Consider the following 57086-nt stretch of genomic DNA (forward strand, 5'->3'; position numbering starts at 1 on the left):
GGGCGAGGGCCCGTCCGCGATCGGGTGACGACATGCGAATCGCACTGATCAACGAAGGCACCTACCCGGTCAACACCGGGGGCGTGAGCACCTGGTGTGACCAGCTGGTGAGGGGGATGCCGGACCACACGTGGGATGTCGTCACCCTCACCGGGGGGATTCGCACCCCGATCACCTGGGACCTCCCGACCCAGGTCCGGTCGACGACCCTGCACCCGTTGTGGGCCCCGGTCCGGGCCGGACTCCCGGAGGGTCAGCTCCTGAGCCGGCGCCGGCGGGCCCGCGTCAGGTCCGCCCTCCGGGAGATGTGGGCGGCGATCCTTCCCCCCGCGGGAACGATCTCCGTCGCCGATGGAACCGTCCGCCACGATCCCGCCCGGCTGTCGGCGGCTCTGCGTGAGCTCGTCGACGCCGGACGGGGCGATCTCTTCCGGCTCCTGGGTACGGAGAGCTCGGCCGAGGCCCTGCTCGACGCGTGGTGGGCCCACTCCCCCGCGCTGGACCGGTCGGCCCGACTGAGCGTGGGTGATGCGGTCGAGGCCGCCACCCTCGTCGACCGCGCGCTGAGCGCCACCGACGTCAGGTTCGGCGAGGTGGACGTCGTCCACGCGTCCTCCAACGGCAGTGCGGCCCTGGTCGGACTCGCACGCAAGTGGCGGGACGGGGTGCCGCTGATCCTCACCGAGCACGGTGTCTACCTGCGGGAACGCTATCTCGCCCTGGCGGGGACCCCGTTGGGGTGGTCCGCGCGCTACGCCGTGTGCACCGCGCTTCGCGCCATCTGCGTGCTCGCCTACAGCGAGGCGGATCTGCTCCTGCCGGTCAGCGACTTCAACGCGCGATGGGCGGTTCGGCTCGGTGCGGATCCGGATCGGATCCACACCGTCCGGAACGGGGTGGACACCGCGGCCATGACGCCCGTCGGCCCCGAGCCGACGGTCCCGACGATCAGTTTCGTGGGACGCATCGACCCCCTCAAGGACCTGGACACCCTCGTGCGCGCCTACGCCGTCGTCAGGAAGGACATGCCGGAGACGCGCCTCCGGATCTTCGGACCCTGCCCCGCCGGCAACGCCCGGTACAAGCAGGAGATCGAGGCGACCGTCGAGGACCTGGGAATCGCAGACGGGGTCACCTGGGAAGGGCCCACCGCTGGCCCACGGCCCGCGGTCGAAGCGGGAAACATCGTCGCACTGTCCTCGGTGTCCGAGGGCCTGCCCTTCACGACGATCGAGGCCATGATGTGCGGCCGGGTCACCGTGAACACCGACGTCGGCGGGGTGTCCGAGGCCGTCGGTACCGACGGACGACTCGGCGGCCTCGTCCCGCCCCGTGACCCGGACGCCTTCGCACGGGAATGCCTGCGCTTCCTGCGCGACGACCGGCTTCGAGAAGAGACCGGCCGACGAGCGCGCGAGCACTCCCTGCAGTCGTTCGCACTGGACCACTGCATCGACGCCTTCCGTGGGTGGTACGAGATCGCCATCGATCTCCACGGAGCCCGGTACACCGGTGACACGCTCGACTACGTGGCGGGTGTGGCGTCATGAGCGAATCGTTCGCGACTCTCGGCGTCGCCGCGCGGTCACCGTTGCCGTCGAGGCCGCTGGTGGTCGCCGCCGTCCCGCTCGACGCCCACCACGACCTGGTCGGTCGCGCGGTCGACCGGTTCGACGTCGCCGCGCACCTCGAGGCCTCCGGTTTCGGGGACGCGCTGGCGCGACGTCACGGGGCCCGGGACGTCTACGAGTACGCCCGCACACTCCCGACCCTCGCCCCCGGATCATCCGGGGCCGTGAGCATCCGGCCGCGGGCCCACCGAAAGGGCTGGATCAGAGCAGTTCTACTCCTGGCAGGCGCCGTGGTCATGGCGCTCTGTGCTCCCGCGGCGGTGGGAACGGGGCCGGATCTGTCGCTCGCGATCGTCGCCACTGGTCTCGCCGGGTGGATCCTCGGACAGCTCCTCGGATTCGTCACGTGGCGAAGGGCGGGCCTGGGCGACCTTCCGGGGGCTGCGCGGATCTCGGTCGGCATCGCCCTCCTCGTGGCGGTCCCTCTCGTCGGCGCCGTCACCGCGGGGACAGCCGTCGTCGGCAATGCTCCGGTGCTCCCCACGGCGGCTCTGTGCTCGGCGTGGACCCTCTACGCCGCATCGCTGACGATCGTGTCCGTGCTCGGCGGTCTGCGGTTGCTCACCGCCCTCGCCGGCGGGTGCGCGGTCGTTGCGGTGACGGCCTCGGTCACCGGCGCCACCCTGGTGCCGGTCATCGCCCTCGGCGTCCTATCCGTCGGTGGTGCCCTCCTCGCCGCCCGCACCTATCGAGCCACGACGATCGACCCACCGGCCCTGCCGTCGCGAGACGATGCGCGAGCCGCGTTCGATGGCGCCAGTCAGGCGATTCTCATGTCGAGCGCGCTACTGATGGCGCTCAACCTCGCGGATTCCGACGACCGCATCCCCCTGTCCATCGCCGTCATCCTCGCCGCCGCACTGTGCGATCCGGCGATCGAGGACCTGGGGATCAGACTGAAATCTCTGTCCTACCGCTCCGGCCGCTGGCGCTCCGTCCTCAACGGGGTTCTCGTGAGAACACTGATCTACCTGGCGGCGATCGCGATAGCGGCGGTGTCGGCGACCTGGATTGTGGACCGGATCCTCGGGATCGCGGAGGATCCGGCATCGGGACTCGTTCCGGACGTCGTCGTGTTGGTGGTGGTCGCGCCGGTGTTCGCCGTGTTCGCATTCGGCTCGGCGATCGTGCTCAGAGCCGGACGCGTCGCGGAGGCGGTGTGGATCTCCGCGTTGGCCTGCATAGGCTTCGCCACCCTCAGGTTCGGCCTCCCGGTCCCGGTCGGCGTCGCCATGCTGTGCGGAGCCTGCCTACTCGCGGTGTACCACGCCGTCACGGCCGCGCTCCACCCCCACAGCTGGTGAACACCCCACGAGCCGCGGTCCCCCTCTACATCCATCCCGTGGTCGACTCCGAACTCTGGGAACAGGTCCTCCGTCCGGGGGCTGCGGACCTCGTCGTCGTCAACGTCGACTCCGGCCCGGGCCGGGTACTCGATCCGGTCTTCGCCGAGGCCCTCCGCGCCTACGGCCCCGGCGGGACCCGCGGGACCGGGGGACACGCGACCATCCTCGGATACGTCGACACCGACTACGGACGGCGGACCCCGCACGAGGTCCGCGCGGAGGCGCGGAAATGGCGTGATCGATACGGCATCACCTCGGTGTTCCTCGACCAGGTCGTCTCGGGCGTCGGACCGGACGGCCGGGCGGACGTCGACGCCCTCATCGAGTTCACCGGCCTGGTGACCACACTTCGCGGCGACGGTGTGGTCACACTCGCCGGCAACCCGGGCACGATCCCACACCCGCGGGTCCTCCGAGTGCTCGACGTCATCTGCGTGCGGGAGACCGACCTCGAGACCCACCTGACCTCACCCGCGACACCGTTGCCGGACATCGACCCCGCGAAGATCTGGCACCTCATCTACGAGTGCCCTTCCGAGCGCAGGGGTGACGCCGTCGCGAGGTCGGTCGAACTCGGAGCGGGATACGTCGGGCTCGCCGCGGACGGCCTGCCGCATCCGTGGGGATCCGTCGAATTCCTCAACGCCGACCACCCGACGATCAGCAACTCCGGCTGACATAGCCGGGCTCGCCCCTCGGGACGACGTCCCGATCCCGGAGGAGGATCGAGATGCGACTCCCACGAGCGCGGCAGGCGGAATCGAACGGCCCGGAGCCGGCGTCGGTGTACTCGATCTCGATCACCCGGTCTCCGTAGGCCGCGAGGTAGCGGTCACACTCCGTCAGGCGCCCCCAGGAGTAGCGCTGGCACTCCTCGGCGACCGCGAAGTCGAATCCGATGGTGCGGAGCTCCGCGTCAGTCAGTTCGGCGGCGTTCTTCTGTCCGATTGCGAGACCGCGGGCATGTGCACGCTCGACGAGCAGGCGGGCGTACTCCACCGCGTCGCCCCTGGTCAGCAGGCCCGAAGACCGTGTCCACGAGTCGAGGTTGTCGGGCTCGATCGCCCGGTATCCACGCTCCGCGCAGTCCGCCATCCACTCGTCGACGATCTCCACCAACCGGGACCTCTTGTCCCCGGTCGAGATGTCCAGGAGGGGTTCGCCCCAATCCTCGTCCTCGACCACGCCTCCGACAGGCGATCCCAGGAGCAGGTCCGGGTGTCGCTCGACCCAGACGGGCCTCTCGTGGGACTGTGCCTGGAAGGCGTTGAGATAGCAGATCGCGTAGACACCGTCGGGCGGTTGCTCCGAACGGTCGCGGGTCACCACCCCGACATCGGAGGCCGGAGGGTAGGTGCCCCCGATCTGGTAGTCGACCACCGCGCGCGCCGGAGGCGGCTCGATCCCGTCAACCGAAGGTAGGGCCGAGGGCTCCGTCCCGGCGGCGGGCAGGCCGACCCCCCGATCCCCCCCGTCACCGAGCGATCCCTGACCCAGCACCTCGGTTCCACACCCGGTCAGCACGATCGCCGCAGAGCACGAGAGGACGACGGCCGCGCGACCGAGGACGGTGAGGGTGAGGGGCACCTACCGATCATGTCACCACCCCGACCGTCCAGCACCTGTGAATCGACTACCAATCGCCGATGAGCCCAGGCCACGGCCGACCGAACCGACCCGGACCGAGCCGACCCCGGTCGCGGAGAACACGTTCTAGTATGCGGGGCATGAGCCACCCCACGACCACGATCCGTCGCCGGGTCCTCGCCTCTCTCGCCGCCGCCGTGACACTGACCGTCGGGATGTCGTCGACGGCCACCACGGCCGCGGCCACGGAGAACCCGACGGACACCTTCGACCTGCCCGGCGGTTTCCACGACACACGCGCCCTTCCGACACAGGGCGCTGCCGGGGACCTCCTCCGCACCGAGCCGGCGGGCCTACCGCTGGCGATCTCGGTTCCGGGCCTCCCGGCCCTACCGTCTCCGTTGCCGGCCGTCGCCCGGCGTGTGATCTACCGGACCGTCGACGTCGATCAACAGCCCGTCGCGACCTCCGGTGCGTTCTACGACTCGACCGCCCCGTGGTCCGGACCCGGTCCGCGCCCGACAATGATCCTCGGTCCGGGCACCCAGGGTCAGGGCGACCCCTGCGCGCCGTCGCGCACCGTGGAATCCGGGGTGGGCGCCAACCCCCGGTCCGGCGCGCCGATCGTCTCGTACGAGGAGGGCTTCGCGATCGCGCTGGCAGCCCAGGGATTCCGCGTCATGGTCATCGACTACATCGGCCTTGGCACACCGGGAATCCACACCTACGCCGACCGGGTCGAGCAGGCCCACGCGATGCTCGACGGTGCCCGGGCCGCGCAGAACCTCATCGGACACGACTCCCCGCTGGTCCTCTGGGGTCACTCCCAGGGCGGCGGAGCCTCGGCCGCGGCAGCCGAGCTCGCCCCGGAGTACGCCCCCGAACTCGACCTCCGCGCGGCGTACGCCTCCGCTCCCCCGGCGGATCTGCTGGCGGTGCTCGATCACATCGACGGGTCGAGTCTCACCGGAGCGATCGGCTTCGCCATCAACGGGATGGCCGAGCGGTACCCGGCGGTCCGCGAGGTGGTCGAGGAGCACGTCAGTCCCGCGGGTCGACGCGCTCTCGACGATCTGTCCGGGCTCTGTCTCGCCGACACCCGGGCCGCCTACGGCGGGCGCGCCACCTCCGAGTGGACCAACTCCGGGCGGAACCTCGGTGAACTGATCCGCGACGAGCCCGGTGCGCTGCGCGTGCTCGATCACCAGCGGATCGGCAACCGGACCCCCACCGTGCCCGTGATGATCGCCGGCGGGATCAACGACGACATCATCCCGCTCGGTCAGGTCCAGCAGCTGGGGCGCGACTGGTGCGCTCAGGGCGTCGACGTGCATTTCCGCTACGAGACCACGCCACTGGTCCCGGGCATCACCCACGCCGCGGCGGCGGTGACCAACTTCGCCCCCGCCGTGCAGTACCTGCGCGACCGACTCGCCGGGTTGCCGGCCCCGAACGACTGCGGGGCACTCTAGAACCCTCGCCGCACGAACCGGGCACAGAAGAAGGGGGGCGTCCGCCGACCACGGCGGACGCCCCCCTTTCTCGCGTGAGTGTTCGACACCGGCCTCAGACGTCGAGGAACCTCACGTCGCGCGCGTTGCGGGTGATGAAGTTGCGGCGCGCATCCACGTCCTCACCCATGAGGATCGAGAACAGTTCATCGGCCGCGGCAGCGTCCTCGAGGGTGACCTGCCGGAGGGTACGGACCGACGGGTCCATCGTGGTCTCCCACAGCTCCTTGGGGTTCATCTCCCCGAGTCCCTTGTAGCGCTGGATGCCGTCGTCGACGTTGATCTTGCGCTTGTTCTCCAGGCCGAGCTTGAGCAGCTCGTCCCGCTCCCGGTCCGAGTAGGCGAAGTCCGGCTCGCCCTTGCCCCACTTGAGCTTGTACAGCGGCGGCTGCGCCAGGTAGACGTACCCGTTCTCCACCAACGGCTTCATGAACCGGAAGATGAGGGTGAGGAGCAACGTCGAGATGTGCTGACCGTCGACGTCGGCGTCGGCCATCAACACGATCTTGTGGTAGCGGAGCTTGTCGATGTCGAATTCCTCGTGGATGCCGGTACCTAGCGCCGTGATGATGGCCTGGACCTCGGCGTTCTTGAGGACCTTGTCGATACGCGACTTCTCGACGTTGATGATCTTTCCGCGCAGCGGCAGGATCGCCTGGAACATCGAGTCCCGGCCGGATTTCGCCGAGCCACCGGCGGAGTCGCCCTCCACGATGTAGAGCTCGGACTTCGCCGGGTCCTTGGACCGGCAGTCGGCGAGCTTGCCGGGCAGGCCACCGATGTCGGTGGCCGACTTGCGGCGGACCATCTCGCGGGCCTTGCGGGCTGCGACCCGCGCCTGGCTCGAGGCGATCGCCTTGTTGATGATGACCTTCGCCTCGGCGGGGTTGGCCTCGAACCAGTGCCCCACGTGCTCGGACACCTGACGTTGGACGAAGCCCTTGACCTCGGTGTTGCCGAGCTTGGTCTTGGTCTGTCCCTCGAACTGCGGATCCGAGATCTTGGCGGACAGCACGGCCGCCAGGCCCTCCCGGATGTCGTCACCCGTGAGGTTGGGGTCCTTTTCCTTGATGAGCTTCTTCTCGCGCGCGTACTTGTTGACCAGTGAGGTCAACGCGGCGCGGAAACCCTCCTCGTGGGTGCCGCCCTCGTGGGTGTTGATCGTGTTGGCGAACGTGTGGACGGACTCCGAGTAACCGGAGTTCCACTGCATCGCGACCTCGACCTCGTGGCCGGTGCCCTTGCCCTCGAAGTACAGGATCGTCGGGTGAATCGACGTCTTGGACTTGTTGATCGCGGTGACGTAGTCCTTCAGACCGTCCGGGTAGTGGAAGGTGCGCTTACGCTCGCGGACCTTCTGCGGCTCCACGGGGGCGGCCTCGACGGCGTCGGTGTCCTGCGCGCCCTCCACGAAGACCTGCTCGGCGTCCACGGCGTGCGCCAGATCCGAACCCTCGTCCGATCCGGGCGCCGTCTCCGCGCCACCGCCCTCGCTGTCGGCTATCGCGTCCAGCTCGGCGGCCTTCTCGGCACGCGGCCGCCGGTCCGTCAGAGTGATGGTGAGTCCCTTGTTGAGGAACGCCATCTCCTGCAGGCGGCGTGCGACGACGTCGAACTCGTACTCGGTGCTCTCGAAGATCGTCGGATCCGCCCAGAACCGGACCCTGGTCCCGGTGCCCTCGGCGGGGCCGGCGTCGACCAGCTCGGCCGGGACCGCCATGTCGAAGTCCTGCTTCCACAGGCGCCCGTCGCGCTTGATCTGGACCTCGACCCGGGTGGACAGGGCGTTGACCACGGAGATGCCGACACCGTGCAGACCACCGGAGACCGCATAGGAGTCCGAGTCGAACTTGCCGCCCGCGTGCAGCTGGGTCATCACGACCTGGACGGTGGGCATGCCCTGCTCGTGCATCTCGACGGGGATGCCTCGACCGTCGTCGATGACCTCGACGCCGCCGTCCTCCAGCAAGGTGACCTTGACACCGGTCGCGTGACCCGCCATCGCCTCGTCGATGGAGTTGTCGACGACCTCCCAGATCAGGTGGTGCAGTCCGCGTGGCCCGGTGGAGCCGATGTACATACCCGGCCGCATCCGGACGGCCTCGAGCCCTTCGAGGACGGTGATCGACGACGCACCGTATTCCTTGGGCCCGTCGTTGTTGGCCTTGCTCTTGGCGTCCGCCACGTGCGAACTCCTCGCGTCTCGGGGGTCTGGACCAGCCCAGTCTACCTGCGGTAACCGTCCCACGGCCCGGGGGCACGCCCGATGCTCACCCGTACGTGTCGCGGGGCCCCCGGCCGGACACGTGCAGGGGCCCCTTGCGCCAACTCGGTTTCTCGGGACCCTCCACCTTGATTCGCCGGACGAGTCCGGGGCCCATGGCGGCGGCGATCTTGCGGAGGATGTCGGCCGCTATCAGCCGCAGCTGCGTGGCCCAGGCGGTGCTCGACGCCCGGACGTAGAGGATCCCCTCCTCGAGCCGCTCCGGGGTGGCGTGGGCCGAGACATCCTCGCCGACGATCCGGTCCCACTCCGCGAACAACCGTCCGGTGGTGACCTTGTCGTCCCAGCCCCGCTTCTTGGCGACCTGGCCGACGAGCTTTCCGAGGGGCTGCGGATCCCACGGGTCGGCGCCCGGACCGGTCCATCCGCGCTTGCGCAGTCGCCTGCCCGCCCCCACCGGCCCGGTCCTACCGCGGCCGACCTGTTTGCCTTCCGCACGCGCCCGCGCCCGCGCCTCCTCCAGAGCCTGCTTGGCGATGTCATAACCCCGTTGTGGCGGGTCAGACGGTGTTACGGGATCCTTGCCGGTTCGGTCCGTCACGGTGTTGCCCTGCTTCCGGTAATGGTGTTCTCGTCGTCGTCGCCATCACTCCCGCCATCATCCCCGCCGACGCCCGCGGCGTCGTCCCCCCCGGCGTGCCGGGCACCCTCCACGCCGTCGTCCCGGCGTCGTGACACCGTCATCGCCGAGTGACGATCGCTCCCGTCGCCCGTCATCACGACGTCATGACGGACGCCGCGCAACGAATCCGGGACGTCCTCGCCCACCGCGGCGGTGATGAGGACCTGCTCGACCCCGGCCGCGACACCCGCCAGTGCCGCGCGGCGGTGCCGGTCGAGTTCGGCGAACACGTCGTCCAGCAGTAGCACCGGTTCGACCCCGTCGGAACGGAAGAGTTCGAGCGACCCGAGACGCAGCGCGAGGGCGAACGACCACGTCTCACCGTGACTGGCGAACCCCTTCGCGGGCTCGTCGCCGAGGCTCAGGACGAGGTCGTCGCGGTGAGGTCCGACGAGCGACATCCCGCGGTCGATCTCGTCGCGTCGGCGGCGGCCGAGTTCCGCGAGCAACACCGCCTCGACGAGCTCGGGATCGCTCAGCTCCGACTCGTCGGGCGCGTCGGCGACGCGGAACCGGTAGGTGAGATCGGCCGGGCGGGACTCGGGGGCGAGGCCCCGGTAGGCGTCGACGACGAGGGGCCGCAACCGATGGAGGAGATCGATCCGCCCGGAGACCAGTCGTGCCCCGAGTTCGGCCAACCGTCCGTCCCACACGTCGAGGGTGTCCAGGACCGCGGCGGAGTCCTCGACCCGTCCACGCCGCAGCGCGCCGGATGCCGACCTGAGCAGTGCGGTCCGTTGACGCAGCACCGAGGAGTACTCGGAGAGGTCTCCGCCGAGGGCGGGGCGACGCTGGATCATGAGCTCGTCGAGGAGCCGGCGACGTTCGGCCGGCTCGCCACGGACCAGGGCCAGGTCCTCGGGGGCGAACAGGACGGACTGGACCACTCCGAGAATGTCGGACAGTCGCCGCGTGGGCGAGGTGTTGAGCCGCGCCCGGTTGGCCTTGCCGGAGTTGAGGGCGAGTTCGACGGTCAGCTCACGCCCCGCGTTGTGCGCGAGTGCACCGACCAGCGCGGTCGTGGCGCCGGTCCTGATCATCGGCGCGTCGGACGCGACCCGGTGGGACCTGAGACTGGCGAGTACCCCGATCGCCTCGAGCACGTTGGTCTTCCCGTGCCCGTTGCGCCCGACGAGGGTCGTGACCCCGGGGTCGAGTTCCAGCTCGAGAAGGGGCCAGGAGCGGAAATCCAGAAGCCGGAGGTGGCGCAGGTGCATACCGGATCGGTCCCGGGGCGCGGTCTCAGCCCGGCAGGCGCACGGGCATGAGCAGGTAGGTGTGGTCGGAGTCCACCGGAGCGATCGTGCCGTCCGCGCCGGGCTCGGGCAGGCTCTCGGGTGCGGGTCGGAGCACGGCCGGGCGGCTGGGCTGGGTGAACCCGAAGGCGACGCGCGCAGCGTGGACGCTGCCGAGACCGTCCAGCAGGTAACCGGGGTTGAACGCGATGGTCAGCGGCTCGCCGACGAAGTCCACCGGGAGGGTCTCGTTGGCCTGGGCGGCGTCGTCACCGCCAGCCGACAGTGCGAGCTCACCGTCCGAGAACGCCATCCGGACCTGCACGCCACGGTCCGCGACCAACGCCACTCGCTTGATCGCCTGGACGAGCGAGTCCACCTCGACGATCGCGAGCGAGGTGTGCTGCGGCGGCAACAGCTGACGGACCTTGGGGAACTCCGCGTCGAGGAGACGGGTGGTGGTGCGCTGACCGGACACCAGCACGCCCAGGATGCCCTCGGCGCCCACATCGGATCCGGCCCCCAGGCTCAGATCCACGCGTCCACCATGGCCGGCCGACCGGGTGACCTCGGACAGTGCCTTGGCCGGAATGAGCACCTCGACCGCGACATCGTCACGGGCCGGCTCCCAGTCGAATTCGCGGATGGCCAGACGGAACCGGTCGGTGGCGATGAGCGTGACCCGGGTTCCCTCGATCTCCATCCGGATGCCGGTCAACATCGGCAGCGTGTCGTCCTTGCCGGCGGCCACGACTACCTGGGACACGGCCTCGGAGAACGCGTCCACCTCGGCGGAGCCGGTGACCTCGGGCATCGCGGGCAGCTGGGGATAGTCCTCGACCGGCATGGTCGGGAGCGTGAACTTCGCGGAACCGCAGGAGATGTACATCTTCTGGGCGGTGACGACCACCTCGACCGGACGATCCGGCAGCGCACGGGCGATGTCCGCCAGGAGCCGACCGGAGACCAGAGTGCTCCCGGGCTCGGACACCTCGGCCGGCACCGACACCTGCGCCGACGTCTCGTAGTCGAAACCCGAGATCGTCAGACCCGAATCGGCCTCGAGCAACACCCCGCCGAGGATCGGCACCGACGGACGTGACGGCAGCGTGCGTGCCACCCAGGCCACGGAATCCGCGAAGTCCTCGCGGGTGACGCGGAACGTCGGATCCGTGATCTCCATCGATGACCTCTTTCAGGCGGGGGCGGATACCGGCTGTCGGTATCTGGACGATTGGTCGGTTCAGGGCTGTGCCGCGTGCTTCCTGCCACCGGGGCGAAGCATCTCCATGAGAGTAACCGCTCGGACCGACAGCGGACACACGGACTCCTGTAACCCGGTCAAGGAGGCTCGCCGCTCCACATCCCTACTTCTAACAAGAACTCTCTAGAGAGATAAGAAGTAGTAGTAGGTCCTGTGAAATTGTGAGCCGAGGCCTGTAATCACAGGTCTGAGCCGATTTCGCCATGTGCACGGATGAGTGCGATCTTGTGATTTGGTTGCGGGTCCCGGTGGAATCACAAGTCTTGGTCCACCCCTTGTCCACCGTTGGTCCACAAGACTCCACAGGGTTGTCCACAGCTGTGAAGGGTGTGACAAAGGGTGTGCGCGGGGTCGCGGAATGGTGGGACACCGCGCACCGGGGCGCGAGCAACGACCCGGCAGCGGCTGTCGAATCGAGCCCGGAGGGCCCGGCGTGGACACATTTTCCCCTGCCGCGCGAGAACTTCCGGTCGAATCGGGGCGTGTATCCGGTCGGGTCGCGACGCCGGAGACGGTAGGCGGACGCCCAGGGGCCTCTACGGGCATCTGCGGCGGCCCGGGTTCATCGCACCCCGGGGTGAGGACGCCGTCGGGTGATGGGTCGTGCTCGTCCGAGACGGCACGCGAAGGGGATGCGGCGCAGGTCGTGCGGCCACGCTGAGGCTTGCTGCGCAGCTCAGAGGGACCGCGAACGCTCCTTGATCCGGGCAGTGAGCTCCTGGATCTGGTCGTACGTGCGCCGGTCGTCCTTGATCTCCTTGAGGATCTTGCGCTGGGCGTACATGACCGTCGTGTGATCCTTGCCGCCGAAGGTGACGCCGATCTTGGGAAGCGACAGGTCGGTGAGCTCGCGGCACAGGTACATGGCGATCTGCCGGGCGCGCGACAGTGACCGGGTCTTGGAGGTGCCACACAGTTCGTCGATGCTCGTGGAGAAGAACTCCGCGGTCACCGCCATGATGGTCGCCGCCGAGATCTGCAGGGAGTCGTCGTCGGACACCACGTCACGGAGGACGACCTCGGCGAGAGGCACGTCGATCTCGTGGCCGTTGAGGGAGGCGAACGCCACGACCCGGATGAGTGCACCCTCGAGCTCCCGGATGTTGCGCTGCACGCGGGTGGCGATGAGTTCGAGGACGTCCCTCGGCACCACGTAGTTCTCGGACTTCGCCTTCTTGTCGATGATGGCGATCCGGGTCTCCAGCTCGGGGGGCTGGATGTCGGTGATCAGACCCCATTCGAAGCGGGTGCGCAGGCGATCCTCGAGCGGTTGGAGCTGTTTGGGCGGCCGGTCGGACGAGATCACGATCTGCTTCTGCGCGTTGTGGATCGTGTTGAAGGTGTGGAAGAACTCCTCCTGCACCTGTTCCTTGCCGATGAGGAACTGGATGTCGTCCACCAGGAGGATGTCCGCCTCGCGGTACCGCTTCTTGAACATGTTCTGGCGGCCGTCACGGACGGAGTTGATGAAGTCGTTGGTGAACTCCTCGGTCGAGACGTACTTGACCTTCTGTTCGGAGTACATCCGCAGGGAGTAGTGCCCGATCGCGTGGAGCAGGTGGGTTTTGCCCAGTCCCGACTCGCCCCAGATGAACAGCGGGTTGTACGCACGGGCCGGGGCCTCGGCGACCGCGAGCGCCGCGGCCCGGGCGAACCGGTTGGAGTTTCCCTGGACGAAGGCGCTGAACGTGTAGCGCTCGTTGAGACCGGGCGCGGTCGCGGCCGACAACGCCTCGTCGCGGTCGCTGCCGTGCAGGAGACGCTCGGCGGCGATCTGCTCCTCGGTCATCCGCCGTGGGCGGGTGGTCGCCGGCGGATGTTCGTCCTCGTCGCCCGGTCCGTGGATGTCGTCCGCGGTGATCTCGGGTTGGCCGGAGTCGTCGTCCGTCGGAGGTTGTCCCCCGGCGAGTGACGTGTCGACCTTGACGGCCAGGTCGATGGGCTCGCCGAGCTGGGAACTCAGGGCACGGGTGATGGGTCCGCGTAGGACGGACTCGATGTTGTCGCGGGCGAACGCCGACGGAGCGGCGAGCATCGCGAACCCGTTGACCACGGCGATCGGTTGGACGAGCCGGAGCCACGCCTGCTGTTGGCGGGACAGGGCCGGGTTGTCGTCACTGGCCAGTTCCGGATCGGTCAGTCTGTCGAGGACGGCACTCCACACGTGTTCGAGTTCTGGAGACACGGTGGGCGGTCTCCTCTCGTCGTGTGTCGGGCGTCGCCGGTGGTCCGGGTGGCCGGCGGTGCCGGAGCCACACTCTATCCACAGGCTCCGACCCAGGTCCACTGAGGTATCCACATGGTTGTCCACAGCTGTGGGAAGACAGACCCCTCCCGTCTGTACACGGGGAGGGCTTCAGTGGGAGGGCCGGGAGTGTTGTGAAGAATCTAGGTTATTCCAGCCCTCGTGGGGCTCGCTTGAGGAACGACGGTAACAACACGACGATCAACGGGGCAACCCTCAAGAGTGACTGGAGGCCGGATGTCAAGCATCGCGGCCGTAGGCGTGTCGTTCTGGCCAGCAAACTGGTATCAGTGAGACGAGTGGGATTACACGGTTTGGTGGGTGACGCTCCGGGCGCGTAATCTTGAAAAGTCTGTCGTGCGCCCGTGGGCGCTCGGCGCGTCGTGGTGCCGCCGTCTCCGGTGATTCGACGACGTCTCGAACTCGATCGGGCGCCGGTCACGGCGCCGACTTCACGTGAGGAGCCAACCATGGCCAAGGGCAAGCGGACCTTCCAGCCGAACAACCGTCGTCGTGCCAAGGTGCACGGCTTCCGTCTGCGCATGCGCACCCGCGCCGGTCGCGGCATCGTCGGCGCTCGCCGGCGTAAGGGCCGCGCGTCGCTGACGGCCTGATTCCGGCCGGGGTGGCGGGTGCTCCCCAGGACGCACCGGCTCCACCGTTCCGCTGACTTCGCGACGGTGGTGCGCAAGGGTGCCAGGAAGGGCCGCCGCACCATGGTCGTACACGCCCACGTGGACTCCTCGGATGTCCGCGTGGGCGGTCCGCGTTTCGGGCTGGTCGTGAGCAAAGCCGTCGGGGACTCGGTGACTCGTCACCGCGTCAGCCGGCGGCTTCGTCATATCGCGGCCGACCTCGTGGAGGAGGCCGGGGACGACCTCATGGTCGTCATCCGCGCCAACCCCGCGTCGGCCGGTGCCACGCACGACGACCTCGTGCGGGATATGCGCGCCGGGCTGGCCGCCGCGGCCGCCCGCGCCAGGGGCTCGTCGTGAGCTCCGGGCGGCCGGGCCCCCTCGCGCGGGTCCTGTTGTGGATGCTCGACTTCTACCAGAAGGGGATCTCCCCGTGGACCCCGCCGAGCTGCCGGTTCGAACCCACGTGCAGTAGTTACGCCGTCGAGGCGGTCCGCGTCCACGGTGCCTGGTACGGCACCTGGCTGTCGGTGTGGCGCGTGCTGCGCTGCGGTCCGTGGACCCCGGGTGGCTGGGATCCGGTACCCCGGCCCCGGGCGCCTGATCCGCCTTGTGACGAGCATGACGAGCATGACGAGCACTCCGACAATTCTCGAACGTAGCTAGGACTCCACACCCATGTCGTTCATCACCAACCCTCTGGTCTATTACCCGATCTCGGGGATTCTCTGGTTCTGGCACAAGATCTTCGCCTTCGTCGGCGGACTGCTCCCCTGGGTCGAGGCACCCGACTCCAACGGTGTCATCTGGGCACTGTCGGTCATCTTCCTCGTCTTCACCCTGCGAGCGCTGCTGTTCTGGCCGGCCGCCAAACAGATCCGTTTCTCCCGCAAGATGCAGGAGATGCAGCCCAAGATGAAGGAGCTGCAGAAGCGGTACAAGAACGACCGCGAGAAGCTCGCCGTGGAGACCCGGAAGCTCCAGAAGCAGGAGGGGTTCAATCCCCTGCTGGGCTGTCTGCCGATGCTGATCCAGATCCCGGTGTTCCTCGGTCTGTTCCACGTGCTCCGGTCGTTCAACCGGATGGGTTCGCAGTTCGGTGCACTGGGGATGACGGCGGAAGAGACCCGCAACACGGGCAACTACGTGTTCAGCGCGGACGAGGTTCAGAGTTTCCTCGATGCCCGTCTGTTCGGAGCACCGCTGTCGTCCTTCATCTCGCAGCCGGTCGAGCAGTTCCAGGCATTCGTCGAGCCCGGCGCCATGCTGGACTTCGCGCGGTGGAACATCATCCTCGTCGCCATCCCGTTGATGATCGTCTCGGCGGTCACCACGCATTTCAACGCTCGCATCTCGCTCTCGCGGCAGTCGCCGGAGGCCGCGGCCAACCCCCAGGCCAAGATCATGAACCAGCTGATGCTGTGGGCCTTCCCCATCGGCATCCTGGTCACCGGTGCGTTCTGGCCCATGGCGATCCTGGTGTACATGGTCACCAACAACCTCTGGACCCTCGGGCAGCAGTACTTCCTGTACGAGAAGATGGCCAAGGAGGACGATGCCGCCGCCCTGCAGCGTCGTGAAGAGCAGAAGGCGCTGGCTCCCCGGGTGGGCGTGAAGCCCAGCAACTCGAAGAAGAGCCGGCCGTCTGCATCGGGTACTGCCGGAGTGTCGGGTCCGACGGCGGAGGTCGGTACCGCGACGGTCGACGACGGCGAGGTTCACGGCCGCGGGTCCGGTCCGGCGGACGCCCCGGGTTCCGCCCCGCGTCCGGGTCAGCGACCTCAGGCCCCCGGTGGTCAGCGGACCAGGCCGGCCCAGAAGGGGTCGGGTTCGCGTCCCCAGAACAAGAAGAAGAAAAAGAAGCGCTGACCCGATTGGGAAACGCGATGGACAAGGTCCCCGATGCTCCGGTGTCGGGGACCTTGTCCCATACTTGGGGTAGTTATTCGCCGCCCTCTCCGGGGGGCGGCGATCGGCGGTCACGACGGAGGCGGGTCCATGTCCAAGAGGAACATCGAGGTGTCCGAGGAACGATTGGTCGAGGAGGGCGAGGTTGCAGGTGACTATCTGGAGCAGCTTCTCGACATCCTCGACTTCGACGGGGACATCGACCTGGACGTGGAGGGCGATCGGGCGGTGGTGAGCATCGTGGGCGGCGATGATCTGGACACACTGGTCGGGTCGGACGGGGCCGTCCTCGACGCGATCCAGGAACTGACTCGCCTGGCTGTGCAGCAAGAGCTGGGTGACCGGAGTCGGCTGATGCTCGACATCGCTGGGTGGCGGGAAGCCAAACGCGAGGCGTTGACGGACTCGGGGCGCGTGGCCGCGCAGCGCGTCCTCGAGTCCGGGGAGCCGGAGGAACTCGAGCCCATGACGCCGTTCGAGCGGAAGATCATTCATGACGCGATCGCCGAGATCGCGGGCGTGACCTCGGACTCGACCGGGGTCGAGCCGAACCGGCGGGTGGTCGTGCTGCCGGAGTGAGGGCCGGGCACGAGACAGGGGTGTGAACCGGACGGTTCGCACCCCTGATCCGTGTCCGCAGGAGTAATGACACGGGTGTGATTCACGCCCGTGTTTCACGTGAAACCGCGGCGACAATTGGCCGCGAGGAGGCAGCGACATGATGAACGGACACACGGACCACGAAGCGTCACGTGACAGCGACGGCTCAGCGGGTGCGCTCGGCGAGGACGGCAACCGCGCTGATGGCGATGTCGACCCGACCGTGATGCCGCCCACTCCCGTGGCTGCTGCCGATGTCTTCGGAGACCGTCTCGCGCTGGCAATTCGCTATGTCGATTTTCTCGGGTCCGCAGCTCTCGAGCGCGGGCTGATGGGCCCCCGCGAACGCCCGCGTCTGTGGGATCGTCACGTCCTCAACAGTGCAGCCGCCGCATCCCAGTTGGAACGCTCGGAGTCGGTGGTGGATATCGGAAGCGGGGCGGGGCTACCCGGAATCCCGCTCGCCCTCGCCCGCCCGGATCTGTCGATCACTCTTGTCGAGCCGCTGCTCCGACGGGCGACCTTCCTTGAGGAGATCATCGATCACCTCGGGATCGATGTCCGCGTCATCCGTGGGCGTGCAGAGGAGAAGTCGGTGATCGCCGAGGCCGGTGAGGCGGATGTCGTGACCTCGCGCGCAGTGGCGCCCTTGGCGAAACTCGCAGGCTGGTCTGCTCCGCTGTTGCGGGTGGGCGGACGCATGGTCGCCCTCAAGGGTGAATCGGCGCTCGAGGAGGTGGACCGGGACCGGGCCGCTCTACGCAAGCTGGGTTTCGAGGATGTCCGCGTGGAGACGGTCGCCGCCCCCGATGCGGAACCTACGAGGCTGGTTATCGGCACCCTGGCGACTAGGATGGGTGGCCGTGGCTCCCGATCGCGAGGACGCGGTCGCCGGAGTTGATCAGGCCCGACGGGCCGGCGCTCGATGTCGGTTTCACGTGAAACAATGACATCGGATCGGCGGTAGCGCGCCGCGCTTCGATGGAACCCGAAAGGTGACGGATGTCCGAAGACGAGACCCCGATTTTCGCAGCCGCACGGCAGGCGAACGAGGTGCTCCATGGGTCAGCCCCGGCTCTCCCCCGCCCCGGCTCGCCTCGGATCATCACCATCGCCAACCAGAAGGGTGGCGTGGGGAAGACTACGTCCACCGTCAATCTCGCGGCAGCTCTCGCGCTCGGCGGGCTGGGCGTTCTCGTGATCGACATGGACCCCCAGGGCAACGCGAGCACTGCGTTGGGTGTGGACCACAGGGAGGGAACACCCTCGAGCTACGACCTCCTGATGTGGGAGGCGTCCGTGGACGAGTTGATGCAGAAGAGTCCGCACGCCGAACGTCTCTTCTGCGTTCCTGCGACCATCGATCTGGCCGGTTCGGAGATCGAACTGGTTGGTCTGCCGCAGCGGGAGCGGCGCCTGGCGGAGGTCCTTCTTCCGGAGGACCTGCAGTCACTCGGCATCGACTACGTTTTTCTCGACTGCCCGCCCTCGCTCGGACTTCTCACCGTCAACGCAATGGTCGCGGCCCGGGAAGTGCTCATTCCCATCCAGTGCGAGTACTACGCTCTCGAGGGCGTGGGCCAGCTCCTCCGCAATGTGGAGCTGATCCAGCAGCACCTGAACACGGAGCTGGAGATCTCGACCATCATGCTCACCATGTACGACGGTCGGACCAAGCTCGCCGAGCAGGTGGCCGGTGAGGTCCGCACGCACTTCGGTGAGACCGTGTTGCGGACGGTCATCCCGCGCAGCGTGAAGGTGTCAGAGGCCCCCGGCTTCGGAATGACGATCCTGCAGTACGACGCCGGCTCACGAGGTGCTCTGGCGTACCTCGACGCCGCCCGTGAGATCAATGCCCGTGGTGGACCCGTCGGACCGGATCGCCTGGTCTCGTCGACCGTTTCGCGAGAAGCTGAGGGCGTCGAGCGCCCGGAGGAGAACCGATGAGTCAGCAGCGCAAGGGTGGACTCGGCCGAGGGCTCGCAGCTCTCATCCCCACCGGTCCCGATGAGGGTCCGCGTCTGGGGAGCGACGCAGCGGACGTCATCCTCGGACCGCGTAATGGTGGCCCCCGTACGACCCCTCCACGACCCCGCGCCGGTGCGGCGGGTGGTGGTCGTCCGGCCGCGTCGGGCGTACGCGGGGCCGACCACGTAGTCTCCGACGCCGGGACCACGGCGTCCGCGGGCGTTCATGACTCCGATGTTTCACGTGAAACCGCCGAGCTCGTCGACCCGGGGGCTGTCTACCGGGAGATCTCCCCCGGCGAGATCGAGCCCAATCCAAAGCAGCCGCGAACCTACTTCGACGAAGAGGCGTTGGCGGAACTCGCGCACTCCGTCAAAGAGTTCGGTTTGCTCCAGCCGATCGTCGTCCGTGAAGTGCCGGGCGGCCGGTATCAGCTCATCATGGGTGAGCGCCGCTGGCGGGCGAGTCAGCGGGCCGAGCTCGAGACGATCCCGGCGATCGTTCGGCAGACCGACGACGAGGATCTGCTGCGAGACGCGCTACTCGAGAACATCCATCGAGTTCAGCTCAACCCACTGGAAGAAGCCGCTGCGTACCAGCAGTTGCTCGAGGAGTTCGACGTGACCCAGTCGGAGCTGGCGACGCGCATCGGGCGGTCCCGGCCCGCCATCACCAACAGCATCCGCCTGCTCCAGCTCCCGACGGCGGTCCAGCGCCGGGTCGCCGCAGGTGTGTTGTCCGCAGGGCACGCCCGGGCTCTCCTGGGGCTGGAGGCCGGTGCGTCCGCGCAGGACGAGTTGGCGGCACGGATCGTCGCGGAGGGGCTCTCGGTACGAGCAACCGAGGAACTCGTCACCCTGGCGAACCGGGAACCCGGGGATGACACGGGGAAGCCCGCGCCTACACCGCGGGGACGCCAGCGTAACCCTGAGCTGGAGGCGGTGGCGGGTCGACTATCCGACCGCTTCGAGACATCGGTGTCGGTGACCATGGGCCGACGCAAGGGTCGCATCACGATCGATGTGGGGGACGCGGACGATCTGGCACGGGTGCTCGCGCTACTCGAGGGCGGGTCGACCGGATCTCCGCGATGATCTCCATTCGATCGTTGGACCTGACGGCGGTGGATGATCTGGGTCCACAGGCCCGTCGTTGTGTGTACTGGCAGACCGACGGTGACCACTCCCCCGGTGATCCCGAGTTCGAGAAGGAGGCGTGGATTTCGCACGTGTCCTTGGAGTGGGGTGTCTGCGGCCAGCTCGCCACCTATGGTGACAGGTCGACCGCGGCCGCGTTCTATGCCCCCCCGGGCATGGTGCCGAGGGCGATGTGTTTCCCGACCTCACCCGTCGGAGCGGATGCAGTGTTGCTGGCGGGGATGAGCGTGGAACACGGAGCACCCGCCGGGATCCTGACCTCGTTGCTCGATGCCGTCGTCGTCAACGTGCGGAGCCGCGGAATCAAGGCGATCGAGGCGTTTGGGATCACGTCCGAGGACCCCGGGCCGGTTACGTCACGTGACGGGTGCGGCGCCGACTCCTGCGTGGCGCCCATGAGCTTTCTGGTGGAGCACGGGTTCACAGTGGTCGCTCCCCACGAGACACACCCTCGCCTCCGTCTGGATATCGAGAGCGAGCACCTGTGGAAGGCGGACGTGGAGCGCGCTCTCGATCAGCTCTTCGCGGAACACGGATTCGCTACGCGGCGGCTGGGTGTGCTGTCGGGAGCGTCGGCACGGGCAGGTGTTCAGGGACACCGTGTGGCGGCGCGCCACCGGGGTCAGTCGCGCTGACGCTGCTCGTAGTCGATGAGGTCGTCGACGGACATCGACCCGGTGGGGTGATCGTCCTCGTCGAGAAGATAGAGCCGCTTCACACCCACCAGGATCGAATCGATGATGGTGTCCTGGGCATCGCGATCCCCGAGGATCGCGAGGTCCTCTGGGTTGTAGGCGTAACCCAGGAAGATCTGCACCGAGGGCATGCGGGTCATCCGCAGGAGCGGCCAGCTGCGGCCATGGGTCCGGCAATCACGCAGAGTGGTGCGGCTGACGATCTCTCGCTGGATGAAGCCGGACAGGGCCTCACCGAGCATGGACTCGGCACCGAGTGAGTTGCCGAAGTAGAACGTGGCGACCCCGTTGCCCACCGGGTTGGGGTGACGGTCCAGGCGGAGCGAGAGGATGAGGTCGGCGTTGAAGGCGTTGGCGATCTCCGCGCGCTCGGGATCGGTCGGGATCATCGCCTCGGGCCTGGAGAGGAAGACCTCGACGCCGGCCTGGTTCATCCGCTCGGAGAGCCGCCGCGTGATGTCCCAGAGGAGCTCGGCGTCGGTGATCGTCCCGTACGGGGTGTCGATCCGGATGGGATTCTCCGAGCCGCTGGGGCCGGGATCGAGGACGATCCGCTTGCCGGCGAGCATCGGCCCGGAGGTGCGGGCGCGCTCCTTCTCGACGAGTGAGGCGACATCGCCGCCCTTGAACAGGGTGGAGAAGCGGCTGAGGGTGTCGAGGGTGTCCGCGCCCACCACGCCGTCCGCCGGCAGGGCGCAGTCGCGTTGGAAGTCGGTGACCGCGGCGTGGGTCAGGGGCCCGAAGGTCCCGTCCACGAGGCCGGCGTAGAACCCGAGTTCGCCCAGCCGACGCTGCAGCTGGGCGATATCGTCCCCGGCCATCGGCTTGGAGACGATGTAACTCAGATCCCGGGTGCCCAGGACATGGCTGGCGTCGTCGAGAGCCGCCTGCGTGGCCGAACCAACGATTCCGTCGGAGATCAGCCCACGGGCCTGCTGGAAGGCCAGAACGGCCGTCTCCAGGTCGGCGTCGAAGACGGCGTCGGTGCGCGCCAGGACCGACCCGGTCTCGGGCTCGGTGACCCCGACCGACTCGATGTTGTGCAACAGACCCATGCCCGCGAGGGTGGCCCTGATCGCGGCCACCTCTGGCCCACGGTCACCACGCCTCCACGCCATGGGTCTCCTCCCGCTCTCCTCGTGATGGGTACCCGGATGAACTTACCGTCTCGCCCTCGGACACGCCCGATCCGTGCCGGGCACAGGGGCCCGTGGGAGGGGGCGGCGCCGGGGTGCTCAGGCCCCGAGAACGTCGCCCAGCTCGGAGCGCAGCGCGGACTTGGACTTGGCGCCGGTGATGCGCTTGACCGGCTGGCCCTCCTGGAACAGCAGCATCGCCGGGATCGCCGTGATCTGGTATTCGGCGGCGAGCTCCTGGTTGGCCTCGACATCGACCTTGGCGACGGTGAGCTTGTCCGCTTCAGCGCCGGCGAGTTCGTCGAGGACCGGCGCCATCATGGTGCATGGGCGGCACCACGTGGCCCAGAAGTCGACGAGTACCGGCTTGGAGCCGCTGGCGGCGAGGACGGAGTCGGCGAAGTCGGCCTCGGTGACGTCGATGATGTTCGGGGTGTCGGCCATGATGGCGGTCCTTTCGGGGTGGGTGATGGGGTCCTGGGGGTTCAGGACGATTCGCGGATCACGCCTGTTCGGCGAGCCAGCGCTCGGCGTCGATCGACGCGGCACAGCCGGAACCGGCGGCGGTGATCGCCTGGCGGTAACGGTGGTCCACGAGGTCGCCGCAGGCGAACACGCCGGGGAGGGAGGTGGCGGTGGTCTGACCGGTGAGGACGTACCCGTCCTCGTCCACCTCGACCTGGTCGCGCACCAGCTCGGAGCGCGGGTCGTGGCCGATCGCCACGAACATCGCGGCGGTCTCGAGCTCGCTCGTCTCACCGGTGACGGTGTTGCGCAGACGGAGCTTCTCGACCGAACCGGTCGCTCCGGACAGGACCTCGTCGACGGCCGTGTTGAGGACGAACGAGATCTTCTCGTTCTCGCGAGCCCGCTCCAGCATGATCTTGGAGGCGCGGAACTCCTCGCGGCGGTGCACGATCGTCACCGAGGAACCGAACTTGGTGAGGAATGTGGCCTCCTCCATCGCCGAGTCCCCGCCGCCGACCACGACGATCGGCTTGTCACGGAAGAAGAACCCGTCGCAGGTGGCGCACGAGCTCACACCGCGGCCGAGGAACTCCTGCTCCCCCGGGACGCCGAGATAGCGTGCTGCGGCTCCCATGGCGAGGATCACGGCGCGGGCGCGGTGCTCCTCCTCGCCCACCCGGACCGTCTTGATGTCCCCGGCGAGGTCCATGGACGTCACGTCCTCCATGCGGAGGTCGGCGCCGAACCGCTCGGCCTGCTCACGCATCTGCATCATGAGGTCGGGGCCCATCATGCCCTCGGCGAAACCGGGGAAGTTCTCGACGTCGGTCGTGGTCATGAGCGCGCCGCCGAACTGGGAGCCCTCGAACACCACCGGCTTCAGCTCGGCCCGTGCGGAGTAGATGGCGGCGGTGTAGCCGGCCGGGCCGGATCCGACGATGATGACGTCGTGGACGGTGTCGCTCATGAGTTCTCTGGGCTCCTCGCGCGGGTCGGCGGTTGATCGTCAGGACCTGTATCACGGTGCCAGGCCTTCTCAAGGCCACAACACCCCGGGGCCCCGGCTTGTTCCCGCCCCCGTGCGCCGGGTGACGGGACGAACACCCCCGGGGCGGCGGTGGTGGCCCACAGGACGGGGCCGTTGACGGGAGGTCCCACTGACGGCGGGTGCCCACTGTCGGGAGGTCCCACAGACGGAAGTGACCACCGGCTCAGTTCGTGAGGGTGACTCCCTCGAGCAGGACGCTGAGTTTCGCGCGGCCGCGCGAGCACCGGCTCTTCACGGTGCCCGGGGGGATGTTGAGCAGGTGGCTCGCCTCGGCGACGGTGCACCGCAGCATGTCGACGACGACGACGGCGTCCCGCTGATCCCCGGGAAGCTCCGCCAACGCCTCGGCGACGATGATCGCGTACGCCGGGTCCTGGTAGAAGTGGTCGCGTAGCGTGACCTGCTCGTGCAGGGCCGGCGTGAGCTGGGTGTGTGTCCGCAGACGCTGCGACCGCATCTTGTCCAGGCAGGCGTTGACCACGATCCGGTAGAGCCATCCCTGTACGGGGCAGGCGTGGCGGAACGTGTCAGCCTTCCGGTAGGCCGACACGAGGGCCTCCTGCAGGGCCTCGGCGGCGTCATCGCGGTTGAACGACGTACGGATGGCCAGTCGCCACAGGTAGTCGTAGTGCCGCCGGACCAGGGCGGAGAAGGCGTCGGGGTCTCCGGCGACGTGCGCGTCCAGCAGTTCCACGTCGGTCAACGGGGACTCTGCACGGATAGGCGACGCTGCCCGCACAGGCGACTCCGCACGCATGGGCGAATCCGCACCGTGGAGTGCGCGGGGACTCGCCGCGGTCGGTGCGGCGGTACCGGTGTTCACGGCCGTCACCGTAACCCGGCCGGGCCCGGCGTGGGGGTCTCTCCCCGGACCGTCAGCGGGTCAGTTCGACCTCGGTGATCGTGGCCTCGTAGGCATCGGTCCCGGACGTCCCGAGACGGGTGATCCACACCAGGAGGTGCTCGGCCTTCTCCGGCTCGTCGATCGTGACGGTCGCCGTGCCGTCACGGACGGTGCCCGTCCCGAGACGCGTGGTCTCGTCGAGGGACGTCGGTGAGGCGGTGGGCGAGGACCGCACCTCGAAGCGCACGTCGTCGTCCCGGGATCGGAGGACGACCCGGCGTACCTCCTGCTCGCCGTCGAGGGTGAGCATCAGGCCGATACCCGGCTTGTAGGCGGACGGTCCGTCCCCGATCTGTGAGCGGTAGGTGTCGCTGGACCACGAGGTGGACGGGTCGCCGTCGACCACGTCGGGAGCGCTCCCCGCGTTCTCGGCGGTGCCGTTCGAGGACGGGGGTTGCCAGGTGGTGACGGTCGAGACGGTGACCGGGGTGGACGGGGCGTCCTCCGGTGTCGTCTTCTCCTCGCCCTCGTCCGCGGCCGATCCGTCGTCGGCGGGCTCGGCGGCCTGCGAGGCGCGGCTGGCCTGGGCGGCCCGCTCGATGGCGTCGAGTTGCTGCGCGAGCGGGGTGTCGTTGCCGGCGCTGCCGAACGCGCCGAGCATCCACGCGAACAGCAACGCGATCACCACGACCGCGGCAGCACCGGTCCCGGCCATGATCTGCCACCGGCGCTTCTGGACCTCCGGATCCGGCTCCGCATACGGCTGCGGGTACGACCCAGCTTCCGGTGTGGGATCCACCTCCGCCGCCCAGCGTGTCGTGGGTGGGCCCACCGGGTACGTGGGTCGGGAGGCGGCCCGTTCCGGCCCGCCGACGCGGTCGGTCACCATGGCCCTGACGGTGGCCGCCGAGCTGACCGATGACCCGTCGAGGGACCGCATGGCCAGCACCGCGGACTCCGGCGCGACCCCGGAACCGGCGACCGTGGGGTCGAGGACCTCGTCGTCGTCGTCCCTGGGGGCGGCCCCGGGCCGACCGTCCGTGGGTTCGTGCCGATCGGAGCCCTCGGGCAGCGGGAGCGGCCACGACCCGGCGAGGAGCGCGAAGAGGGTGGCGCCCAGGCCCTGCACGTCGGCTCGGGCGTCGGCCCCGGCGCGGACCCCGGGGAAGGCCAGGACGGCGCGCCCGTCCTCGGTGAGACGGATCCGGTCGGGCGAGTCTAGGCCCAGGGCCAGTCCCGCCTGCTCGGCACGGGTCGCGGCGTCGGCGAGGTCCCACACCGCGCCCACGGCGGAGTCGGGATCCGGCTCGGCCACCGCCGCCGCGAGGCTGCGTCCGGGTATCCACTCCGAGACCACGATGCCGCCCGCCCGGCCGCGGATGACGTCGAGCACGCGCGCCAATCCGTCGGCGTAGACCGCGGTCAGGGCGACGGTCCGGTCGAGCACGCCGGTCGCCGAACCCGGTGGCTGCTCGCCGGGGAGGGGGTCGACGAAGGTCAGGGCGACGAACCGGCCCAGGCGTCGGTCGCGGGCCCTCCAGAAGCTCTGTCCGGCGACACCGCCGCAGGGCTCGAGGAGTTCGTATCTCCCTCCGGAGACCAGACCGCCGACGGTGAGACGAGGTGGCGGCGGGGAGGAGTCCGATGCCGGGGCTCCAGTCTGCTCACCCACCCGATGACCCTCCTCGCCTGGTGCGGCAGCCCACCAGGAGGCACCGCTCGTGATCCCCGAGTGTACGTACCGGCCCCCCGGGGGTTCGACTATCGCCTCAGACGTCCCACCAGCCCGCGGAGAACGGGGGTGATCGTGTCGAGTTCGGGCAGGCGGGAGCGCGACAGGATCAGACCGGTGACCACGAGCGTGATGACGGCGGCGACACCGGCCCGCAGGACGAAGCCGATGCTGCCGACCGCGTCGGTGAGGGTGTCCATCGGCAGGATCCTGTCCACGGCGAGCGCGACCAGGGCACCGACGATCGACGCGCCGAGGGTCCACGACGCCGACCGGAGAGTCTCCCGGCCGCGCAGGGAACCCAGCTTCGACCGCAGCAGGATGAACCCGGCGACGGCGCCGACGACCCAGCCGATGCCGTTGGCCAGGGCCAGTCCGATCACCACGTGGGAGCGCTGCTCGGCGACCGCGGGGACGATGAGGGACAGGATCACGCGGACGACGGTGATCGCGAGGATCATGACCGTGGGCGTCCAGTAGTCCTCGCGGGCGTAGAACACCCGCTGCTGCAGCAGGACGATCGCGTACGGGACCAGGGTGAACGCACCGAAGGCCAGGGTCAGGCCGAGGACCTGCGCGCTCTCGGCGTCGAAGTTGCCGTAGCGGAACAGGCCGGTCGCGATGGTCGGACCGAACGCGGTCATGAACGCGATGATCGGGAGCAGACCGAACAGCGACAGCCGCGTCCCCAGCGAGATGTCGCGCACCACCGCGTCGTTGCGGCCGGCCACCCCGTTGTCGGCGAGCCTCGGGTTGATGGCGGTGAGCAGGGTGACACCGATGATCCCGTACGGGACCTGCAACAGCAGCCAGTAGGTCTGGTAGATCGCGATGGCGGCCTCGTCGGCGGCCGAACCGATGCGGTTGGTCATCACCAGGCCCACCTGGGAGATGAGCACGTAGGTGACGCCGGCCAGGGCGTGACCGCCGAACTGCCTGATGCGGGGGTCCAGACCCCACTGGGGCCGCAGGTCGACGCCGGCGCGGCGCAGGGCCGGCACCAGTACGGCGGCCTGGACGATCACGCCGAGGGTGGTGCCCAGACCGAGCAGCAGGATGGGGGCGCTGAGCAGGTTGACCGGGGCGGCCGGGTCGATCCCGCTGCCGACCACCGCGAACAGCACGAGCGTCGCGATGGCCACCAGGTTGTTCCACACCGGCGCCCAGGCCCCGGGCCGGAAGATCCCGTTGTAGTTGAGGACCGCGAGCATCACCGAGAACACGCCGTAGAAGAAGATCTGCGGCAGTAGGAGGAACGCGAACGCGGTGGCCAGGTCGGTGTTGACCTCGCCGTCACCCAGGTTGAGCTCGGTGAGCAGTGGTGCGCAGGCCACGGCGAGCACCGTCGCCCCCAGCGCGAGGACCGAGGTCACGGTGAGCAGGCGCCGGAGGAACGACACTCCCCCGTCCTCGTCCTCCTGCGCTGCCCTGGCCAGCAGTGGCATGAACATGGCGGTGAGGACCGAGCCCAGCACGAGCTCGGTGATCATGTTGGGCAGTGTGTTGGCCGTGTTGAAGGCGGACGCGACCGCGGGGCCGAGCACGGTGAGGATGAGGATCATCCGCACGAACCCGGTGATGCGGCTCGCGAGGTTCGCCACCGCCATCGATCCGGTCGAGCGCATCACCGAGGCGTCGGAGGAGTCCCGGGTCCGCGTCCCGGTCCCCCCGCCCGGCGGGGTGGACTGCTCCGGCGCCGCCGACCCGGGAGACGCGGGCGCGGCGTCGGGCGAGAACGAGTCGGCGACCGGTGGCGGTGACACCGGGCCGGGCAGCACGCTGCTGCCCGACTCACGGCGTCGGCCCCGGAGCCCGGGGTCCGGTCTGCGCAGTTCGGGTCCGGGGGACCCCTGCTCGTCGTTCACGGTCGGTGCCCTTCGTCCGCGGGGTCGAGGATGCCCCGACGGTAGCGCAGGTACCGCCGACCCCCGAGGACGAGGGCGAGGGCCGCTGCGGCGAGCGCGAACGCCTGCGCCACCGGGTAGCCACCGGTCTGGACGGACAACTCGACCGGCTCGGACAGCGGGCGCCCGTCGGGTCCCTCGAGGACGAACGCGACGGTGTGGCGGGCGCCGCCCTCGGCGTCGGACTGGGTGGGGACCTGCAGGGTCCGTGATCCCGAGGCGGGGATCTGGATGATCCCCACCGGGTCCACCCGGATGTCGGCCGGCGCGGTGACGGTGACGCCGACGCGTACCGGGAACGGCAGCGCGTTGCGGGTCACCAGCAGCAAAGGGCTGTTGGGGCTGGCCATGGTGAACACGCTGCCCGGCGGGAGCAGGTCCACCCGGTCGAGAGAGTCCGCGACCGTCCGCTCGAGCCGCTCGAGTCGGGCAGCGGTCCGGCCCCGGGCGACCTCACCGGTGCCGGACCCGGGCGACGTCCCGTCCCCCCCGGCTCGCCGGCCGGTCTCCGACAGGGCCCGGAGGGCATCGGAGACCATCGGGTCGAGGTGGAACCGGGCGTCCGCCGAGGTGGGGTCGGAGGTGTCAACGAGTGAGCGCAGGGTGCCGACCCCCCGCATTGCGTCGGCCACGCGCCGGTCCGCCCCGGCCAGGTCGATCGCACCCGGGTCGACGGCCCCCGTGGGGTCGTCCGCCAGCGAGCCGTCCGGGATGGTGACCGGGCCCGCCAGGCGCTCGGCGAGCGGGAGCGCGCGCATCCTGCCCGCCTCGAGCTGGGCACCGAGGGACTCGAGCAGCGATCCCGCGGCGTCGCCGTCGATGCTCCACACCTGCGGCGGCACGGCCAGCACGCCCTGATCGGCGGCGGGGTCGGCAGTGGGGTCGGTTGCGGCGGCGGGTCCGGTGGCGGCGCCGGCGGCGGGGGAATCACCGGTGGACGGTCCGGCGGGATCGGCGCCGATCGCGTCGAGAGGAGGGATGGGGACGGGTCCGGCAGCGGCGGCCGTATCGACGGCGTCCACCACCGGGGCGAGCAGGGCCGCGCGGGCGTCCTGCAGTCGGGCCGCCGCGGAGTCGGCCGTCAGCCAGTACCGGGTGTCGGGGTCGGAATACCGTGGGTTCTCGGGCGCTGCCCCGGTCGCGGCGAGAGTCGAGCCGACGGTCGCCGAGTAGGTCAGCGCCCGGCCGGCCCCGGCCAGCCCCACCAGCCCGGGCGGCGGGACCAGGCCGGTGTCGGTCCGCGTCGACGGGGCGGCCACGACGGCGGTGATGTCGGGTTCGTTCAGCGCCTCGGCGGTGCCGGGCAGCAGGGTCCCCGACGCGGGGACCAGGGTGTCGGGGACGGGGGCCACCCCGAGGATCCGCTCGACGGCGTCGGTGTTGTCGAGCGCGGCGCGGGTGAGTTCGGTGGAACCCACCGCCCCGACGGCCTCGAGGCCGGCCTGGGCCGCCGGCAGACCCACGACGCAACCGCCCTCGGCGAGCGCCCGCAACTCGTCGAGCCACCGCCGGGCGTCCGCGGCCACCGCCCCGGGATCCTCGGGACCGGACCATTCCGTGTCGTCCCGTTCGCCCCGGGTCCGGGTGGAAGAGCCTCCGCCGTCGCTCCTGCCGGAGCCGTCGCCGATGAGTACGGTCCGTCCGTCGGCCACCTCGGACACGGTTCCCAGGAGGTCCGGGTCCACGGCCAGGCACACCGCCCGTCGCAGGTCCCGCCCGCCCGCGCCGTCGAATGCCTCGTCGGCCGCCCGGACGAGCCCGGTGAGCCGGCCGTCCTCGGCCAGCTCCCGCAGGAGCGAGTCGTCGGTCAGGGCCACGACCGGGTCCGGGCCCTCCGCGCCGGGCACCGTCGCGACCCGCGTGGGGGCCGCGGCCAGAGGCCACAGCATGGTCAGCGGCACCGGTACCGGTCCGGGCACGTCCGCCGGCCCGGGGGCGCCCACCTCGTCGTCGACCCCCGGAAGCGCCGCCGGCCGGGGTGCCTCGAGCACGGGCAGCAGGGTGCGTGCGTCGTCGAGCCGCGCGGGCGAACCGCCCTCCGGGGTCCCGTTGACGTTGACGAGCAGCGGGTAGACACCAGGCTCGGTGAGTTGCAGGTCGGGTGCGGTACTTCCGACGATCTCGCGGGCGGGCATGGAGATCCGGTACGACACCGACTCCCCCGGCGGCACGGCCTCTGCCACCCGCACGAACTCGCCACGGACCCCGAACGACGGTTCCGACCACACCAGCGGCTCCCGGACGGCCTCCGCGTCGGCGGCACGGGGCCCGCGCTGGAGGCGGACGTCGACCGACTCGAGGGGGAGCTCGCCGACGTTGGCGATCGTCCCGGACACCGTGACGACCGGGACCCCGGCCTCGGTCCCCACCGCGACCTCACCCGTCCCGGACGCGCCGCCCGCGCCGTCGAGGACGCGCGGGGAGATCTCGTCGATGGTGATCCGCGCCAGCGCCGGCGCCGGAGTGGGGATGTACCCGGCGGCCGCGGCCTGCTCAGGGGTGATCGCGCCGGCCGGCTGGACACCCCACAGCGGCCCCACCGCCAGCGCGGCACACAACGCCGTCGGGACGACCGCCCGGACTGCGCGCCCAACCGGCCGCGCGGTCACGGCCCGGACTCCTCCGGCGCGTCGTCGCGGGGGGTCACGCCGGGCGCCCCGGTCCGGCGGACCGGCTCGGGGCCGTCCGCCCGCCGGGAGGGGTCGACCTTCTGCGCGTCGGCGGGGGGCGGGTTGTCACCTGCCAGTTCTGCACGAGCGAGTCGGGGCAGCAGGGTGCGCGCGGACTCCACCAGGCGACGCTCGTCCGGGTAGGCCAGGCGCCTGGGCAGGTCGTCGAACGCGAACCACGCGACCTCGGTGATCTCCGGGTCCTCGTCGCACAACTCGCCGTGGTCGTAGCGGATGAGGTGGTGGTGGACCGTCTTGTGGATGCGTCGGCCCTCGGCGACGAACCAGTAGTCGATGGTGCCCAGCGGTGCGAGGACGGTGCCGTCGACCCCGGTCTCCTCGAGCACCTCGCGCCGGGCGGTCTCCGCGACGGTCTCCCCCGGTTCGATGTGTCCCTTGGGCATGGACCACAGCATCCGATTGCGGCGGTCCAGGCGACCGATGAGCGCGACCTCGAGCCGCGACAGGTCGGCTTCCGGGCCGACCGCCGCGTGCGCGAGATTCCGGACCACCAGGCCGCCGGCCGAGGTCTCCAGCACTGTCTTGAGGCGCTGGCCGCCGCGGGGATGCCGCGCTCCCCCGCGACCACCACGGGCGTTCTTGACGCCGGCCTTGCCACCCTGGTGGGCGCCGGGCTTGGTGGTCTTGGGCGCGGCCTTCGACCCACCCTTGCCGCCGGACTTGGAGCCGGCCTTGGAGCCGGAGCCGCCGCCGGCCTTCGAGGGAGCGGACGTCCGCGTGGTGTTGGCCGAGCTCGCCTGGGCACCGCCCGACTTGGGCCGGCCGGGCTGACGCGGGTGTCGGGGGGTCTGGCGGGCGGTGGCACCGGCGGTGCCGTCGCCGGACTTCACCGTGTGGGTGGCGTCGGTACCGGACGACTGGTTCTGGTTCTCGGGCGCGCGGCCCTGTCCCCGACCACCGCGGCGACCGCGTCCCCCGCGGCGGCGGCGCCGGCCCTGCCGGGTTTGGCCGTCGCCGGTTGGGGCGGAGGAACCGGAGGGCCCGGACTGACCCCCCTTGCCGGACTTCTGGCCAGCACCACCGGAGGTGTTCTGAGCCGCTGATCTGGACTTGTCACCCTGGGAGTTGCGCGCGCCGTCGGCGGGCTTCGCGGCGGCGCCGTCCCGCGTGTGACCAGTGGATTCGCGTCCGGTGGCTCCGGGTCCGGCGGACCGACGTGCGCGACGACGCCGCGGCGCTGTGGCGCGCGGCTCGGCGGGACGATCGGCTTCGGACACCCATCGATGCTACCGGCCGGGGGTGAGTGGACCGGAATCCACGGCGCGCCGCCGCCCGGTCGCGTGCGGCTCAGGCCCCGAGCGCCGGACCGACTACCCGCCAGGAGTCCCGGAGTTCGCGGGTGAACAGGGCGAAGGTGTGGGCGCCGGTCGGGTACCGGTCATAGGTGAAGGGCACGCCGCCGTCCCGCAGCGCGCGGGCCATGTGGCGGGTTCCCAGGTCGGCGGCCAGTTCCGTCGGCGCGCCGATAGCGAAGGTCGCCGACCCGATCTCCGGCGAGTCGTGCGGGCCGGGGTTGCCGGGGGCGGACGCGAGGTACAGGGCGGTGCCGCGGAGCCGTTCGACGTCGTGCGACGGGTCATTGACGAGCCAGGCCGGGTCGTCGTGAGGGCCGAACGCGTTGTGGACGTTGCCGCCGCCGCGCGCGACCATCGCGGTCATGGCGGCGCGACCGAACGGCGTGGAGACCTCGGGGAACCCGGACAGGGACGCCGCGGCGGCCCAATGGTGTCGGCTCCGCGCGGCGAGGGTGAGCGCGGGTCCGCCGGACATGGACACGCCGATCACGCCGCGGGTGCCGTTCAGGGCGTGGGCGCCGGTGAGCGCGGCGGGTAGTTCGGAGTCGAGGAAGGTGTGCCAGCGGTTGACGCCGAGGACGGGGTCCTCGCGCTGCCAGTCGGTGTAGAGGCTGAACCGGCCGCCCTCCGGGCTGGCGACCAGGACGTGTTTGTCGGCGAAGAAGTCCTCGTAGTCGGTGTGATAGGCCCAGCCGACGTGGTCTTCTCCCCCGCCCACGCCGTTGAGCAGGAGCAACAGCGGTGCCGGCGACGGGCTCGCGGGGAGGAGGAGGAACGTGGGGACGGCCCTGGCCATGGACGGGGACCACACGTCGGCGAGTACCTTGCGGCCCTCGACCGGTTGGACGCGCAGGATCTGTGGCCGGGAGGTGTCGACCGGGGGCGGCGCGGTGGGGCGGGGCGAGGTGGTGAATCCGAGGGCCGTGGAGGTGTCGACGCCGCCGGCGGACTGCGCGCCTGCGAGCGGGTGGACCGCGCCGGTCAGCGCCACCACGGCCGCGGCCGTGAGCGCGACGGCCGTCGGTGCGATGCGCCGACGGCTGGGTGACGGGCGTGGGTATATACGACGACGACGAGACACACCCGTCACTCTAGATTGCTTCTGTATCACGGGACAGGATGTCGATCCCGTGGCGGCCGGGAACGGTCCCGCGGCGGCGGGCGCGGCTAGAGTCCGCTGTATGAGCACTGGCCCGTCCGCCCACGCCCTGGTCCTGCGACACCGGGCCAAGCCGGGCCGTCGCGACCAGTTGATCGAGGTGTGGCGTCGGCACATGCCCGAGGCCGTCCAGGCCAACGACGGGCACGAGGCCTATGTGCTGTGCGCGTCCCACGTGGATCCGGACGTGATGGTGGTGTTCCAGCACTACCGGGATGCCGCGGCCGCCCAGGAGTTCCTCGGTAACCCCGCCTACCTGCGATACCTGGAGGAGTCGAGCCCGCTGCTGAGCGGCCCGCCCGAGGTGGAGGCCGTGGACCCGCTGTGGTCGAAAGTCGTCGCGGCGGGCGGGTGAGGCGGCGCGCCGAGCCCGGAGGCGCGGGTGTCCGGCTGCTCCCGGGGGGCCTGTCTGACACTCTGGCAGCGCACCTCGCGCGAGATACGCTGCCTCGTTGACTTACGCGCCTTGAATGGTCCAATCCCGCAGCGTGACCCGGGGTTCTGTGTGCATTTCCGCAGCGTAGGTCGGTTAGGCAGCGTATCCGGAGCCGTTCGTGCTGGCCGGATGCACACTCGGCCGTCGTCCCGGGTCCGGCCGGGCCCCGACTCGGCCCCGACTCGGCCCCGACTCGGCCCCGCCCCCGAGTGCGCGGATCAGGCTTTGCCGGGTCCACTCGGTAAAGTCGGGCGCGTGACAGCCCGCAGACCGACCCCCGACCGCAGTGCCGCCGCCGATCGAGCCGCCTCCGATCGACACGACGCCGCGGTGTTCTCGGCTCTGCAGGACGGACCGGGCGCCCGGCCCGACCCGGCCGAGGTCGAGGCACGCCGGGTCCGGCTGCTGGCGGGCGCCCAGACCACCATGAACGACCTGGCGGACGTGCTGGCCCCGCTCGCGACGGCGTTCGGCGACGCCGGGCACGAGCTCTACCTGGTGGGCGGCAGTGTCCGCGACGCCGTGCTCGGCCGACTGGGCACCGACCTGGACTTCACCACGGACGCCCGACCCGAGACGGTGCGGGCCATCCTCGGCGACTACGCGGACGCGGTGTGGGACACCGGGATCGAGTTCGGCACGCTCTCGGCCGTCAAGCGGGACGGTGGCGGGATCGAGCAGCAGATCGAGATCACCACGTTCCGCGCGGACTCCTATGACGGGGTGACCCGGAACCCCGAGGTCGTCTTCGGCGACACCCTCGAGGGTGACCTCATCCGGCGTGACTTCACGGTAAACGCCATGGCGGTGCGTCTGCACCCGGACGGGCGCCAGGAGTTCGTCGATCCCCTGAACGGGATGGACGCCCTGCTCGCCGGCGTGCTGGACACCCCGGCGGCGCCGGAGCAGTCGTTCGCCGACGACCCGCTGCGCATGCTCCGGGCCTGCCGGTTCGTCTCCCAGCTGGGGTTCACCCTGGCGCCGCGGGTGTTCCGGGCGATGGCGGAGATGACCGGGGAGATCGACCGCATCACCGTCGAACGGGTGCGGACGGAGCTCGACAAGACCATCCTCGGCGATTTCCCGATCGACGGCATCAACATGCTGTGCGAGGCCGGGTTGGCCGACCGGGTGTTGCCCGAGGTGCCCGGCATGAAGCTCGAGCGCGACGAGCACATGCAGCACAAGGACGTGTACTGGCACTCGCTCACGGTGCTCAAGCAGGCCATCGACCTCGAACCCGAGGGGCCCGACCTGGTGCTCCGCTGGGCGGCGTTGCTGCACGACGTGGGCAAGCCCGCCACACGGGCGCCCAAGCCCGGCGGCGGCGTGACCTTCCACCACCACGAGGTGGTCGGCGCGAAGATGGTGCGCAAGCGCATGCGTGCGCTCAAGTACTCCAAGCAGATGATCGAGGACGTCTCCGGCCTGGTGTTTCTCCACCTGCGCTTCCACGGGTACGGCGAGGGTCAGTGGACGGATTCCGCGGTGCGCCGCTACGTCTCCGACGCCGGACACCTGCTCCCGCGCCTGCACCGGCTGGTCCGGGCGGACTGCACGACCCGCAACAAGCGGCGGGCGGCCAAGCTGCAGGCCAACTACGACTCGCTGGAACGGCGGATCGCCGAGATCGAGGAGAAGGAGGACCTCGCGCGGGTCCGCCCAGACCTCGACGGCAACGAGATCATGACGCTGCTCGACCTCAAGCCGGGGCCCGATGTCGGTCGCGCGTGGGCATATCTCAAGGAGTTGCGCCTCGACCGCGGCCCGCTCGACCGGGATGAGGCCGAGGCCGCACTCCTGAGCTGGTGGGCGGGACAGAACGAACCGCAGCAGAACGGCGGGTCCGGGGGCTCCGCCGAGCAGAACGGCGACCCGGCATGATTGGCGGAGCGGTCGACCGCTACCTCGGTTCGGCCGCTGCGCGGGTCGTCGTCGCCGTCCTCGCCGTCGTCGGCACGCTGCTGCACACCGTCGGAATCCCGGGGCTGCAGCAGACCCCGCCGTACCGCATCGACCTCGACGTCTACCGCGTCGGCGGGCAGGTGTTCCGCGACGGTGGCGACCTCTACGGCGAGCTGCCGCAGCTCGCCCAGGGCGCCCACCTGCCGTTCACCTATCCCCCGCTGTCGGCGCAGCTCTTCTCACTGCTCACGCTGGTGCCGTTGGCGGTCGCGTCCGCGCTGATCACGCTGGCGACCATCGCGGTGCTGGCCTATGTCGTGCACCTGGTGCTCACGCGCACGTGCGAACGCCCGCAGCGGGAGTTGTGGTGGCTCACGGCAGCCATCGTGGCGGTGGCACTGTGGTTCGGCCCGGTGCGCGAGACGATCGGGTTCGGGCAGGTCAACGTCTTCCTCATGGCGCTGGTGCTGGTCGACGTGATCCGCGGCCGCGGCCGCTGGTGGGGCGGCACCCTCACCGGGTTGGCGATGGCCATCAAGCTCACCCCGGCGGTGTTCCTGCTGTACTTCGTGCTGCGGCGCGACTGGCGCGGGCTGGCCACGGCGGTCGTCTCGGCCCTCGCGTTCACCGGGATCGGGCACCTGCTCACCCCGGACGACTCGGCCCGCTACTGGACCTTCGCCATCCGTGACCCGGCCCGGATCGGCGGTCTGGCGTTCACGTCCAACCAGTCGGTGAACGGGTTCGTGCACCGCCTCGGGCTAGAGGACACCGCGGCGTCGGTCGCGTGGTTCGTGGTGTCCGCGGCGATCGGCCTGGGGATCGCGTGGGTGTCGTGGCGGCTGCTGCGGTCCGGCCACGAGGTGGCCGCCGCGGTGGCGGTGGGTCACGTGGCGCTGTTCTGCTCGCCCGTGTCGTGGGGGCACCACTGGGTGTGGGCGGTGCCGGCGATCGTGCTCACCCTGGTGTGGGCCGACCGCGCGGGGCGAGACGGCGACGACGACGAGCGCGGCTGGCTCGCCCTGGCCGGCAGCGGCGTGGTGGTCTTCCTGGGCACACCGCAGTGGTGGGTGCCGCACAGCGAGGACCGCGAACTCGGCTGGGGCCCGCTTGAGCACCTCGTCGGCAACGCCTACCTGATCTGGGCGGCGGTCTTCCTCGTCGTCGTCGGACTCCGGGCGTCCCGCCTCGGCCGCCCCGACCTGGGCGGCGACCCCGAACAACCCGCGCTGCTCGACAGGGCCACCGCGAGCCGCTGAGCGCCCGCCGTCAAGGCGGAATGGCGATCTGTGGATTACGGATCGCTGCTCCACAGATCGCGGATCGGGGCTGGTAAGGGTCGGGTGTCCGGGACACGATTCTCGTCATGGACTACTTCTTCGGAGACGGCGTCGGGGACCCGACGCAGTGGCAGGGCGAGCCCGACCTCACGCTCGGGACCGGTGCGGCAGACGCGCTGTGGTTGGACTTCGACGGTGACGGTTACGCCGACGACGCCCTCTGGGATTCGGACGTCGACGGTGTCGCGGACCGCGTGGTGACCGACGTCGGCACCGCCGCCCAGGTGGCCTACGCCGACGACGGTGATCGCGGGCTGTGGAACGTCTATGCGGGAGGCGCGGGCGCGCTCGCGGCGGGATCCGCGGGGGCCGGGTCCGTCGGCGGCGGGTCCCTCGGCGCGGGGTCTGTGGGCGGCGGCTCGGTGGGGGGCGGGTCTGTGGGGGGCGGGTCTGTGGGCGGTGGCTCGGCGTTCGGAGGTTCGGTGGGCGCGGGGTCGGCCGGCGCGGGCTCGATCGGGGCTGGATTAGTGGCGGCCGGATCGGTGCTGGCCGGGTCGATGTCGGCCGGTGCAGAGGGGGCGGGAGCCCTGGTCGATGGCTCGCTGGCCGCGGGCGCGGAGGCGATCGCCACCGGCTCGGAGGCGCTCGGGGAGCTGCCGGACTGGGGCGCGCTGTTGTCCGATGCGATCGGTGCGATCCACCACGGGTCGACCGCCGCCACGGACTCGGCCAGGTGGTCCACGCCGCCGGTCGCCGAACCGGATCCGGTGCCGTCGCCCCCGCCGGTCCAGGGCGGGACGAATCCCCAGCCCGCCGCCCCTGTCATCGAGGATGACGGCTCCATCACCGTCGACACGGGTAGCGGGTGGCTCTCGGTTGCCGACGTCAACGGAGACGGGCTGCTCGACGCCGCCCTGCCCTTCGAGCCGCCCCGTCTCGAGTTCCCGCACCTCGACGCGGGCTCTGCCACAGGAGTGGTCGGGACGGGGGTCATCGACGCCGGTGCGATCGGTGGTGGCTCGGCCCATGAGGGGTCAGTCGGTGGTGCAGGCGCCGCCGGATCCGCCGCGGCGGGCTCGGCTGCGGCGGGATCCGCGGCCGCCGGGTCGATGGGCGCGGGTTCGGTCGGCGCAGGGAGCGTCGGCGGCGGCTCGGTGGGTGCAGGCTCGGTGGGTGGCGGCTCGGTCGCCGCGGGCTCCGTGGGCGGTGGTTCTGTGGGCGGAGGGTCAGCCGGGGGTGGCTCGATCGGTGGCGGGTCGATCGCCGCGGGCTCCCTCGGGCTCGGCTCCTGACCGCGTGCGAGCGGCCGGAACCGCGGCGACCGCCGCGGCGGCGGCGTACAGCGCGGCCGGGACCAGCATCAACGGCGCCGACCGCCCGTCCGCCGGCACCAGGGGCAGGATGGCGACCATCCCCACCACGAAGGCCGAGTTGAACAGCGCGTCCTGCAGCGCGAAGACCCCGCCGCGACGGGCGTCGGGAACATCGGTCTGCATGGCGTTGTCCGCGACGAGCTTGACCACCTGGGCGCCCAGACCGATCGCGACCGCACCCACGACCAGCGCGGTCGGGTCGAGGGTCGGCCCGACCGCGAGCTGGGCGACCCCCGACAGGACCGCCCCCGACGCCACGATGGCGATCCGCCGCCGACGGGCGATCGCCCACGGGGTGACGACGGCCGCCAGGCCCATTCCGGCGGCCACCGCAGCCGACATCAGTCCGAATCCGCCCATCCCGGCGACCACGGGGCCGCCCGCTCCTGCGGACTCGGCGTCGCGCAGCAGCAGGATCGCCAGCATCGTGGTGATCCCGAACGCCGCCCGGCCGAGCGTCACACCGGCCAGGGACACCCACACGAGGGTCGTGGAACGGGCGGCCCGGACGCCCTCGGCCAGTCCACCGGCGAACAGGGCGAGCGCATCCCGAGTGACGGCCCGGCCCGGATCGGAGCCGAGCTCGTCGTCGTCGGGGCCCAGGTGCCGGTGCGGCAGGGCCAGGATCGCCCAGACCCCCACCAGCGCGGCGATCACGGACGGCACGAGGGTCCACGACACGGCGCTGTCCCCGGCGCCCAAGACGGCCAGGACCGCGAAGGCGGCCACCGCGCCGACGGCCGTGATGATCGACCCCACGGTGACCAGGACCGAGTTGGTGGCGGCGAGGATCCGGTCGGGCACCACCTTGGGCATGGCCGCGGTCATGCCGGTGTTGATGAGGCGGCCGAGACCGATGGCCACGAGCGACAGCGCGAACAACGCCGTCAGGCCCGCCCCGGTGTGGACCGCCCCGGCGGCGATCAGAGCGATGGAGGCGATGATGGCGACCGTCCTGACCAGGGCAGCGACCGCGACGACGACCCGGCGGTCCCACCGGTCGAGCGCGGCGGCCGCGAAGGGCCCGACGATCGAATACGGCAGCAGCATGACGGCGAACCCGCCGACGATGGCGGCCGGCGTCGTCGCGGATTCCGGACTGAACAACACGATCCCGCCCAGCGCGGCCTGGTGGATGCCCTCGCTGAGCAGGGCGGCCAGGCGTGCCGTGGACAGCCGGCCGAGGCCGTCCGACTCGCGCATTGTGGCGGCCAGGCGTCCGCGCGGGGGGCCGACCGGGTCGGCGGACAGGGAGGTCACCCGAGTCACCGTATCGCCCACGACTCGAACCCTCACCACACGAGCGGTCACCTCACGGGCGCGGACCACCGCGGCGGAGCCCGATCGAGGGGAGGCGCGTGTGGGTCGGCGACGACGGGGGCATCATGGGGACATGGACACGGGACCGGACGATCTGGGTGGCGGCGGCCTGTTCGGCGACCGCCTCTACTCCGCGATGGACAAACGTGACCCCGTCGCCGGTTCGCTGCTCATCGCGGCGCCCGACATGCCCGACCCCAACTTCCAGCGAGCGATCATCTACATGATCGAGCACGATCACTCGGGCTCCCTGGGGGTGGTCATCACCCGTCCGAGCGAGACCGAGGTGGAGTCGATCCTGCCCGCCTGGGCCGAGATCTGCGCTCCCCCGTCCGTCTTCCACATCGGCGGTCCCGTCAAACCCGACACCGGAATCGCGCTGGTGGTGCTCGGCTCGGGTGTCGACGGCGATCGGTTCGCGGGGCTCCAGCAGATCGAGGGACGGGTACACGTGGTGGACCTGGACAGTGACCCCGACCTGCTGCGGGACCACGTCGAGGGGATGCGGGTGTTCGTGGGCTACACCGGCTGGGCCCCCGGGCAGCTGCAGGACGAACTCGACCGCGGTGACTGGTACGTCGCGCCCAGCCTGCCCAGCGACCTGCTCGCCCCCGCCCGCGTCGACGTCTGGGGCGCGGTGCTGCGACGGCAGGAGATGCCGCTGCCGCTGTACGCCACCTTCGTCCAGGACGGCGACGTCAACTGACGAGTCCCGGCCGATAGCTATCCCACTGATTGGGATGTGCTTTCCAAACAATGAGATCACGCCTAGGCTCATGCAGGTGGAGACGGGTGAGGGTGTAGTAGCGGTGGTGACCTCGCGGCACTGGCTGGTGCTGGCCGTCGCCACGTTCGTCGCCGCGTCGGGCTCGGCGTTCGTCGTCGGCGCGGGCTTCCTGCTCCCCCACCTCACGACCGTCGAGGGGCTGTCACTCTCGCGGGCCGGGGTGCTGGTCGCGATGCCGCTGGTGGGGATGGCCACGGCGCTGATCGCGTGGGGCTGGCTCGTCGACCGGACGAGCGAGAAGCTGGTCCTGGTCTCCGGTTCGATCGGTGCCGCGCTCGCCCTCACCGCCGCGCTGTTCGTCGAGTCGTTCACGCTGCTGGCGATACTGTTGCTGGTCACCGGGGCCTTCACCGCCTCGGGGAACTCCGCGAGCGGGCGGCTGGTCGTCAGCTGGTTCCCGGCCCACCGCCGCGGGCTCGCCATGGGCGTGCGGCAGATGTCCCAACCGGCCGGATCCGCGGTCGCCGCCATGACCATGCCGCTCCTCGCGCAGTCGTACGGTCTGGGCGCGGCGTTCGCGGTTCCCCTGGCCATGGCCGTGGTCTCGGCGGTCGCGGCCCTCGTCGTCGTCACCGACCCGCCTGCTCCCCCGCCGACGCCGAGCGCTCCGACGCCAACGGTGACCGGCGCGGCGGCGAACGCCACCCCGGCATCCCGCCCCCCATCAGACGGGTCGCCCTACCGCGGATCCCGCTACCTGGCCCGGGTGCACGGCGCGTCGGTGCTGCTCGTCCTGCCCCAGGGCATGCTGCAGGCGTTCCTGCTGGCGTGGCTCGTACTGGGGCACGGTTGGTCGGCGGTGTCCGCGGGCGTCGTGGTGACGGTGAGCCAGGTGCTCGGTGCGCTCGCGCGGATCGTCGCCGGAGCGGTGTCCGATCGGGTCGGATCGCGGATGACACCCCTGCGCGGAGTGGCGATCTCGGTGACCGCCGGCCTGGCGGCCCTGGCCGTGGCCGAGGTGCTCGGCGCACCCGGGGCGATCGCCGTGACGCTCGGGGTGGTCGCGACCGTGCTCTCCGTGTCCGACAACGGACTGGCGTTCACCGCCGTCGCCGAATACGCCGGCCCGCGGTGGAGCGGGCGCGCGCTGGGCGTCCAGAACACGGCACAGTTCGTCGCGATCTCGGCCTCCACTCCCCTCGTCGCCGCGGTGATCGAGGTCTTCGGCTACTGGCCGGTGTTCGCCGGCGCGGCGGTGGTCGCGGCGGCGGCGATCCCGCTGGTGCCCGCCGCGGACAGACTGCGCACGTGAACGGCGACGCCCCTGCTCGCCCCCGGGGAGCTACGTGGGCAGGGACTCGCCGCGGTACTGGCCCACCGACCACACGTTGCCCTCGGGGTCGCGCGCGGAGAAGGTGTGATCCCCGTAGTCGGTGTCGTGGAGCTCCATGACGATCTCGGCGCCGGCCGCCCTGGCACGCTCGTAGACGACGTCGGCGTCGGCCGTGACCACGTAGGCGAGGCCGGTTCCGGCCGGCATCGCGTGGGGATCGTCCGCGTCGGGCCGCTGGTCGCCGAGCATGATGCCGCCACCCTCGGGCCACAACAGCTCGGCGTGGACGATGCGGCCGTCCTCGGCATGCGAGAGGGTCTCGACGAATCCGAGGGCCTCGGTCAGCCAGTCGATCACGGCGCGTGCGTCCGAGCACTGGAAGCAGTGCCAGACGGTCGGAGCGGGCGGGGTCCCGGGCTGGTGTGCACTCATGTGCCGAGTGTGCGCCGACCCGGGCGGGGGCGGAAGGGCTCCGACGGGGGTGATGCCGAATCGTGGCTGGTTAGACTGCCCGGCGTGTCGAATGCCCCCTCCACCAGCGCAGAGATCCGGCAGGGTCTGGCCGACTGCTCGACCGTCGGGCTGGGACTGGTGCCGCTCGGCCTGGCGTTCGGCGTGCTGATGACGCAGGCCGGGTTCGACTGGTGGTGGGCGCCGGTGTTCTCGATCGTCATCTACGCCGGTTCGATGGAATTCCTCGCGATCGGCCTGCTCACCGCCGTCACTCCCCTGTATTCGCTGGCCGCCGCGGCGTTCCTGGTGAACTTCCGGCATGTCTTCTACGGGCTGAGTTTCCCGATCGAGGCGATCCGTTCGCGGCTCGGCCGGTTGTACGCCGTGTACGCGCTCACGGACGAGGTGTACGCGATCACCGCCACCAAGCGGCGAGTGGAGATGTCCGGGGCCCGGACGCTGACCATCGCGATCACCTGCCAGTCGCTGTGGGTGGTGCCGGGCATCATCGGCGCGCTCGTGGGATCGGCGCTGCCCGAGGGGCTGGACGGGCTGCAGTTCGCGCTGACCGCCTTGTTCGCCGTGTTGGCCGTGGACGCGTGGCGCTCCTCGGGTGATCTCCCGGCGCCGGCGATCGGCCTGGTCTGCGGCCTGGGCGCGGCGGTGGTGGCGCCCGGGCAGATGCTCATCGTGGGCCTGTGCGCGTTCGTCGCGGTGCTGGTGCTGCGCTACATCTGGGCCGTGCGCACCGGGCGTGACGCCGCGTGATCGCCGCCGTGCCCGGGACCGCCTACCTGCTCGCCGGGCTGGGCCTGATGTTCCTCGTGACCCTCGCGCTGCGGGCCGCCCCGTTCCTCGCGCTGACCCGGCTCCGCGATTCCGGCATCGTCCGCTACCTGGGCGGCACCATGCCCGCCGGGGTGATGGTGGTGCTCGTGGTCTACACCCTGCGGGACACCACCACCGAGCTCGGGTCGTGGGTGCCGGCGACCGTCGCGCTGGGGCTCACTCTGGCTGTGCACCTTGCGTTTCGACGCGCCGCGGCGAGCATCGTGCTGGGCACGGCGACCTACATGCTGTTGCAGACCGTGCTGGGCTGATACCGCCGACCCGGACGGCCCCCCACGCGCGCGCAAGTCCTGCAGCCGCGCACGAAATCACGTGAGCGGCTGCAGGACTCGCGCGCGGCTGCGCGATGGCAGGTGTCGCTACCCCGATCGGCGCGGGCGGCCGCTCAGTGAGCCACCGGGCACGTGCCCAGGTCGACCTTCCACTCGGTCAGGCCGTTGAGCCACCCCGACCGGAGCCGTGTGGGGTCGCCGAGCGCGGTCAGGTCCGGGAAGTGGTCGGCGACGGCATTGAAGATCAGCTCGAGCTGCATCTTCGCCAGGTTGGCGCCGAGGCAGTAGTGCGGGCCCTGTCCGCCGAAGGTCACGTGCGGGTTCGGATCGCGGAGGATGTTGAAGCTGAAGGGGTCGTCGAAGACCTCTTCGTCGAAGTTCGCCGACCCGTAACAGATGAGCACGCGGTCGCCCTTGGCGATGGACACCCCTCCGACCTCGGTGTCCTCCATGGCGGTCCGCTGGAACTGGGTGATCGGCGACGCCCACCGCAGGATCTCGTCGTAGGCGGTCTCGGGCCGCTCACGCTTGAACAGCTCCCACTGCTCGGGGTGCTCGAGCATCGCGACCATGCCGTGGGTGGTGGCGTTGCGGGTGGTCTCGTTCCCGGCCACGGCCAGGAGGGTGACGAACCAGCCGAACTCCTCGGCGGAGAGGTGTTCGCCGTCGACGTCGGCCTGGACGAGCTTGGTCACGATGTCGTCCCGCGGGTTGGCGGCACGGTCCTCGGCCATGGCGTTGGCGTACCCGATGAGCTCCATGGACGCGATGGCGGGCGCGTCGGGGTCACCGCCGGCGTCGTAGCTGGTCATGATGTTGGACCACTCGAAGATCTTGTGGCGGTCCTCCTGCGGCACACCCAGCAGGTCCGCGATCGCCTGGAGTGGCAGCTCGGAGGCGATGGAGGTGACGAAGTCGTCGGCGTTCGACTCGGCGGCGGCGGTGACGATCTTGCGTGCCCGGTCGGCGAGCTCCTCGCGCATCCCGGCGACACCGCGGGGGGTGAACCCGCGGGAGATGATCCGCCGGTGCTTCTTGTGGATCTCGCCGTCCTCGTTGACGAGCATCGACCGCTGCGCCTCGATGATCGACCGGTCGGTGCCCTCGGCGAACCGCGGGATCATCGTGTTCTCGCCGGCGGAGAACACCTCCCCGGTCAGGCGCGAGATCTCCTTGACGTCGGCGTGCCGGGTGACCAGCCAGTAGTGGTCGTCGTCGAACCCGTCGGAGCCCGCGCGCTTGTCGACGCGGTGGATCGGCTCCGACTGCCGGAGCTGGCGCCACTCGTCGTGCGGGAGCCGCTTCTCGAACAGGTCGGGGTCGGTGAAGTCGAAGCCTGCCGGGATGGTGACGTCCATGGTGTCTCCTGGGCTGGTCGCCCGCCGGGTCCGGCGGGGATGAAACCGTGAATGGTGGTAACTATATACACGTGGCACTATCCTCGAGCGAGATTCTCGACCGCGCTCTGATGTTGGCGGAGCAGATGTCGGGATCGATCGCGCGCGCGGCCGCGAACTACGACCTGACGGTGCCGCGTCTCGAGCTGTTGTTCGTGCTCGGCCTGCAGGGAGAGTGCAAGCAGGTGGAACTCGCCACGTATCTCGATTGCTCGCCGCGTCAGGTGACCGCGCTGGTGGACGGTCTCGTGGCGAGTGGCCACGTGGAGCGCACGATGCCGCCGGACGACCGGCGGGTGCGGCTGGTGAACCTGACGGACAAGTCGCGCCGGATCGTGGATGAGGTGGTGACGGCGCGCGTCGGACTCGCCGACTGGTTGTTCGAAGGATTCGACGACGACGAGCTGCAGGCGTTCGGAGCAGTGTCCGAGAAATTGGTCTCCCGGATGAGCGGGCGTGCGCTGAGTCGGCTCCCCGAGCAGTGAGTCGGGCCCGGTCGTCGGATCAAGCCGGTCGTTGACTCAGGCCGGTCGTCGACTCAGGCGGTGCAGGCCGCGCAGCCGGTGTCCGCGCGGGCGTATTCGACGAACCCGCGGGAGAGGTAGTTGGGGACGGCGGCGGGGGAGTCGTCGTCGCAGGTGTGCAGCCACACCCGGCGGCACCCGGGCACTTTCCAGGCGATGCGACAGACCTCGGAGAGGAACCATCCGCCGAGACCCCGGCCGGCGAACTGGGGGAGCAGGCCGAAATACACGATCTCCACGTCGACGCCGACGTCCGCGGCACCGTCGGAGTTGTCGAAGGCTGGGCCGGTGGTCTCGTCGCACGGGCTCATGCGGAGCTCGGCGAACCCGACGATCTCGCCGCCGAACGTCGCGCGCAGCGTGCTGACGCAGGGGTCGGAGCAGTACGAGGCCCAGTCGCCCTCTGCCCACTCGAGACGATCGATCCAGTTCCAGTCGCTGCCGATCTCGCGGTACATACGCGAGTTGAATGCCGGTTCCGCGGGGAAGACCCGGGAGATCGTCAGCTCCGCACGGCCAGCAGGACGCAGGTGGTCGGCGTCGGTCTGCTGGAGGTAGGTCACGCTGGTCATCGGGCTATTGAAGCACCGCAACCCCACCGCGACCCAACCGGTGACGGGCCACGGCGGGGCCGTGGAGATGTGCACTCAGTTCACGTTGATGTGGACGCCCGGGATGTTGAGATCGTTCACTGCGCCGGCGACCGAGCCGGCTGCCGCGTTGAAGGCATCAGCACCGGCGTTCTGCAGGCCGTGCGCGGTGAAGGGATTGCTGGCGGCCGCCGCTCCCAGGAGGCCGGTGGCCCCGACTGAGCCGGCGGCCCCGGTTCCCGCGACGATTCCCGCAGGAACGGCCCAGGCAGGCGCGGTTGCGACAGCCGTTGCGGCGGCACCGAGGGCGGGAACCGCGCCGGCGGAACCGGCGGCGGCGGCCGGGGCCGCCCCGGCGGCGATGAGAGTCGCGATGGCGAGTGAGATGGGATCCATGGTCGTGCCTTTCTCTGGTGGGTGGTCAGCCGATCGTGACGACACGTGGCTCGATGACCGGTTGTGGGTTGACGGGAAGTAGCGGTACGTCGATAGCGAGGGGAGGCGGGACCGGGGCCGGGTCTGGCGGGGGTGCCGGGCGGGGAGCGGGTGCCGGGCCCGGTCTGTACGGCGCCGGTGCGGGTGGCTGCGCCGGGACAACCGGCACCCGGATCGCTGGCGGCCGGGCCGGCGCGACCGGCGCTGATTCCGCGGCCGGGCGGGCCGCTGGCGACCCTCGTCTCGAGGACGGCAGGCGCTCGCTACTCACTGGCGCGGTGGAGGTCGGCGCGGTGGAGGACGTCGCGGCGGAGGACGGAGACCGCGCCGACGTGGTGGAGGGTGCAGGCGATGTGAGGCCGGCCTGCTGTACCGAGGGCGGCACGGGCCCGGCGGCTGTGGCCGTCGCGGTCCCCTCGGTGAGCCATGCTGCGCCTGCTCCTGCCGAGAACCCGAGCAGGGCCAGGCCGGCGAGAGCCAGGAGCGGCATGGACCGAGGAAGCGGCGGGCGCGTCGTCATGGGCACGGCACCCCTCCTCGAATCGTCTGACAGCCCGGCGGCTGCCCGAGCTACTCAGCTCGTGCGGCGTGAACATTAAGACGGCTTCGGGGGCGCCTCAACGTTTTCCTGCCTAAAGAGACCGTCGGTCGAGGGGTCCTGTGACCTGCTGATATGTAGTCACCCTCCGGGAATGGAGGGAACCCGCAGGTAGCGGCGACGGGGAAGTGAGTCGCGATGACATGACGCCGTGATGAGAATCGATTTATTACCGGGATTTGTCGTCTGTCGGCGCGGTCCTGTCGGGAGCGACCAGTTGCGAGTCGTCCCGAGATCCGTAGTGTCGCGGCATGGCTAACGTACTGATGATCATGTCCGCGGCCGACCACTGGACCCTCAAAGACGGGTCGGCGCACCCCACCGGTTTCTGGGCAGAGGAGTTCGTCGCACCGTACGAGGTGTTCACCGACGCCGGCTGGTCCGTCACCGTCGCGACCCCGGGTGGGCGTGCTCCCACCGTCGATCAGGCAAGCCTCGGCGAAGGCGCCGGCGACCCGGAGACCCTCGACAAGGTCAAGGCCTCGCTCGATCGGCTCGCGCCCGTTCTGAACTCGCCGGCCGACCTGGCCTCCGTCGATCACAACCAGTTCGACGTGGTCTTCTACCCGGGCGGTCACGGCCCGCTGGAGGACCTCGCCGTGGACAAGACCTCCGGGGCGATCCTCGCCGAGCGGGTGACCGCGGAGAAGCCGCTCGCCATGCTGTGTCACGCCCCGGCGGCGGTCCTCGCGGCGTCGGATGACGTGTCGTCCTCGCCGTTCGCGGGATACAAGATGACCGGATTCTCCAACGTCGAGGAGGAGCAGGTCGGGCTGGCCGAGAACGCGCCCTGGTTGCTGGAGGACAAGCTCGTCGAGCTGGGAGCCGACTACTCCTCGGCCGCCGAACCGTGGGGCTCGCACGTGGTGGTGGACCGCAACCTCTACACGGGTCAGAACCCCCAGTCCTCGGAGGAACTGGCCAAGCGGATCGTCTCCGACCTGGGATGAGTCCGCGCCGATGAGCCACATCGTCGACCGGCACGCCGTCATCGACGGCCACCGCATCTCGTTCGGCGTGCACGGCGAGGGCGAACCCGTGGTCCTTCTCCACGGAACGCCCTCGTCGTCGTACATCTGGCGCGACGTGGTGCCCGCCCTCACCGGGGCCGGGTACCGCGTCCACGTCTTCGACCTGCTCGGTTACGGGCTATCGGAACGGCCGCGGGACCCCGACGTCGACACGTCCATCACCGGTCAGGTCGCCGTCCTCGAGGGCCTACTGGGGGAGTGGGGACTCGACACGTTCCACCTGGTGGCCCACGACATCGGTGGCGGGATCGCGCAACGCTTCGGCGTGCAGTCGACCGGGCGCCTCCGGTCCCTGACCCTCATCGACGTCGTGAGCTTCGACAGCTACCCCTCCGAGCGGACCCGGCAACAGATGGCCGACGGGCTGGACGAACTGGCCCGCACGCCGGACGCCGAGCACCGGGCGCACTTCCGCGACTGGCTGCTGTCCACGCACAGCGACCCGGCGAACTTCGACCCCGCCGCGCTCGAGGTGTACGTCGACCTCATCAGCGGTCCGATCGGACAACCGAGTTTCTTCCGGCACCAGGTCGCGCACTACGACCCGCGCCACACACTGGAGATCTCCGACCAGCTGGACAGGCTCGGTCGGATCCCGGTCCAGCTGGTCTGGGGCGCCGACGACACCTGGCAGGTCACCGACTGGGCGCACCGCCTCCACGCCGCGATCCCCGGCAGCGAACTGCACCTCATCGAGAACTGTGGCCACTTCGCGCCGGAGGAACGCCCCGCCGAGGTCGCCGCGGCACTCCGGGCATTCCTCGACGCCCACCGGAGCTGACGGGGCCCACGGCGCTCCGGGCCCGAGGTCCCGGCCAGACCCGGGACCGTCTCCGTTGCCGGGGCCAGTGTGAGGATTGTGCCCGTGACGCAACCGACAGACTCGAAGGTCAGAGGCTGGGCCGCACTCGCAGTGGTCGCCTACGGCGCCGTGGTGGTGGCGCTGACCATGCTCAAGGCGTTCTTCGTGATCGGTCTGCTGTGGCGACCGGAATCCCAGCGTGGACGTTCGGTCGAATGGGTACCGTTCGCCCAGTTCCGCGACGCCCAGACGTGGTTCGGCCCGGTGTTCGACGCGCTCGGCAACCTGGGTTTCTTCGTGCCGCTCGGAGTGCTCCTGTACATCCTGCTGGAGAGCCGGGCCCGCGCGGTCCTCCTCGTCGTCGTCACCGGAGCGGCGACCAGTGCGACGGTCGAGGTCCTCCAGTACGTCCTCGCCCTGGGACACTCCGACGTCACCGACCTGCTGTTCAACATCGCCGGGGCGCTGGTCGGCGCCCTCGTCGCGCGCGCCTGCGGCCCACGTCTCCACCCACTGTGGATCGGTTTCGCGCTCACCACCGCCGCGGTGTTCGCCGTCCTGGTCGTCCTCGGTCCGCGACTGGGCGACCCCGCCGCAGTGGTGGAGCTGGGCACGGGCAGGCCACCGGCGCGGTGACCCGCGGCCGGGGTCGTCACGCGCCCAGCGCCTACGCCGTGTCCGCGCCGGGGTCGGTGCCGGCGTCAGTGTCTGCGGCCCGCCCGTACCGGCCGGCCAGCCACGCGCACACGATCAGCTGGATCTGGTGGAACAGCATCAGCGGCAGCACCATGAGGCCGATCGGCTGTCCGACGAACAGCACGGCCGCCATCGGCAGCCCCGTGGCCAGCGACTTCTTGGACCCGCAGAACTGCACGACGCGCTTGTCCCAGTCCTCGAAGCCCAGGGCGCGGGAGGCGAGTTCGGTCAGGCCCAGGACGACAGCCAACAGCACGCAGCACGCCACGATCAGCCAGGCCAGCTCGGCGGCGCCGATCGTCGACCAGATCCCGTCGGCGACCCCGTCGGAGAACGCCGCGTAGACCACCAGCACGATGACGGTCTTGTCGAACAGGGCGATGCGCTTGATCCTCCGGATGACCGGCAGGACCCAGGTCCTCGCGAGCTGGCCCACCACGAACGGCAGGAGGAGTTGCAGGGCGATCGTGCCGACCGTGTCCCACGTGATGGTCACGGACCCGTCGGTCGTCATGAGGGCGAACACCAACAGGGGAGTGACGAACACTCCCAACAGATTGGACACCGACGCCGACACCACCGCCGCGCTGACGTGCCCGCGGGCGATCGCCACGAAGGTGATGGACGACTGGACGGTGGACGGCACCAGCGTGAGGAACAGGAACCCGGCGGCCAGGGACGCGCCGAGCAGAGGCGTGAGGACCCACTGGCCGAGCAGGCCGAGCAGGGGGAACAGGACGAACGTCGAGGCGAGCACCACCGAGTGGAGCCGCCAGTGCGTGAGGCCGACCAGGAGCTCCCGGGGCTCGAGTCGGGCGCCGTAGAGGAAGAACAGCACGCCGATGCCGATCGTCGTCACCCAGTCCAGCGCATCGGCCGCGCCGCCGGTGGCCGGCAGTACCGCGGCGACGACCACCGCCGCCAGGATGGCCAGGATGAACGGCTCGATCCGGAGACGACGCAGGAGGCCCATCCGTCTATTGCACCACCCGGGTCGGGGAGGGCGCCCGATAGGCTCGGCCCCATGACGGGTAGCGGACGATGACCGGACAGGACGACCAGACCGGACAGACCGGACAGACCTCGGAGGGGTGGCGGCCCAGGGCGTTGCGGGACGGCGAGGAGCCGGACCCGCGGTTCACGCTCGCCAACGAGCGCACCTTCCTGGCCTGGATCCGCACGAGCCTCGGGTTGACGGCGGGCGCGGTGGCGATGGAGGCCTTCGCGGGAGAGGAGATCCCGGAGGTCGTCCGCACGCCGCTGGCCTGCATTTTGCTGGTGCTCGCGGCGGTACTGGCGATCGTGGCGTTCCGGCGGTGGATCCGGATCGAGGCCTCGATGCGGCACCAGCGGCCGCTGCCCATGCCGCAGGCGTCCATCCTGTTGGTGCTGGGGATCTCGATCGGTGCGGTCCTGCTCATCGTGGCGATCCTGGGCGGCACCTTCGCATGAGCACGCCCCGGCAGCGGCGGATCGGGGTGGAGCCCCGGGCGGTGCCGCCCGACGCGGGATTGGCCGCCGAGCGTACCAGTCTGTCGTGGGCCCGGACGTGGGCCGTGGTGGGAGTGAACATCATCCTCGTGGCCAAACTGGTCGCGGAGACGTCGGTGTTCTGGGCGTCGGTCTTCTCGCTGCTCACCGTGATCCCGCTGCTGGCACTGCTCCGGGTGCAGCGTCACCACGAGCGGCGGGTGGGGCGCTTCATCCGGGGGGCCGAGGTGCCGCAGACCCGGGCGTCCCACAACGTCGGTCTCGTGGTGTTGGTCATCGTGATGGCCACCTGTGGCCTCGTCGCCGTCCTCGTCAGCCTGGTGACCGGCTAGCTCTGACCCGATCGGGCGGCCCGGCCGAGCGAGGCGAGGCCCTGCTCGAACTGATCGCCCAGCACCTTGTCCATTTTGATCAGCCGACTCATGATGCGCAGGAGTGGTCCGCGCCGACCGGTCATGTGCCAGGTGACCTCGGTCGAGTCCGGACCGCGCGGGACGAGGGTGAACGTGGTGGGGTTGATGCCCTTGATGGGCTTGCTGAACCTCAGGTCGATCACGACCTGGCGCCCCGCGGAGGCGTCGACGATCTCCATCGAGCCGGCACCGGCCTTCGCGTTGCCGGACCACTCGTAGTGGGCGCCCACGCCGCGTTCGGGGCCGCTGTACCGGCGCTCCATGCCCGGGTCGACGTTCTCCCACGGCGACCAGTCTTCCCAGGCATGGAAGTCCTCGAGCTGGGCGAACACCGCCGCGGCGGGGGCGTCGAGGACGGCTGTGCGGGTGATCGAGTAGTCGGTTGCCATGACGGGCTCCTTCGCTCCGGGCGATCTCCGTCCAGTGTGCGCCCGTCCCCGGCCCCGCGCGAGTGGTCTACGGGGCCGGGAATGGAGGCGTCAGGTGTTCTTGGCCCGTCCGCTCAGTGCGTCGCGGAGGCGGTCGACCATGCCGACGCCCGGTCCGAGGGTCATGTGGAACAACTCGGAGTGCGGCGAGCCGGGGTGCGGCCGGGTGGGGGCGATCTTCTTGGCGGCCTCGACCTTGCGGCCCAGGTCGACCAGGTCCTCGGCGGAGATGTGCTCGCGCATCTTGGGGAACTGGTCCGACTCCTCGTCGTCGGCGTGGTGGTCGAGGAGTTCCTTGAAGCGCTTCACGGTGGCGATGAACTCGGCGCCCCCGGAGTCCAGTCCCTCGAGTTCCTTCATGACCTCTTCGAGTTCCTGGTGCTCTTCCTTGTCGTGCTCGACCTCGTCCTTGCCGCCCGGGACCTCGCGCTCGTAGACGGGGTAGACGAACAGTTCCTCGGCGACGGAGTGGCGCACGACCTCGGCGATGGCAGAGTCGGCCAGCGAGCGGCGCTCCTCGGCGTCGGCGGTGTTCTCGATCATCTCGAGCAGGCCGACCATCTCGCGATGGTCGGCGGTGAGGATGTCGACGACGTCCCCGGCGGTGGTGGGATCGGCCATGGTGATCTCCTTCGCGGTGTGAGACGGGTGGACCTCAGACCGTAGAGGCGGCCGTGCGCGTCGGCCACCGGAGGAGTCGATGGCCGGTTCAGCGGCTGGTGCTCTCCGTCTCGCACATGCCCTGCAGGACGCAGGTGCCGCAGCCGCCGGTCACGCCGCAGTCGGCGGCGGGGTCGCCGGGCGTGGAACCGTCGGCGGGGGAGCAGGAGGCGCCCTCACCGGTGGTGGAGTCGGTGCCGCCGCAGGTGGACGCGGCGGAGTCGGCGTCGCCCGCGGCGTGGCCGCCGCAGCCGTCGGGGCCGCAGCCGCAGCCGCCCTGATCGCCGGAGGTCGCGTCCCACCTGGCCGCCGCGCGTGCCCCGGCCAGGCCGGCGACGCTGAGCAGGACGAGGGAGGCCACGAGGGACACGACGACGACGAGGCCACCGATCCAGCCACCGATCAGTCCCAGGGCGAGGGCCCCGAGCAGCAGCACGAGACCGGCGCCGAGGAACGAGGGTGCGGCGGCGCGGTTGGCCAGCCCCCATGCCTCGGGGGAGCGGCGCGTCTCCGGGGTCCGCACGCCCAACACGCCGTTGCCGGGGAGGGTGCCGGAGAGGGCCGCCGCGCCGGTGCCCCCGACCACGAGGGCGAGCCCCACGAGGAGCACCATGACCACCACGAGCACTGCGTTCACGCCCCCGAGGGTACGCCCGCGGCGTCGGATCTCCGATTCGTCTCAGCCCCGACCGGACCCCGGACGAGGGCGAGCAACCGGGCGAGTTCGCGCTTGTCCCGGTCACTCAGACGGTCGAGGAACTCGCGGCGGACCGTGGCGACGTGGTCGGGGGCGGCCTTCTCGATCTCGGCCATGCCCTCGTCGGTGGCGGACACGAACGCGCCGCGACCGTCGTCGGGGCAGCTCGTGCGCTGCACGAGGCCCCGCTTGGCCATGCGGGTGACCTGGTGGGACAGGCGGCTGCGTTCCCACTGCAACACGTCGGCGAGCGCGGTCATCCGCAGCGGGCCGTCGGCCTCGCTGAGGTACACCAGGACCTCGAACTCGGGCTCGGTGAGGCTCGACGACGTCTTGAGGTCCCGTTGGATCTCCAGGTGGAGGCGCCCCTGGATGGCGAGATAGTCACGCCACAGCGCCTTCTCCTCGTCGTCCAACCATCGCACTTCCTGACCCAGAACCTGTTCGACCATGGGGCCCAGCGTACCCGGTTAGTTGACACAACACATAGGAAACCGATAGATATATGTGTCACATCATCTACTGAAGGAGTCGCATGACCGTCACCACCGACACCGCCACCGCCACCGGGACCACGGCCACCGGGACCGCCGCCACGCGGCCGGCCACCGCCGGTACCGCCACCGCCGGGACCCAACTGCTGCCCGTCCCGGCCGTCGTGCGCGACATCGGCCTGCTCGTCGCCCGTGTCCTGCTGGGCGCCGTGCTGATCGTCCACGGCGGGCAGAAGCTCTTCGTCAACGGCGTGGACGGCACCGGCGCCTTCTTCGAGTCGGTCGGCGTCCCCGCCGCCCAGGCCGCGGCCGGGTTCGCCGGTGCCGTGGAACTCGTCGGCGGTATCCTGCTCGTCCTGGGTCTGCTCACCCAGGCGGTGGCCGTCCTCGTCGTCGTCGTCATGGCCGGTGCCTACGCCTACGTCCACAAGGCCGCCGGCATCTACGCCGCCGACGGTGGCTGGGAGCTCGTCGCCGTGATCGGCCTGGCCGTCGCCGTGTTCGGTCTGGTCGGCACCGGGCGCTACAGCCTCGACGCCCTCATCGCCGGGCGTCGCGCGGCCAAGGCCTGACCGACGGGTCGGTGCCCACACGCTGACGCGGCCCGGCCCGCGCCAGGGTTTAGGCTGGAGACCGCCTGCGTGTGGGCACCGGCGATACCAGGGAGAGCAGACAACCGTGAGCAGCAGCGACCAGACCGCCACCGGCGTGCAGTCCGAGACCGGACCGCAGTCCGACACCGGACCGGCCCACCGCTACGGAGCCGCCCTGGCCGGGCGGATCGAGTCGCGCTGGCAGACCGAATGGGCCGAACGCGGCACGTTCGAGGCCCCCAACCCCGTCGGCCCCCTCGCCGCCCCCGACGGCGCCGCCCCGCCCGAGGACAAGCTCTTCGTCCAGGACATGTTCCCGTACCCCTCGGGCGCCGGCCTGCACGTCGGCCACCCGCTCGGCTACATCGCCACCGACGTCTTCGCCCGCTACCACCGCATGCAGGGCACCAACGTCCTGCACACCCTGGGCTACGACGCGTTCGGCCTGCCCGCCGAGCAGTACGCCGTCCAGACCGGCCAACACCCGCGCGTGACCACCGAGGCCAACATCGCCAACATGGAGCGCCAGCTCGGCCGCCTCGGCCTGGGCCACGACCGCCGCCGCGTGTTCGCCACCACCGACACCGACTTCTACCGCTGGACCCAGTGGATCTTCCTGCAGATCCACGGCTCCTGGTACGACCCCGAGGCCCCCGCCCGGGCGATCGACGGCGGCGAGCACCCCACCCGCACCGGCCGCGCCCGGCCCATCGCCGAGCTGGTCGAGCAGTTCGTCTCCGGAGCCCGCCCCCTGCCGGGCGAGCACGCCGGACGGGACTGGGCCGAGCTCTCGAACGCCGAGCAGGAGAAGGTCCTCGACGCCCACCGCCTGGTGTACCTGTCCGACTCCACGGTCAACTGGTGCCCCGGGCTGGGCACCGTGCTGGCCAATGAGGAGGTCACCGCCGAGGGCCGCTCCGAGCGCGGCAACTTCCCCGTCTTCCGCAAGAACCTGAGCCAGTGGATGATGCGGATCACCGCCTACGCCGACCGGCTGGTCGACGACCTCGACCGCCTCGACTGGACCGACAAGGTCAAGTCCATGCAGCGCAACTGGATCGGCCGCTCGCAGGGCGCCCGCGTGCGCTTCGCCGTGGCCGACCAGTCCATCGAGGTGTTCACCACCCGCCCCGACACGCTCTTCGGCGCCACCTACATGGTCCTGTCGCCCGAGCACCCGCTGGTCGACGAGCTGGCCGGGCCGTTCTGGCCGGAGACCGGCGCGGCCGACGCACCCGGGGCATGCGCCGATGGCGGGCTCGACGAGCGCTGGACCGGCGGCCACTCCTCGCCCGCCGAGGCCGTGCTGGAGTACCGCCGCCGCGCGGCACAGAAGTCCGACCTGGAGCGCCAGGAGAACAAGGAGAAGACCGGCGTCTTCCTCGGCGCCCACGCGATCAACCCGGTCAACGGGGAGCAGATCCCCGTGTTCGTGGCCGACTACGTGCTCATGGGCTACGGCACCGGCGCGATCATGGCCGTGCCCGCCCACGACTCCCGCGACCACGAGTTCGCGACCGCCTTCGGGCTGCCCATCACCCAGGTCGTGGCGCCGGCGGACGGCTCGCGGATCGACGTGCAGGCCGAGGCCTTCACGGGCGACGGCGTCGCCGTGAACTCCACCAACTCCGGCGGACTCGCGCTGGACGGACTCGCCGTGGACGAGGCCAAGGCCGCCACCATCGACTGGCTCGAGGGTCAGGGCACCGGCGAGGGCACCATCCAGTACAAGCTGCGCGACTGGCTGTTCGCCCGCCAGCGCTACTGGGGCGAGCCGTTCCCGGTGGTCTACGACGCCGACGGTGTGCCCCACGCCCTGCCCGACGAGATGCTGCCCGTCGAGCTGCCCGAGGTCGAGGACTACAAGCCCGTCTCGTTCGACCCCGACGACGCGGACTCCGTGCCCTCCCCGCCGCTGGCCAAGGCCACCGAGTGGATGACCGTCGAACTCGACCTCGGGGACGGCCTGCAGACCTACACCCGCGACGCCAACGTCATGCCCAACTGGGCCGGCTCGAGCTGGTACCAGCTGCGCTACATCGACCCCACCAACTCCGAGCAGCTGTGCGCCCTGGAGAACGAGCGCTACTGGACCGGCCCCCGGCCCGAGGTCCACGGCGCGGACGACCCGGGCGGCGTCGACCTCTATGTGGGCGGCGTCGAGCACGCCGTGCTGCACCTGCTCTACTCCCGCTTCTGGCACAAGGTGCTGTTCGACCTGGGCCACGTCACCAGCGAGGAGCCCTACCGCCGCCTGTACAACCAGGGCTACATCCAGGCCTTCGCCTACACCGACGCCCGCGGTGTGTACGTGCCGGCGGCCGAGGTGACCGAGCGCGACGGGAAGTTCTACTGGACCGACCCCGCGGCCGGGGACGGTGGCGCCGAGGTCGAGGTCAGCCAGGAGTACGGGAAGATGGGCAAGTCGCTCAAGAACTCCGTCTCCCCGGACGAGATCTGCGACTCCTACGGCGCCGACACCCTGCGCGTGTACGAGATGTCCATGGGCCCGCTCGACACCTCCCGGCCCTGGGCCACCAAGGACGTCGTGGGCGCCCACCGGTTCCTGCAGCGGCTGTGGCGCGTGGTGATCGACGAGACCACCGGCGAGGTCCGCGTGACCGACGCCGAGCCGACCGTCGACGTGCTCAAGGCACTGCACAAGGCGATCGCCGGGGTCCGCGACGACTTCGCCGGCCTGCGCGACAACACCGCGATCGCCAAGCTCATCGAGTACGTCAACACCCTGACCAAGGCCTATCCGACCGAGGGGCCGGGCGCACCGCGCTCGGTCGTGGAGCCGCTGGTGCTCATGGTGGCGCCCGTCGCCCCTCACCTCGCCGAGGAACTGTGGTCGCGGCTCGGGCACAGCGGGTCGCTGGCCCACGGGCCGTTCCCCGAGCACGACGAGTCGTACCTGGTCGAGGACTCCGTCGAGTACCCGGTGCAGATCAAGGGCAAGGTGCGTTCGCGCATCACCGTCCCGGCCGACGCCTCGCCGGCGGACGTGGAGGCGGCGGCGCTGGCCGACGCGAAGGTCCGGGAGAACCTCGGGGGCGCGGCGCCCAGGAAGGTCATCGTGGTGCCGGGCAAGATGGTCAACATCGTCCCCTGAGTCCCGCCCCGGCCCGGCCCGGCCCGGCCCCGAATCCGCTATCCGGATTCCGGATCCGCTACTCCCGTGCGGGTAGCCGATCCGGAATCCGGATAGCGGATTTCGTGCGTGTGACGTCTCCGTACAGGCGGCCGCATTCAGCCGGCCGGCATCAGCTGCTCTGGACGAACACCGCCGAGGACGAGATCAGCAGATAGGCCGTGGTGACCA

The 57086-nt window shown here is 70.4% G+C and carries 56 protein-coding genes (2 of these 56 cut by a window edge); 30 read left to right on the forward strand and 26 right to left on the reverse strand.

Going from position 1 to position 57086, the window contains the following annotated elements; all coding sequences use genetic code 11:
• The 4 genes in view from AC3DE3_RS04600 to AC3DE3_RS04615 are tightly spaced (at most 4 nt apart) and all read left to right on the forward strand, a layout consistent with a single transcriptional unit that may run on beyond the window.
• A protein-coding gene (locus AC3DE3_RS04600; RefSeq protein WP_488369144.1) for a hypothetical protein crosses the window boundary here: on the forward strand, positions 1–28 show its 3' end. Its footprint begins 2222 nt before the window's first position; the window shows 28 of its 2250 coding nt (coding positions 2223–2250); the start codon falls outside the window, past its left edge; it ends in the stop codon at positions 26–28.
• A gap of 4 nt (positions 29–32) precedes the next feature.
• A complete protein-coding gene (gene pelF / locus AC3DE3_RS04605) occupies positions 33–1550 on the forward strand; it encodes a GT4 family glycosyltransferase PelF (protein WP_260486157.1) in 1518 nt (505 codons plus the stop codon).
• Positions 1547–2935 (forward strand): hypothetical protein, encoded by a 1389-nt coding sequence (locus tag AC3DE3_RS04610; protein ID WP_488369145.1) that lies wholly within the window; start codon positions 1547–1549, stop codon positions 2933–2935. Before pelF ends, AC3DE3_RS04610 begins: the two co-directional genes overlap by 4 nt.
• Positions 2932–3654 (forward strand): spherulation-specific family 4 protein, encoded by a 723-nt coding sequence (locus tag AC3DE3_RS04615; protein WP_260486155.1) that lies wholly within the window; start codon positions 2932–2934, stop codon positions 3652–3654. The genes AC3DE3_RS04610 and AC3DE3_RS04615 overlap by 4 nt, the downstream gene beginning before the upstream one ends.
• Here the strand turns inward: AC3DE3_RS04615 and AC3DE3_RS04620 are convergent.
• Positions 3638–4564: an endo alpha-1,4 polygalactosaminidase gene (locus tag AC3DE3_RS04620; RefSeq protein ID WP_260486154.1), complete on the reverse strand. Its 927-nt coding sequence runs from the start codon at positions 4562–4564 to the stop codon at positions 3638–3640. The genes AC3DE3_RS04615 and AC3DE3_RS04620 overlap by 17 nt on opposite strands.
• Before the next feature lie 140 nt (positions 4565–4704).
• Between AC3DE3_RS04620 and AC3DE3_RS04625 the strand changes: the two genes are divergently transcribed.
• Complete coding sequence (locus AC3DE3_RS04625; RefSeq protein WP_260486153.1) at positions 4705–6036, forward strand: lipase family protein; 1332 nt, start codon at positions 4705–4707, stop codon at positions 6034–6036.
• A 94-nt stretch (positions 6037–6130) separates the two neighbouring features.
• On the opposite strand, the gene gyrB is transcribed toward AC3DE3_RS04625, so the two are convergent.
• The 5 genes from gyrB to dnaA all read right to left on the reverse strand — a co-directional run bounded on the left by gyrB (position 6131) and on the right by dnaA (position 13665).
• On the reverse strand, positions 6131–8260 hold the full coding sequence (gyrB, locus tag AC3DE3_RS04630; RefSeq protein WP_260486152.1) for a DNA topoisomerase (ATP-hydrolyzing) subunit B: 2130 nt from the start codon (positions 8258–8260) through the stop codon (positions 6131–6133).
• An 85-nt stretch (positions 8261–8345) separates the two neighbouring features.
• Complete coding sequence (locus tag AC3DE3_RS04635; protein WP_488369146.1) at positions 8346–8900, reverse strand: DciA family protein; 555 nt, start codon at positions 8898–8900, stop codon at positions 8346–8348.
• Complete coding sequence (gene recF, locus AC3DE3_RS04640) at positions 8897–10198, reverse strand: DNA replication/repair protein RecF (RefSeq protein ID WP_260486150.1); 1302 nt, start codon at positions 10196–10198, stop codon at positions 8897–8899. The genes AC3DE3_RS04635 and recF overlap by 4 nt, the downstream gene beginning before the upstream one ends.
• A 25-nt stretch (positions 10199–10223) precedes the next feature.
• The gene (gene dnaN, locus AC3DE3_RS04645) at positions 10224–11399 is read right to left on the reverse strand and encodes a DNA polymerase III subunit beta (RefSeq protein ID WP_488369147.1); all 1176 of its coding nucleotides are present in this window, start codon (positions 11397–11399) and stop codon (positions 10224–10226) included.
• Positions 11400–12156: 757 nt separating this feature from the next.
• A complete protein-coding gene (gene dnaA / locus AC3DE3_RS04650) occupies positions 12157–13665 on the reverse strand; it encodes a chromosomal replication initiator protein DnaA (RefSeq protein WP_396118712.1) in 1509 nt (502 codons plus the stop codon).
• A 530-nt stretch (positions 13666–14195) separates the two neighbouring features.
• Here dnaA and rpmH point away from each other — a divergent pair.
• From rpmH to AC3DE3_RS04695, 9 genes are all read left to right on the forward strand, one after another.
• On the forward strand, positions 14196–14339 hold the full coding sequence (gene rpmH, locus AC3DE3_RS04655; RefSeq protein ID WP_007629603.1) for a 50S ribosomal protein L34: 144 nt from the start codon (positions 14196–14198) through the stop codon (positions 14337–14339).
• An 18-nt stretch (positions 14340–14357) separates the two neighbouring features.
• On the forward strand, positions 14358–14720 hold the full coding sequence (rnpA, locus tag AC3DE3_RS04660) for a ribonuclease P protein component (RefSeq protein ID WP_260486148.1): 363 nt from the start codon (positions 14358–14360) through the stop codon (positions 14718–14720).
• Positions 14717–15022 carry a membrane protein insertion efficiency factor YidD gene (gene yidD, locus AC3DE3_RS04665; protein ID WP_260486147.1) on the forward strand — a complete coding sequence of 102 codons (306 nt, stop codon included), beginning with the start codon at positions 14717–14719 and terminating at the stop codon, positions 15020–15022. The genes rnpA and yidD overlap by 4 nt, the downstream gene beginning before the upstream one ends.
• A gap of 16 nt (positions 15023–15038) precedes the next feature.
• The gene (yidC, locus tag AC3DE3_RS04670; protein WP_260486146.1) at positions 15039–16229 is read left to right on the forward strand and encodes a membrane protein insertase YidC; all 1191 of its coding nucleotides are present in this window, start codon (positions 15039–15041) and stop codon (positions 16227–16229) included.
• A gap of 129 nt (positions 16230–16358) precedes the next feature.
• Positions 16359–16847, forward strand: a complete 489-nt coding sequence (locus AC3DE3_RS04675; RefSeq protein WP_488369148.1) for a Jag family protein — start codon at positions 16359–16361, stop codon at positions 16845–16847.
• Between the two features lie 139 nt (positions 16848–16986).
• Positions 16987–17769: a 16S rRNA (guanine(527)-N(7))-methyltransferase RsmG gene (gene rsmG / locus AC3DE3_RS04680; protein ID WP_488369150.1), complete on the forward strand. Its 783-nt coding sequence runs from the start codon at positions 16987–16989 to the stop codon at positions 17767–17769.
• 101 nt (positions 17770–17870) lie between these two features.
• Entirely contained in the window at positions 17871–18815 is a 945-nt protein-coding gene (locus AC3DE3_RS04685; protein WP_488369151.1) for a ParA family protein, read from the forward strand.
• Positions 18812–19930 carry a ParB/RepB/Spo0J family partition protein gene (locus AC3DE3_RS04690; RefSeq protein ID WP_488369152.1) on the forward strand — a complete coding sequence of 373 codons (1119 nt, stop codon included), beginning with the start codon at positions 18812–18814 and terminating at the stop codon, positions 19928–19930. Before AC3DE3_RS04685 ends, AC3DE3_RS04690 begins: the two co-directional genes overlap by 4 nt.
• Positions 19927–20628, forward strand: a complete 702-nt coding sequence (locus AC3DE3_RS04695; protein ID WP_260486142.1) for a hypothetical protein — start codon at positions 19927–19929, stop codon at positions 20626–20628. The genes AC3DE3_RS04690 and AC3DE3_RS04695 overlap by 4 nt, the downstream gene beginning before the upstream one ends.
• Here AC3DE3_RS04695 and AC3DE3_RS04700 read toward each other — a convergent pair.
• The 9 genes from AC3DE3_RS04700 to AC3DE3_RS04740 all read right to left on the reverse strand — a co-directional run bounded on the left by AC3DE3_RS04700 (position 20616) and on the right by AC3DE3_RS04740 (position 32886).
• Positions 20616–21806, reverse strand: a complete 1191-nt coding sequence (locus AC3DE3_RS04700) for an N-acetylmuramoyl-L-alanine amidase (RefSeq protein WP_260486141.1) — start codon at positions 21804–21806, stop codon at positions 20616–20618. The genes AC3DE3_RS04695 and AC3DE3_RS04700 overlap by 13 nt on opposite strands.
• A gap of 117 nt (positions 21807–21923) precedes the next feature.
• On the reverse strand, positions 21924–22268 hold the full coding sequence (trxA, locus tag AC3DE3_RS04705; RefSeq protein ID WP_260486140.1) for a thioredoxin: 345 nt from the start codon (positions 22266–22268) through the stop codon (positions 21924–21926).
• Positions 22269–22326: 58 nt separating this feature from the next.
• Complete coding sequence (gene trxB, locus AC3DE3_RS04710; RefSeq protein ID WP_260486139.1) at positions 22327–23259, reverse strand: thioredoxin-disulfide reductase; 933 nt, start codon at positions 23257–23259, stop codon at positions 22327–22329.
• Between the two features lie 244 nt (positions 23260–23503).
• Positions 23504–24163 (reverse strand): RNA polymerase sigma factor SigM, encoded by a 660-nt coding sequence (sigM, locus tag AC3DE3_RS04715; RefSeq protein ID WP_260486138.1) that lies wholly within the window; start codon positions 24161–24163, stop codon positions 23504–23506.
• A gap of 52 nt (positions 24164–24215) precedes the next feature.
• The gene (locus AC3DE3_RS04720; RefSeq protein ID WP_488369153.1) at positions 24216–25856 is read right to left on the reverse strand and encodes a protein kinase family protein; all 1641 of its coding nucleotides are present in this window, start codon (positions 25854–25856) and stop codon (positions 24216–24218) included.
• An 89-nt stretch (positions 25857–25945) separates the two neighbouring features.
• A complete protein-coding gene (murJ, locus tag AC3DE3_RS04725) occupies positions 25946–27781 on the reverse strand; it encodes a murein biosynthesis integral membrane protein MurJ (RefSeq protein ID WP_488369154.1) in 1836 nt (611 codons plus the stop codon).
• Positions 27778–30429, reverse strand: coding sequence for a hypothetical protein (locus AC3DE3_RS04730; RefSeq protein WP_488369155.1), 2652 nt, complete (start codon positions 30427–30429; stop codon positions 27778–27780). The genes murJ and AC3DE3_RS04730 overlap by 4 nt, the downstream gene beginning before the upstream one ends.
• Complete coding sequence (locus tag AC3DE3_RS04735; protein WP_488369156.1) at positions 30426–31727, reverse strand: NUDIX hydrolase; 1302 nt, start codon at positions 31725–31727, stop codon at positions 30426–30428. The genes AC3DE3_RS04730 and AC3DE3_RS04735 overlap by 4 nt, the downstream gene beginning before the upstream one ends.
• A 70-nt stretch (positions 31728–31797) precedes the next feature.
• Positions 31798–32886, reverse strand: a complete 1089-nt coding sequence (locus AC3DE3_RS04740; protein WP_488369157.1) for an alpha/beta hydrolase — start codon at positions 32884–32886, stop codon at positions 31798–31800.
• A gap of 100 nt (positions 32887–32986) precedes the next feature.
• On the opposite strand from AC3DE3_RS04740, the gene AC3DE3_RS04745 reads away from it, so the two are divergent.
• The 4 genes from AC3DE3_RS04745 to AC3DE3_RS04760 all read left to right on the forward strand — a co-directional run bounded on the left by AC3DE3_RS04745 (position 32987) and on the right by AC3DE3_RS04760 (position 37877).
• Entirely contained in the window at positions 32987–33319 is a 333-nt protein-coding gene (locus AC3DE3_RS04745; protein ID WP_260486132.1) for a putative quinol monooxygenase, read from the forward strand.
• Between the two features lie 411 nt (positions 33320–33730).
• Positions 33731–35284, forward strand: coding sequence for a CCA tRNA nucleotidyltransferase (locus AC3DE3_RS04750; RefSeq protein ID WP_260489228.1), 1554 nt, complete (start codon positions 33731–33733; stop codon positions 35282–35284).
• Positions 35281–36564, forward strand: a complete 1284-nt coding sequence (locus tag AC3DE3_RS04755) for a glycosyltransferase 87 family protein (RefSeq protein ID WP_488369158.1) — start codon at positions 35281–35283, stop codon at positions 36562–36564. Before AC3DE3_RS04750 ends, AC3DE3_RS04755 begins: the two co-directional genes overlap by 4 nt.
• Positions 36565–36671: 107 nt before the next feature.
• The gene (locus AC3DE3_RS04760; RefSeq protein ID WP_488369159.1) at positions 36672–37877 is read left to right on the forward strand and encodes a hypothetical protein; all 1206 of its coding nucleotides are present in this window, start codon (positions 36672–36674) and stop codon (positions 37875–37877) included.
• Here the strand turns inward: AC3DE3_RS04760 and AC3DE3_RS04765 are convergent.
• Positions 37812–39218: an MFS transporter gene (locus AC3DE3_RS04765; RefSeq protein WP_488369160.1), complete on the reverse strand. Its 1407-nt coding sequence runs from the start codon at positions 39216–39218 to the stop codon at positions 37812–37814. The two genes, AC3DE3_RS04760 and AC3DE3_RS04765, sit on opposite strands and share 66 nt — an antisense overlap.
• A gap of 133 nt (positions 39219–39351) precedes the next feature.
• On the opposite strand from AC3DE3_RS04765, the gene AC3DE3_RS04770 reads away from it, so the two are divergent.
• Positions 39352–39984, forward strand: coding sequence for a YqgE/AlgH family protein (locus tag AC3DE3_RS04770; RefSeq protein WP_488369161.1), 633 nt, complete (start codon positions 39352–39354; stop codon positions 39982–39984).
• 76 nt (positions 39985–40060) lie between these two features.
• Positions 40061–41317, forward strand: coding sequence for an MFS transporter (locus tag AC3DE3_RS04775; protein ID WP_488369162.1), 1257 nt, complete (start codon positions 40061–40063; stop codon positions 41315–41317).
• A 30-nt stretch (positions 41318–41347) separates the two neighbouring features.
• Here AC3DE3_RS04775 and AC3DE3_RS04780 read toward each other — a convergent pair whose 3' ends face one another.
• Positions 41348–41770, reverse strand: coding sequence for a VOC family protein (locus tag AC3DE3_RS04780; protein ID WP_488369164.1), 423 nt, complete (start codon positions 41768–41770; stop codon positions 41348–41350).
• 84 nt (positions 41771–41854) lie between these two features.
• Here AC3DE3_RS04780 and AC3DE3_RS04785 point away from each other — a divergent pair, with 84 nt between their 5' ends.
• Together AC3DE3_RS04785 and AC3DE3_RS04790 are read left to right on the forward strand one after the other, a co-directional pair.
• Positions 41855–42559: an AzlC family ABC transporter permease gene (locus AC3DE3_RS04785; protein ID WP_488369165.1), complete on the forward strand. Its 705-nt coding sequence runs from the start codon at positions 41855–41857 to the stop codon at positions 42557–42559.
• Entirely contained in the window at positions 42556–42891 is a 336-nt protein-coding gene (locus AC3DE3_RS04790) for a branched-chain amino acid transporter permease (RefSeq protein WP_488369166.1), read from the forward strand. Before AC3DE3_RS04785 ends, AC3DE3_RS04790 begins: the two co-directional genes overlap by 4 nt.
• Before the next feature lie 134 nt (positions 42892–43025).
• Here AC3DE3_RS04790 and AC3DE3_RS04795 read toward each other — a convergent pair whose 3' ends face one another.
• Entirely contained in the window at positions 43026–44270 is a 1245-nt protein-coding gene (locus AC3DE3_RS04795) for a cytochrome P450 (protein ID WP_488369167.1), read from the reverse strand.
• Between the two features lie 71 nt (positions 44271–44341).
• Here AC3DE3_RS04795 and AC3DE3_RS04800 point away from each other — a divergent pair, with 71 nt between their 5' ends.
• Positions 44342–44794 (forward strand): MarR family winged helix-turn-helix transcriptional regulator, encoded by a 453-nt coding sequence (locus tag AC3DE3_RS04800; RefSeq protein ID WP_488369168.1) that lies wholly within the window; start codon positions 44342–44344, stop codon positions 44792–44794.
• A gap of 53 nt (positions 44795–44847) precedes the next feature.
• Here the strand turns inward: AC3DE3_RS04800 and AC3DE3_RS04805 are convergent, their stop codons facing one another.
• On the reverse strand, positions 44848–45405 hold the full coding sequence (locus AC3DE3_RS04805) for a GNAT family N-acetyltransferase (RefSeq protein WP_488369169.1): 558 nt from the start codon (positions 45403–45405) through the stop codon (positions 44848–44850).
• Positions 45406–45480: 75 nt separating this feature from the next.
• Entirely contained in the window at positions 45481–45819 is a 339-nt protein-coding gene (locus tag AC3DE3_RS04810; RefSeq protein WP_260486120.1) for a hypothetical protein, read from the reverse strand.
• Between the two features lie 888 nt (positions 45820–46707).
• Here AC3DE3_RS04810 and AC3DE3_RS04815 point away from each other — a divergent pair.
• From AC3DE3_RS04815 to AC3DE3_RS04825, 3 genes are all read left to right on the forward strand, one after another.
• Positions 46708–47406 carry a type 1 glutamine amidotransferase domain-containing protein gene (locus tag AC3DE3_RS04815; protein WP_260486119.1) on the forward strand — a complete coding sequence of 233 codons (699 nt, stop codon included), beginning with the start codon at positions 46708–46710 and terminating at the stop codon, positions 47404–47406.
• A gap of 10 nt (positions 47407–47416) precedes the next feature.
• Entirely contained in the window at positions 47417–48268 is an 852-nt protein-coding gene (locus AC3DE3_RS04820) for an alpha/beta fold hydrolase (protein ID WP_260486118.1), read from the forward strand.
• A gap of 84 nt (positions 48269–48352) precedes the next feature.
• Positions 48353–48925, forward strand: coding sequence for a VanZ family protein (locus AC3DE3_RS04825; RefSeq protein ID WP_488369170.1), 573 nt, complete (start codon positions 48353–48355; stop codon positions 48923–48925).
• A gap of 31 nt (positions 48926–48956) precedes the next feature.
• Here the strand turns inward: AC3DE3_RS04825 and AC3DE3_RS04830 are convergent, their stop codons facing one another.
• Positions 48957–49958, reverse strand: a complete 1002-nt coding sequence (locus AC3DE3_RS04830; protein ID WP_488369171.1) for a bile acid:sodium symporter family protein — start codon at positions 49956–49958, stop codon at positions 48957–48959.
• Between the two features lie 68 nt (positions 49959–50026).
• On the opposite strand from AC3DE3_RS04830, the gene AC3DE3_RS04835 reads away from it, so the two are divergent.
• Both AC3DE3_RS04835 and AC3DE3_RS04840 read left to right on the forward strand, forming a co-directional pair.
• The gene (locus AC3DE3_RS04835) at positions 50027–50437 is read left to right on the forward strand and encodes a YidH family protein (protein WP_260486115.1); all 411 of its coding nucleotides are present in this window, start codon (positions 50027–50029) and stop codon (positions 50435–50437) included.
• Positions 50434–50808 (forward strand): YidH family protein, encoded by a 375-nt coding sequence (locus tag AC3DE3_RS04840; protein WP_260486114.1) that lies wholly within the window; start codon positions 50434–50436, stop codon positions 50806–50808. Before AC3DE3_RS04835 ends, AC3DE3_RS04840 begins: the two co-directional genes overlap by 4 nt.
• Here the strand turns inward: AC3DE3_RS04840 and AC3DE3_RS04845 are convergent.
• The 4 genes from AC3DE3_RS04845 to AC3DE3_RS04860 form a co-directional block, all read right to left on the reverse strand.
• Complete coding sequence (locus AC3DE3_RS04845) at positions 50805–51278, reverse strand: SRPBCC family protein (protein WP_260486113.1); 474 nt, start codon at positions 51276–51278, stop codon at positions 50805–50807. The two genes, AC3DE3_RS04840 and AC3DE3_RS04845, sit on opposite strands and share 4 nt — an antisense overlap.
• 90 nt (positions 51279–51368) lie before the next feature.
• Positions 51369–51938, reverse strand: a complete 570-nt coding sequence (locus tag AC3DE3_RS04850; RefSeq protein ID WP_260486112.1) for a hemerythrin domain-containing protein — start codon at positions 51936–51938, stop codon at positions 51369–51371.
• Positions 51939–52026: 88 nt separating this feature from the next.
• The gene (locus AC3DE3_RS04855) at positions 52027–52614 is read right to left on the reverse strand and encodes an SdpI family protein (RefSeq protein ID WP_260486111.1); all 588 of its coding nucleotides are present in this window, start codon (positions 52612–52614) and stop codon (positions 52027–52029) included.
• The gene (locus tag AC3DE3_RS04860; protein WP_260486110.1) at positions 52611–53126 is read right to left on the reverse strand and encodes a MarR family winged helix-turn-helix transcriptional regulator; all 516 of its coding nucleotides are present in this window, start codon (positions 53124–53126) and stop codon (positions 52611–52613) included. The genes AC3DE3_RS04855 and AC3DE3_RS04860 overlap by 4 nt, the downstream gene beginning before the upstream one ends.
• An 83-nt stretch (positions 53127–53209) precedes the next feature.
• On the opposite strand from AC3DE3_RS04860, the gene AC3DE3_RS04865 reads away from it, so the two are divergent.
• Together AC3DE3_RS04865 and AC3DE3_RS04870 are read left to right on the forward strand one after the other, a co-directional pair.
• Complete coding sequence (locus AC3DE3_RS04865; RefSeq protein WP_260486109.1) at positions 53210–53740, forward strand: DoxX family protein; 531 nt, start codon at positions 53210–53212, stop codon at positions 53738–53740.
• Between the two features lie 106 nt (positions 53741–53846).
• Positions 53847–56876 (forward strand): leucine--tRNA ligase, encoded by a 3030-nt coding sequence (locus AC3DE3_RS04870; RefSeq protein WP_488369172.1) that lies wholly within the window; start codon positions 53847–53849, stop codon positions 56874–56876.
• 151 nt (positions 56877–57027) lie between these two features.
• On the opposite strand, the gene AC3DE3_RS04875 is transcribed toward AC3DE3_RS04870, so the two are convergent.
• Positions 57028–57086, reverse strand: partial view of a hypothetical protein gene (locus tag AC3DE3_RS04875; protein ID WP_488369173.1) — the 3' portion only. The gene runs 367 nt beyond the window's last position; only the last 59 of its 426 coding nucleotides appear in the window; its start codon lies off the right edge, out of view; the stop codon is at positions 57028–57030.

The organism is Dietzia sp. IBK-p2-16D (assembly GCF_057773085.1).

Coding starts and splice junctions, on each gene's coding strand:
- pelF (WP_260486157.1), top strand. CDS start 33: ATGCGAATCGCACTGATCAACGAAGGCACCTACCCGGTCAACACCGGG.
- AC3DE3_RS04610 (WP_488369145.1), top strand. CDS start 1,547: ATGAGCGAATCGTTCGCGACTCTCGGCGTCGCCGCGCGGTCACCGTTG.
- AC3DE3_RS04625 (WP_260486153.1), top strand. CDS start 4,705: ATGAGCCACCCCACGACCACGATCCGTCGCCGGGTCCTCGCCTCTCTC.
- recF (WP_260486150.1), bottom strand. CDS start 10,198: ATGCACCTGCGCCACCTCCGGCTTCTGGATTTCCGCTCCTGGCCCCTT.
- dnaN (WP_488369147.1), bottom strand. CDS start 11,399: ATGGAGATCACGGATCCGACGTTCCGCGTCACCCGCGAGGACTTCGCG.
- rpmH (WP_007629603.1), top strand. CDS start 14,196: ATGGCCAAGGGCAAGCGGACCTTCCAGCCGAACAACCGTCGTCGTGCC.
- yidC (WP_260486146.1), top strand. CDS start 15,039: ATGTCGTTCATCACCAACCCTCTGGTCTATTACCCGATCTCGGGGATT.
- AC3DE3_RS04675 (WP_488369148.1), top strand. CDS start 16,359: ATGTCCAAGAGGAACATCGAGGTGTCCGAGGAACGATTGGTCGAGGAG.
- rsmG (WP_488369150.1), top strand. CDS start 16,987: ATGATGAACGGACACACGGACCACGAAGCGTCACGTGACAGCGACGGC.
- AC3DE3_RS04685 (WP_488369151.1), top strand. CDS start 17,871: ATGTCCGAAGACGAGACCCCGATTTTCGCAGCCGCACGGCAGGCGAAC.
- AC3DE3_RS04690 (WP_488369152.1), top strand. CDS start 18,812: ATGAGTCAGCAGCGCAAGGGTGGACTCGGCCGAGGGCTCGCAGCTCTC.
- AC3DE3_RS04695 (WP_260486142.1), top strand. CDS start 19,927: ATGATCTCCATTCGATCGTTGGACCTGACGGCGGTGGATGATCTGGGT.
- AC3DE3_RS04700 (WP_260486141.1), bottom strand. CDS start 21,806: ATGGCGTGGAGGCGTGGTGACCGTGGGCCAGAGGTGGCCGCGATCAGG.
- trxA (WP_260486140.1), bottom strand. CDS start 22,268: ATGGCCGACACCCCGAACATCATCGACGTCACCGAGGCCGACTTCGCC.
- trxB (WP_260486139.1), bottom strand. CDS start 23,259: ATGAGCGACACCGTCCACGACGTCATCATCGTCGGATCCGGCCCGGCC.
- AC3DE3_RS04745 (WP_260486132.1), top strand. CDS start 32,987: ATGAGCACTGGCCCGTCCGCCCACGCCCTGGTCCTGCGACACCGGGCC.
- AC3DE3_RS04755 (WP_488369158.1), top strand. CDS start 35,281: ATGATTGGCGGAGCGGTCGACCGCTACCTCGGTTCGGCCGCTGCGCGG.
- AC3DE3_RS04760 (WP_488369159.1), top strand. CDS start 36,672: ATGGACTACTTCTTCGGAGACGGCGTCGGGGACCCGACGCAGTGGCAG.
- AC3DE3_RS04770 (WP_488369161.1), top strand. CDS start 39,352: ATGGACACGGGACCGGACGATCTGGGTGGCGGCGGCCTGTTCGGCGAC.
- AC3DE3_RS04780 (WP_488369164.1), bottom strand. CDS start 41,770: ATGAGTGCACACCAGCCCGGGACCCCGCCCGCTCCGACCGTCTGGCAC.
- AC3DE3_RS04795 (WP_488369167.1), bottom strand. CDS start 44,270: ATGGACGTCACCATCCCGGCAGGCTTCGACTTCACCGACCCCGACCTG.
- AC3DE3_RS04805 (WP_488369169.1), bottom strand. CDS start 45,405: ATGACCAGCGTGACCTACCTCCAGCAGACCGACGCCGACCACCTGCGT.
- AC3DE3_RS04810 (WP_260486120.1), bottom strand. CDS start 45,819: ATGGATCCCATCTCACTCGCCATCGCGACTCTCATCGCCGCCGGGGCG.
- AC3DE3_RS04815 (WP_260486119.1), top strand. CDS start 46,708: ATGGCTAACGTACTGATGATCATGTCCGCGGCCGACCACTGGACCCTC.
- AC3DE3_RS04820 (WP_260486118.1), top strand. CDS start 47,417: ATGAGCCACATCGTCGACCGGCACGCCGTCATCGACGGCCACCGCATC.
- AC3DE3_RS04830 (WP_488369171.1), bottom strand. CDS start 49,958: ATGGGCCTCCTGCGTCGTCTCCGGATCGAGCCGTTCATCCTGGCCATC.
- AC3DE3_RS04835 (WP_260486115.1), top strand. CDS start 50,027: ATGACCGGACAGGACGACCAGACCGGACAGACCGGACAGACCTCGGAG.
- AC3DE3_RS04840 (WP_260486114.1), top strand. CDS start 50,434: ATGAGCACGCCCCGGCAGCGGCGGATCGGGGTGGAGCCCCGGGCGGTG.
- AC3DE3_RS04845 (WP_260486113.1), bottom strand. CDS start 51,278: ATGGCAACCGACTACTCGATCACCCGCACAGCCGTCCTCGACGCCCCC.
- AC3DE3_RS04850 (WP_260486112.1), bottom strand. CDS start 51,938: ATGGCCGATCCCACCACCGCCGGGGACGTCGTCGACATCCTCACCGCC.
- AC3DE3_RS04860 (WP_260486110.1), bottom strand. CDS start 53,126: ATGGTCGAACAGGTTCTGGGTCAGGAAGTGCGATGGTTGGACGACGAG.
- AC3DE3_RS04865 (WP_260486109.1), top strand. CDS start 53,210: ATGACCGTCACCACCGACACCGCCACCGCCACCGGGACCACGGCCACC.